Source organism: Neobacillus sp. YIM B06451, assembly GCF_032667185.1.
GTDB lineage: Bacteria > Bacillota > Bacilli > Bacillales > Cytobacillaceae > Bacillus_D.
This window is the reverse complement of record NZ_JAVFKJ010000008.1, coordinates 1-57046: the sequence shown is the minus strand read 5'-3', so window position 1 is coordinate 57046 and position 57046 is coordinate 1. Positions and strand designations below refer to the sequence as shown.

General features: G+C 46.1%; 63 protein-coding genes, 1 riboswitch and 1 other annotated feature (1 of these 65 cut by a window edge). Of the genes, 48 read left to right on the top strand and 15 right to left on the bottom strand.

Annotated elements, in window-relative coordinates; translation table 11 throughout:
* From RB160_RS14470 to RB160_RS14410, 13 genes are all read left to right on the top strand, one after another.
* Positions 1 to 248, top strand: partial view of a DNA topology modulation protein gene (locus RB160_RS14470; RefSeq protein WP_316571132.1) — the final stretch only. 292 nt of this gene lie to the left of the window's left edge; 248 of the gene's 540 nt are visible here — the last part of the coding sequence; the start codon falls outside the window, past its left edge; it ends in the stop codon at positions 246 to 248.
* Positions 249 to 333: 85 nt separating this feature from the next.
* Positions 334 to 420: riboswitch (cyclic di-GMP riboswitch) on the top strand.
* 99 nt (positions 421 to 519) lie between these two features.
* Positions 520 to 852: a DUF192 domain-containing protein gene (locus RB160_RS14465; RefSeq protein ID WP_316571236.1), complete on the top strand. Its 333-nt coding sequence runs from the start codon at positions 520 to 522 to the stop codon at positions 850 to 852.
* A 24-nt stretch (positions 853 to 876) separates the two neighbouring features.
* Positions 877 to 1053, top strand: a complete 177-nt coding sequence (locus tag RB160_RS14460; protein WP_316571131.1) for a Flp family type IVb pilin — start codon at positions 877 to 879, stop codon at positions 1051 to 1053.
* A gap of 204 nt (positions 1054 to 1257) precedes the next feature.
* A complete protein-coding gene (locus RB160_RS14455; RefSeq protein ID WP_316571130.1) occupies positions 1258 to 1773 on the top strand; it encodes an A24 family peptidase in 516 nt (171 codons plus the stop codon).
* Entirely contained in the window at positions 1770 to 2153 is a 384-nt protein-coding gene (locus RB160_RS14450; RefSeq protein WP_316571129.1) for a TadE/TadG family type IV pilus assembly protein, read from the top strand. The genes RB160_RS14455 and RB160_RS14450 overlap by 4 nt, the downstream gene beginning before the upstream one ends.
* 12 nt (positions 2154 to 2165) lie before the next feature.
* Complete coding sequence (locus tag RB160_RS14445; protein WP_316571128.1) at positions 2166 to 3071, top strand: pilus assembly protein TadG-related protein; 906 nt, start codon at positions 2166 to 2168, stop codon at positions 3069 to 3071.
* Between the two features lie 8 nt (positions 3072 to 3079).
* On the top strand, positions 3080 to 3787 hold the full coding sequence (gene cpaB / locus RB160_RS14440; protein WP_316571127.1) for a Flp pilus assembly protein CpaB: 708 nt from the start codon (positions 3080 to 3082) through the stop codon (positions 3785 to 3787).
* Between the two features lie 19 nt (positions 3788 to 3806).
* A complete protein-coding gene (locus tag RB160_RS14435; RefSeq protein ID WP_316571126.1) occupies positions 3807 to 4664 on the top strand; it encodes a CpaE/TadZ family protein in 858 nt (285 codons plus the stop codon).
* A complete protein-coding gene (locus tag RB160_RS14430) occupies positions 4661 to 6088 on the top strand; it encodes a TadA family conjugal transfer-associated ATPase (protein WP_316571125.1) in 1428 nt (475 codons plus the stop codon). The genes RB160_RS14435 and RB160_RS14430 overlap by 4 nt, the downstream gene beginning before the upstream one ends.
* Positions 6089 to 6090: 2 nt before the next feature.
* The gene (locus tag RB160_RS14425; protein ID WP_316571124.1) at positions 6091 to 7053 is read left to right on the top strand and encodes a type II secretion system F family protein; all 963 of its coding nucleotides are present in this window, start codon (positions 6091 to 6093) and stop codon (positions 7051 to 7053) included.
* A gap of 3 nt (positions 7054 to 7056) precedes the next feature.
* Positions 7057 to 7974 (top strand): type II secretion system F family protein, encoded by a 918-nt coding sequence (locus RB160_RS14420; protein WP_316571123.1) that lies wholly within the window; start codon positions 7057 to 7059, stop codon positions 7972 to 7974.
* Between the two features lie 178 nt (positions 7975 to 8152).
* Positions 8153 to 9064: a fumarylacetoacetate hydrolase family protein gene (locus tag RB160_RS14415; RefSeq protein ID WP_316571122.1), complete on the top strand. Its 912-nt coding sequence runs from the start codon at positions 8153 to 8155 to the stop codon at positions 9062 to 9064.
* Between the two features lie 90 nt (positions 9065 to 9154).
* Positions 9155 to 9508, top strand: coding sequence for a YisL family protein (locus tag RB160_RS14410; RefSeq protein WP_316571121.1), 354 nt, complete (start codon positions 9155 to 9157; stop codon positions 9506 to 9508).
* Between the two features lie 103 nt (positions 9509 to 9611).
* On the opposite strand, the gene RB160_RS14405 is transcribed toward RB160_RS14410, so the two are convergent.
* Complete coding sequence (locus RB160_RS14405; RefSeq protein WP_316571120.1) at positions 9612 to 10178, bottom strand: DUF2777 domain-containing protein; 567 nt, start codon at positions 10176 to 10178, stop codon at positions 9612 to 9614.
* Positions 10179 to 10469: 291 nt separating this feature from the next.
* Positions 10470 to 12239 carry a glycoside hydrolase family 13 protein gene (locus RB160_RS14400; RefSeq protein WP_316571119.1) on the bottom strand — a complete coding sequence of 590 codons (1770 nt, stop codon included), beginning with the start codon at positions 12237 to 12239 and terminating at the stop codon, positions 10470 to 10472.
* A 178-nt stretch (positions 12240 to 12417) separates the two neighbouring features.
* Between RB160_RS14400 and RB160_RS14395 the strand changes: the two genes are divergently transcribed.
* Positions 12418 to 13968, top strand: coding sequence for an alpha-amylase family glycosyl hydrolase (locus tag RB160_RS14395; RefSeq protein WP_316571118.1), 1551 nt, complete (start codon positions 12418 to 12420; stop codon positions 13966 to 13968).
* A gap of 71 nt (positions 13969 to 14039) precedes the next feature.
* Here RB160_RS14395 and RB160_RS14390 read toward each other — a convergent pair whose 3' ends face one another.
* Both RB160_RS14390 and RB160_RS14385 read right to left on the bottom strand, forming a co-directional pair.
* Positions 14040 to 14909, bottom strand: a complete 870-nt coding sequence (locus RB160_RS14390; RefSeq protein WP_316571117.1) for an SDR family oxidoreductase — start codon at positions 14907 to 14909, stop codon at positions 14040 to 14042.
* Between the two features lie 395 nt (positions 14910 to 15304).
* Positions 15305 to 15796 (bottom strand): YajQ family cyclic di-GMP-binding protein, encoded by a 492-nt coding sequence (locus RB160_RS14385; RefSeq protein ID WP_316571116.1) that lies wholly within the window; start codon positions 15794 to 15796, stop codon positions 15305 to 15307.
* A gap of 157 nt (positions 15797 to 15953) precedes the next feature.
* On the opposite strand from RB160_RS14385, the gene RB160_RS14380 reads away from it, so the two are divergent.
* Positions 15954 to 16817, top strand: coding sequence for a CvfB family protein (locus RB160_RS14380; RefSeq protein WP_316571115.1), 864 nt, complete (start codon positions 15954 to 15956; stop codon positions 16815 to 16817).
* A 123-nt stretch (positions 16818 to 16940) separates the two neighbouring features.
* On the opposite strand, the gene RB160_RS14375 is transcribed toward RB160_RS14380, so the two are convergent.
* Both RB160_RS14375 and RB160_RS14370 read right to left on the bottom strand, forming a co-directional pair.
* Positions 16941 to 17072, bottom strand: coding sequence for a DUF3941 domain-containing protein (locus RB160_RS14375; protein WP_082306811.1), 132 nt, complete (start codon positions 17070 to 17072; stop codon positions 16941 to 16943).
* A gap of 154 nt (positions 17073 to 17226) precedes the next feature.
* On the bottom strand, positions 17227 to 18087 hold the full coding sequence (locus RB160_RS14370; RefSeq protein WP_316571114.1) for a DegV family protein: 861 nt from the start codon (positions 18085 to 18087) through the stop codon (positions 17227 to 17229).
* Between the two features lie 226 nt (positions 18088 to 18313).
* Here RB160_RS14370 and RB160_RS14365 point away from each other — a divergent pair, with 226 nt between their 5' ends.
* The 4 genes from RB160_RS14365 (at position 18314) to RB160_RS14350 (ending at position 21305) form a co-directional block, all read left to right on the top strand.
* On the top strand, positions 18314 to 19156 hold the full coding sequence (locus RB160_RS14365; RefSeq protein WP_316571113.1) for a YitT family protein: 843 nt from the start codon (positions 18314 to 18316) through the stop codon (positions 19154 to 19156).
* Positions 19157 to 19241: 85 nt separating this feature from the next.
* On the top strand, positions 19242 to 20048 hold the full coding sequence (locus RB160_RS14360) for a BsuPI-related putative proteinase inhibitor (protein ID WP_316571112.1): 807 nt from the start codon (positions 19242 to 19244) through the stop codon (positions 20046 to 20048).
* Between the two features lie 90 nt (positions 20049 to 20138).
* Positions 20139 to 20648 (top strand): hypothetical protein, encoded by a 510-nt coding sequence (locus tag RB160_RS14355; RefSeq protein ID WP_316571111.1) that lies wholly within the window; start codon positions 20139 to 20141, stop codon positions 20646 to 20648.
* Between the two features lie 306 nt (positions 20649 to 20954).
* The gene (locus RB160_RS14350) at positions 20955 to 21305 is read left to right on the top strand and encodes a hypothetical protein (RefSeq protein ID WP_316571110.1); all 351 of its coding nucleotides are present in this window, start codon (positions 20955 to 20957) and stop codon (positions 21303 to 21305) included.
* A gap of 136 nt (positions 21306 to 21441) precedes the next feature.
* Here RB160_RS14350 and RB160_RS14345 read toward each other — a convergent pair whose 3' ends face one another.
* The 3 genes from RB160_RS14345 to RB160_RS14335 all read right to left on the bottom strand — a co-directional run bounded on the left by RB160_RS14345 (position 21442) and on the right by RB160_RS14335 (position 22759).
* A complete protein-coding gene (locus RB160_RS14345; protein ID WP_316571109.1) occupies positions 21442 to 21630 on the bottom strand; it encodes a DUF3813 domain-containing protein in 189 nt (62 codons plus the stop codon).
* 2 nt (positions 21631 to 21632) lie between these two features.
* Positions 21633 to 21785 (bottom strand): hypothetical protein, encoded by a 153-nt coding sequence (locus RB160_RS14340; protein ID WP_316571108.1) that lies wholly within the window; start codon positions 21783 to 21785, stop codon positions 21633 to 21635.
* A gap of 149 nt (positions 21786 to 21934) precedes the next feature.
* Positions 21935 to 22759, bottom strand: a complete 825-nt coding sequence (locus RB160_RS14335) for a Cof-type HAD-IIB family hydrolase (RefSeq protein WP_316571107.1) — start codon at positions 22757 to 22759, stop codon at positions 21935 to 21937.
* A gap of 205 nt (positions 22760 to 22964) precedes the next feature.
* Between RB160_RS14335 and RB160_RS14330 the strand changes: the two genes are divergently transcribed.
* The 5 genes from RB160_RS14330 (at position 22965) to RB160_RS14310 (ending at position 27210) form a co-directional block, all read left to right on the top strand.
* A complete protein-coding gene (locus tag RB160_RS14330) occupies positions 22965 to 23786 on the top strand; it encodes an alpha/beta fold hydrolase (RefSeq protein ID WP_316571106.1) in 822 nt (273 codons plus the stop codon).
* A gap of 56 nt (positions 23787 to 23842) precedes the next feature.
* On the top strand, positions 23843 to 24151 hold the full coding sequence (locus RB160_RS14325) for a metal-sulfur cluster assembly factor (RefSeq protein WP_316571105.1): 309 nt from the start codon (positions 23843 to 23845) through the stop codon (positions 24149 to 24151).
* Positions 24152 to 24212: 61 nt separating this feature from the next.
* Positions 24213 to 24551: a sulfurtransferase-like selenium metabolism protein YedF gene (gene yedF, locus RB160_RS14320; protein ID WP_316571104.1), complete on the top strand. Its 339-nt coding sequence runs from the start codon at positions 24213 to 24215 to the stop codon at positions 24549 to 24551.
* Between the two features lie 255 nt (positions 24552 to 24806).
* The gene (locus RB160_RS14315; RefSeq protein ID WP_316571103.1) at positions 24807 to 25709 is read left to right on the top strand and encodes a reverse transcriptase-like protein; all 903 of its coding nucleotides are present in this window, start codon (positions 24807 to 24809) and stop codon (positions 25707 to 25709) included.
* Positions 25710 to 26052: 343 nt separating this feature from the next.
* Positions 26053 to 27210 (top strand): TIGR04053 family radical SAM/SPASM domain-containing protein, encoded by a 1158-nt coding sequence (locus RB160_RS14310; RefSeq protein ID WP_316571102.1) that lies wholly within the window; start codon positions 26053 to 26055, stop codon positions 27208 to 27210.
* A 249-nt stretch (positions 27211 to 27459) separates the two neighbouring features.
* Here the strand turns inward: RB160_RS14310 and RB160_RS14305 are convergent, their stop codons facing one another.
* Positions 27460 to 28164 (bottom strand): Crp/Fnr family transcriptional regulator, encoded by a 705-nt coding sequence (locus RB160_RS14305; protein ID WP_396954723.1) that lies wholly within the window; start codon positions 28162 to 28164, stop codon positions 27460 to 27462.
* A gap of 389 nt (positions 28165 to 28553) precedes the next feature.
* Between RB160_RS14305 and moaA the strand changes: the two genes are divergently transcribed.
* Positions 28554 to 29570, top strand: coding sequence for a GTP 3',8-cyclase MoaA (gene moaA / locus RB160_RS14300; RefSeq protein ID WP_316571101.1), 1017 nt, complete (start codon positions 28554 to 28556; stop codon positions 29568 to 29570).
* Between the two features lie 389 nt (positions 29571 to 29959).
* Here moaA and ric read toward each other — a convergent pair whose 3' ends face one another.
* Complete coding sequence (gene ric / locus RB160_RS14295; RefSeq protein WP_316571100.1) at positions 29960 to 30655, bottom strand: iron-sulfur cluster repair di-iron protein; 696 nt, start codon at positions 30653 to 30655, stop codon at positions 29960 to 29962.
* 221 nt (positions 30656 to 30876) lie between these two features.
* On the opposite strand from ric, the gene RB160_RS14290 reads away from it, so the two are divergent.
* From RB160_RS14290 to RB160_RS14275, 4 genes are all read left to right on the top strand, one after another.
* A complete protein-coding gene (locus tag RB160_RS14290) occupies positions 30877 to 32142 on the top strand; it encodes a molybdopterin molybdotransferase MoeA (protein WP_316571099.1) in 1266 nt (421 codons plus the stop codon).
* Positions 32130 to 32666, top strand: a complete 537-nt coding sequence (mobB, locus tag RB160_RS14285) for a molybdopterin-guanine dinucleotide biosynthesis protein B (protein ID WP_316571098.1) — start codon at positions 32130 to 32132, stop codon at positions 32664 to 32666. The genes RB160_RS14290 and mobB overlap by 13 nt, the downstream gene beginning before the upstream one ends.
* Positions 32667 to 32948: 282 nt before the next feature.
* Positions 32949 to 33398, top strand: coding sequence for a respiratory nitrate reductase subunit gamma (locus RB160_RS14280; RefSeq protein ID WP_316571097.1), 450 nt, complete (start codon positions 32949 to 32951; stop codon positions 33396 to 33398).
* 112 nt (positions 33399 to 33510) lie between these two features.
* On the top strand, positions 33511 to 34233 hold the full coding sequence (locus RB160_RS14275; RefSeq protein WP_316571096.1) for a YwiC-like family protein: 723 nt from the start codon (positions 33511 to 33513) through the stop codon (positions 34231 to 34233).
* A gap of 97 nt (positions 34234 to 34330) precedes the next feature.
* Here RB160_RS14275 and RB160_RS14270 read toward each other — a convergent pair whose 3' ends face one another.
* Complete coding sequence (locus tag RB160_RS14270) at positions 34331 to 35023, bottom strand: Crp/Fnr family transcriptional regulator (RefSeq protein WP_316571095.1); 693 nt, start codon at positions 35021 to 35023, stop codon at positions 34331 to 34333.
* A gap of 248 nt (positions 35024 to 35271) precedes the next feature.
* Between RB160_RS14270 and RB160_RS14265 the strand changes: the two genes are divergently transcribed.
* Positions 35272 to 35451, top strand: coding sequence for a YjzC family protein (locus RB160_RS14265; RefSeq protein WP_316571094.1), 180 nt, complete (start codon positions 35272 to 35274; stop codon positions 35449 to 35451).
* Between the two features lie 233 nt (positions 35452 to 35684).
* Here the strand turns inward: RB160_RS14265 and RB160_RS14260 are convergent, their stop codons facing one another.
* Positions 35685 to 35867, bottom strand: coding sequence for a YjzD family protein (locus tag RB160_RS14260; RefSeq protein WP_316571093.1), 183 nt, complete (start codon positions 35865 to 35867; stop codon positions 35685 to 35687).
* Positions 35868 to 36039: 172 nt separating this feature from the next.
* On the opposite strand from RB160_RS14260, the gene RB160_RS14255 reads away from it, so the two are divergent.
* Positions 36040 to 36771: an alpha/beta fold hydrolase gene (locus RB160_RS14255; RefSeq protein WP_316571092.1), complete on the top strand. Its 732-nt coding sequence runs from the start codon at positions 36040 to 36042 to the stop codon at positions 36769 to 36771.
* A gap of 141 nt (positions 36772 to 36912) precedes the next feature.
* On the top strand, positions 36913 to 37566 hold the full coding sequence (locus RB160_RS14250; protein WP_316571091.1) for a hypothetical protein: 654 nt from the start codon (positions 36913 to 36915) through the stop codon (positions 37564 to 37566).
* Positions 37567 to 37718: 152 nt separating this feature from the next.
* Here the strand turns inward: RB160_RS14250 and RB160_RS14245 are convergent, their stop codons facing one another.
* Entirely contained in the window at positions 37719 to 37967 is a 249-nt protein-coding gene (locus RB160_RS14245) for a hypothetical protein (protein WP_316571090.1), read from the bottom strand.
* A gap of 193 nt (positions 37968 to 38160) precedes the next feature.
* Here RB160_RS14245 and RB160_RS14240 point away from each other — a divergent pair, with 193 nt between their 5' ends.
* From RB160_RS14240 to RB160_RS14195, 10 genes are all read left to right on the top strand, one after another.
* Complete coding sequence (locus RB160_RS14240) at positions 38161 to 39093, top strand: beta-ketoacyl-ACP synthase III (RefSeq protein ID WP_316571089.1); 933 nt, start codon at positions 38161 to 38163, stop codon at positions 39091 to 39093.
* Between the two features lie 45 nt (positions 39094 to 39138).
* Complete coding sequence (gene fabF / locus RB160_RS14235) at positions 39139 to 40377, top strand: beta-ketoacyl-ACP synthase II (RefSeq protein ID WP_316571088.1); 1239 nt, start codon at positions 39139 to 39141, stop codon at positions 40375 to 40377.
* Positions 40378 to 40534: 157 nt separating this feature from the next.
* Entirely contained in the window at positions 40535 to 41305 is a 771-nt protein-coding gene (locus RB160_RS14230; RefSeq protein WP_316571087.1) for a DUF2268 domain-containing putative Zn-dependent protease, read from the top strand.
* 170 nt (positions 41306 to 41475) lie between these two features.
* Entirely contained in the window at positions 41476 to 42504 is a 1029-nt protein-coding gene (locus tag RB160_RS14225) for an ABC transporter ATP-binding protein (RefSeq protein ID WP_316571086.1), read from the top strand.
* Positions 42505 to 42509: 5 nt separating this feature from the next.
* Positions 42510 to 43511, top strand: a complete 1002-nt coding sequence (locus RB160_RS14220) for an ABC transporter ATP-binding protein (protein WP_316571234.1) — start codon at positions 42510 to 42512, stop codon at positions 43509 to 43511.
* Between the two features lie 87 nt (positions 43512 to 43598).
* Positions 43599 to 45305 (top strand): oligopeptide ABC transporter substrate-binding protein, encoded by a 1707-nt coding sequence (gene opp4A / locus RB160_RS14215; protein WP_316571085.1) that lies wholly within the window; start codon positions 43599 to 43601, stop codon positions 45303 to 45305.
* 269 nt (positions 45306 to 45574) lie between these two features.
* Entirely contained in the window at positions 45575 to 46540 is a 966-nt protein-coding gene (opp4B, locus tag RB160_RS14210; RefSeq protein ID WP_316571084.1) for an oligopeptide ABC transporter permease, read from the top strand.
* Between the two features lie 13 nt (positions 46541 to 46553).
* The gene (gene opp4C, locus RB160_RS14205) at positions 46554 to 47465 is read left to right on the top strand and encodes an oligopeptide ABC transporter permease (RefSeq protein ID WP_316571083.1); all 912 of its coding nucleotides are present in this window, start codon (positions 46554 to 46556) and stop codon (positions 47463 to 47465) included.
* A gap of 149 nt (positions 47466 to 47614) precedes the next feature.
* Positions 47615 to 47830: a YuzI family membrane protein gene (locus RB160_RS14200; RefSeq protein WP_316571082.1), complete on the top strand. Its 216-nt coding sequence runs from the start codon at positions 47615 to 47617 to the stop codon at positions 47828 to 47830.
* Positions 47831 to 47918: 88 nt separating this feature from the next.
* Positions 47919 to 48665, top strand: a complete 747-nt coding sequence (locus tag RB160_RS14195) for a YjbA family protein (RefSeq protein WP_316571081.1) — start codon at positions 47919 to 47921, stop codon at positions 48663 to 48665.
* 221 nt (positions 48666 to 48886) lie between these two features.
* Here the strand turns inward: RB160_RS14195 and trpS are convergent, their stop codons facing one another.
* Complete coding sequence (gene trpS / locus RB160_RS14190; protein WP_316571080.1) at positions 48887 to 49879, bottom strand: tryptophan--tRNA ligase; 993 nt, start codon at positions 49877 to 49879, stop codon at positions 48887 to 48889.
* 60 nt (positions 49880 to 49939) lie between these two features.
* Positions 49940 to 50159 (bottom strand) — a binding site (T-box leader).
* 464 nt (positions 50160 to 50623) lie between these two features.
* Here trpS and RB160_RS14185 point away from each other — a divergent pair.
* The 6 genes from RB160_RS14185 (at position 50624) to RB160_RS14160 (ending at position 57033) form a co-directional block, all read left to right on the top strand.
* A complete protein-coding gene (locus RB160_RS14185; RefSeq protein ID WP_316571079.1) occupies positions 50624 to 52258 on the top strand; it encodes a peptide ABC transporter substrate-binding protein in 1635 nt (544 codons plus the stop codon).
* A 279-nt stretch (positions 52259 to 52537) separates the two neighbouring features.
* A complete protein-coding gene (locus RB160_RS14180) occupies positions 52538 to 53473 on the top strand; it encodes an ABC transporter permease (protein ID WP_316571078.1) in 936 nt (311 codons plus the stop codon).
* Between the two features lie 2 nt (positions 53474 to 53475).
* The gene (locus tag RB160_RS14175) at positions 53476 to 54390 is read left to right on the top strand and encodes an ABC transporter permease (protein WP_316571077.1); all 915 of its coding nucleotides are present in this window, start codon (positions 53476 to 53478) and stop codon (positions 54388 to 54390) included.
* Between the two features lie 13 nt (positions 54391 to 54403).
* The gene (locus RB160_RS14170; RefSeq protein ID WP_316571076.1) at positions 54404 to 55471 is read left to right on the top strand and encodes an ABC transporter ATP-binding protein; all 1068 of its coding nucleotides are present in this window, start codon (positions 54404 to 54406) and stop codon (positions 55469 to 55471) included.
* Positions 55472 to 56404 (top strand): ABC transporter ATP-binding protein, encoded by a 933-nt coding sequence (locus tag RB160_RS14165; protein WP_316571075.1) that lies wholly within the window; start codon positions 55472 to 55474, stop codon positions 56402 to 56404.
* A 191-nt stretch (positions 56405 to 56595) separates the two neighbouring features.
* Positions 56596 to 57033 (top strand): hypothetical protein, encoded by a 438-nt coding sequence (locus RB160_RS14160; RefSeq protein WP_316571074.1) that lies wholly within the window; start codon positions 56596 to 56598, stop codon positions 57031 to 57033.
* Positions 57034 to 57046: the final 13 nt, after the last annotated feature.

Here is a 57046-nt window from a genome sequence, read left to right as displayed (position 1 = left end):
AAAGAAGGATTCAGTACCAAGGAAAAACAAGGCCGGATATGAGGGAGGGCTGCCAAGAAAAGCTCGATTGGCAGTTCATCACCTGGGTCGCCGGATATAACCGGAAAAAGGCTCCGTCCATCCTTGGTAAGCTTCATAAAATGCGTGATAAACAAATTTATATATTTACCCGCCCTTCGGAGGCTGAAACCTTTTTAAGGGGGTTAAGTGAAAAAAATAATACAAAAGTACTAGGTATTTTTAGTTAAAATAGTTAATTAGTACTATATCCAACCAAATATAAACATTTTATGATGTGAGTAAGAGAACAGTCGACAAGATATGCGCGCTGTATCTCGATAAAGGCAAAGCTGATGAAAATCAGTGACGCAAAGCTACAGGGGCTAAGGCACGTTTGTGCTATGCCAGCCAGTTACCGAAAGATCAGGGTGCATCATAGGTGTGTTTATTTACCAATGACCCCCCTTTCGGTAAAGGCGGGGTCATTTTATTTTCAGGAGGTGACGAAGGTTGAAGGTCGTGAATCTGTCGAATGGGACGGAAATTGCAGAATCGGTAGACAGCGCCGACAGTTTTTTCAAAAGGCTAAAGGGCCTGATGTTTACAAAGGATCTGCCCGCGGGTCACGGCCTGCTCATACAACCCTGCCAATCCATCCACACATTCTTCATGAATTATCCAATCGATGTTGTGTATTTGGACGGAAACAACATCGTCGTGGGCATTGACGAAAATATGGCGCCCTCAAAGATTGGAAAGGTTCGCCGGAAAGCCCGCTCAGTACTAGAATTGCCGGCGGGTACCATTCAGAATACGGACTTGAAAGTGGGACATTGTTTATCTATCAAATAATAAAATTTAAGGAGCTAATCAAACATGATGAATAAAATGAAAGCATTGCTAACTGAAGAACAAGGACAAGGCATGACTGAGTACGGTTTGGTTTTGGGTGTTATTGCGATTGGGGTAGTTACAATTCTCATCACATTTAAAGAGAAAATTATAGCAATATTTACAGATGTAACAACTGAGATTGAAAAAGTAAATCCGTAATTTTTTCCAAAAACAATAATAGAAGATTTATTATTATTCAATTGGTTGAAAATCAACTGCAAGGTATCAGTGGGCACGAAAACCTTTTGTTCAATCTATATAATTCAAATGAGTATTTTGTAATGTAGTAGGAAAGCCTTGCGTTCAGGAGTCAACGTGGGGCTTTTTTCAATCAGAGATTTGCCCGGAAAAGAGGTTTTTGGAGTGATAAACGCCATTTTACTGTTTCTGCTCCTGGCCATCTGTATTGTCACAGATGTGAGGGAGCGGAAAATCTATAACAAGGTCCTGCTGCCTTTCCTGATTGTGTCACTGGCGGTAAATGGGCTGGCAGGCGGGATGGAAGGATTGACGAACTCTATTCTCGGTCTCCTTGCGGGTTTCGGGATCCTTCTCATTCCTTACCTGCTGGGTGGAATGGGGGCTGGGGACGTAAAACTCCTCGCCGTAATCGGAGCTCTAATGGGAGCCAAGTTTGTCGCGCTATCAGCGATTTATATGGCGCTTGCTGGCGGGGTTTTCGCTTTAGTTCTTATCGTGTTCCGCAAAAGCGCGAAACAATTATTAAAAGGGGTTTTTTATTCATTTACCGGATTGTTGAACGGATTGAAAATTCCCCTCATGTACGATAAAGATGCAATGAAACAGACATATCCATATGGAGTTGCAATCGCGGTTGGCGCCGCCATTCAATTTTTCCGGGCCGGGATGATTTTATGAGGAAGAATGAATCCGGCCAATCATTGGTGGAGACAGCCCTTGTCCTTCCCCTTTTATTGTTGTTGGTCGTCGGGATCATTGACTTTGGCAGAGTAACATACTCTTATGCCCACCTCCACATGGCCGCCCAGGAAACAGTCCGCAAAGGAGGGCTGGGGAGGTCGGATGCAGAAATAGCATCCTTCGCAAAAAATTATGTCCGCCTTGGGGATTCGAGCAACCTAATTGTTGAAATCACTCCACCTGGCTCAATTCGGAAATCCGGTGATTATGTGAAGGTGAAATTGAAATATCCAATAAAACTGTACACCCCGTTTTTGTCCAGCCTCTTTCCAACCCCGCTTTATGCGCAGACTGATTCTACAATCCGAGTTGAGTAGGAGGCACGGATCATGGGGAATTTTTTAAAAGAAGAAAAGGGAGTCGCCATCATCTACGTCGCACTTGCCATGGTGGCATTGCTTTGCATCACTGGGCTCGCCATTGACGGCGGATTGCTTTATATGACGAAAAGCAAGCTTCAAAAAACCGCGAATGCCGCAGTACTATCCGGTGCCCAGGAGCTAACCAATTCAGAGGAACAAGTCAATAAAGTGGTGAATCGAATCCTCGCCGACCACGGAGAATCTAGTTCCAGGGAAAGCCTGCTCATCGTGAAAGACAAAAAAGTGCGGGTGGTCCTTTTAAAAAAAGTAAAGCCTGCTTTCGTGGGATTGTTCGGGTTTGAAACAGTCGATGTCCGGGCCTCGGCGGCTGCATCGCTCGCTCCAATGGGAAGGGCAGCGGGAGTCGCGCCGCTTGGCGTACACGAAGATACTCCGTTGAATTATGGCACGGTTGTCAAATTAAAAACAGACTCATCAGGTTCGGTGAGTGGGGTTTTCGGCGTCCTTGCCCTCAATGGCCCCGGTGCGAAGACTTATGAAGAAAATCTTCGTTACGGGTATCAACAGGAAATTAAGGTGGGTGAAATTATCCCAACCGAGACAGGTAATATTGCGGGTAAGACGAGGACGGTTGTCCAGGAATTGATTAATGGATGCACCTCAGCTATCGGGGATTTATCCGACAGGGATTGCTCAAGGGTTATCCTGATACCCGTTTACAAGCCATACCAATTCGATTCAAACCAGCTAAAAAATATCCAAGTAAAAGGGTTTGCCTATTTTTATATAACAGAACCAATGAGTAACACTGATACATCCATTACTGGGATGTTCATTAAATGGCCGGGTACCGGTTTTTATGAAGAAGGCAGCATTGACCGTGGCGCTTATGCCATACGGTTGACAGAGTAGGTGGAAAAATGCGATCAAAAATGGTATTAGTGCTGGCCCTCGCCATGGGCATGATTACGACAGTGTTGTTTTACCAATACATGGCGAAGTTTGATAAAAAGGAAACGACTTCCGCGCCGTTGGCGGAAATCGTCGTCGCGAAAGAAAGAATCGATAAGAACGAAAAAATAACAGCAGAGAAACTTGAGGTCATCCTGGTTTCTGAAGACAGGGCCTTGCCGCAAGCGGTGCCTTCCATTTCTCAGGCGGAGGGAAAGCTTGCTGACGCCATGATAGAAAAGGGCGAACCGATTCTTGCCCACAGGCTCGTTTCCCAAAATGAAGAAACGGTATATGTTTCCCGTAAGGTGAGGGAAGGGTACCGGGCTGTATCCGTTTCCTTAAATCTGCCACAGTCAGTTACAAATCTGATCGAACCTGAAGATGACGTCGATGTGATTTTTGCTAAAGAAGATAAAAAAGCAGCCGACGCTCCTGATTTCAGGACGAATATTTTGCTGGAAAAAGCAAGGGTATTGGCTGTCGGCAGGAAAATTATCCTGCCGGAAAACACGAAGGAACCTTATGTTGAATATACGGCGGTTACGCTCGAAGTGAAGCCGGAAGATGCGGTAAAGCTTGTCAAGGCATCACAGGAAGGAATCGTCCATTTAATGCTGCATACGAGGCCTGTTTTGAAAGCTGATTCAAGTCCTTCGGAAGGAAATGAGAGTTAATTGATGGAAGGTGATGGAGATGGCGGGGTTTGATGAAAAGACAACAAGAGAGGGCGGCGCTCCGAAAACCCGCGGAAAAATGATTGCCGTCTGCAGCGCTAAAGGTGGGATTGGCCGGACGATCCTCTCCGTCAATCTTGCTGTCTCATTATCCAAACGAAATCACTCCGTCGCTGTTCTGGATGGCGATTTTCAATTCGGGGACGTTTCACTGGCAATGGATTTGCAGCACACGTTTACAATCAAGGAGGCGATGGACGGCTTCGGTTCGCTTGATGAACATCGCCTTGAGGAATATTTAAGTGTCCACGGTAGTGGGGTGCGCGTCCTGCCTGCGCCCGAACGCCCAGAATATGCCGACCTCCTTACTAAGGAGGCGGTTTCAAAAATGGCGGATTTTCTGCTGATGAAACATGATTTTGTTGTCTGCGATACTGGCGCGGGGTTGAATGAACATACGCTTAATCTGATCGAAAAGGCGGATGAAATCCTTGTTGTCGCGACCCTTGAAATGGCCGCGATGAAAAACACGAAACTTCTGCTGGAGACGCTCGATATCCTGGGGCTTCGTGACAAGGTCCGCGTTGTTTTGAATCGGGCCAATATGGAAAGCGTCATAAAAGCAGAGGATGGGGCAAGGATCCTCGGGGAGGAAGCGCCCATTTATATCCCGAATGACTTCCAGACATGCTCGAGGTCCCTCAATATGGGGAGCCCATTTGTACTAGCGAACTCAAAATCAGAAATTGCTAAAGCTGTTTTTAAAATGGCGGAACTAATTGCATCCAACCAGGCGGGGGAAGGGATTGGGAAGAAGAAGGCAAACGCTTTATCCCTGTTCCCCTGGAAACGTAAGAAAGGGGGAATGTCAAAATGAAGCTGCTTGACCGCATCAATGAGAAAAACAACACAGCATCGCCCATTCCCAATCCTGCCGCGGAGCAATCCAAGCTGGAAACAGAATTGCAAAAGACGGAAACACCTGATATTCCAAAGGTAAAAGAAACTCCACGGGAGCAGCCTATTGAGCCAATCCGCCAAAAACAGGCCGATAAGCAGCAGGAATTGAAAAGCATCCTTCATAAAAAGATTCTCCATGAACTTAAGGATGAAGAAGTTGAGGCAATTATTCCGAAGCTTGATTCGATGGCGATGGAAGTCATCAAGGAAGATGAATCGTTCCGAGGGATTGTCGACCGGAAAGTCGTTGTTGCTGAACTGACGAATGATTTGACGGGCTTTGGCCCGATCAATCCGCTGCTCTTAGATGAAGAAGTTTCCGAGGTCATGGTCAACGGGCCGAAGCAGGTTTATTGCGAACGGAAAGGGAAGCTTGTCCTGACGGATATCACATTCCGAGATAACGAGCATGTGATGAACGTAATCGAGAAAATTGTCGCGCCGATTGGAAGAAGGATTGATGAAAGCTCGCCAATGGTCGACGCCAGGCTGCCTGACGGGTCCAGGGTTAATGCAATCATCCCTCCGCTCGCGCTGAACGGTCCAACGATCACGATTCGGAAATTTTCGAAGGACCCATTTCAAATAGAGGATTTAATCAACTTCGGCACGGTTACGAAAGAAATGGCGGTCTTCCTTGATGCGTGCGTCAAGGCGAGGCTGAATATATTTGTCAGCGGCGGAACGGGTTCAGGGAAAACAACGACGCTGAATGTTCTGTCCAATTTTATCCCGAATGACGAACGGATTGTCACAATCGAAGATGCCGCCGAGCTTCAGCTTGGCCAGGACCATGTTGTCCCACTCGAGTCAAGGCCCCCGAATATTGAAGGGAAAGGCGCCATCACCATCCGCGACCTTGTCAGGAACTCGCTCCGGATGAGGCCGGACCGCGTTGTTATAGGAGAGGTGCGCGGCGCCGAGGCGCTCGATATGCTCCAGGCGATGAATACCGGGCATGACGGGTCACTGGCGACGGGCCACTCCAACTCACCAAGGGATATGATTTCAAGGCTAGAAACGATGGTTTTGCTTGGCGGGGTTGAGCTTCCGATTAAAGCGATCCGCGAACAGATTTCCGGGGCGCTAGATGTAATCATCCAGCAATCAAGGCTGAAGGATGGCTCGAGGAAAATAACGAATATCACCGAGGTCCAGGGCATGGAGGGTGATGTGATTGTCCTTCAGGATATTTTTGTGTACCAACAGACGGGCGTGGATTCATCGGGTAAATATATCGGCAAACTTGTTCCAACAGGCGTACGCCCAAAGTTTTACGAGCGTCTTGAGAATTCGGGCATTCATATTCCTCCAAGCGTATTCATTGAAAGGGAGGAATAGAGATGAAGGCGGTTCTCCTACTGCTTATACTTTTCTCTTCTTTTCTATTATTCTATGGATTGTTGCAGATCTTTTTTTTACGCAACCAACGGATTGAAAAAAGAATGGAGAGGTACTTGTCCTCCTCAGTAGAAGTTGAAATCAACGGTAATGATATTGACTTATTTGCAAGGTACACGGCGGCCAGGAAAAACCTGACCAAAAAGCTGCTCACCAAAAAGAAGAACAATAAGCTTGAAACAATGCTTGCAAGGTCCGGGGTGCCTATGAAGCCGGACGAATTCATTACGTTTCAATGGATTTCAGCGGGATTATCCGGAATGCTTCTTGTCCTTTTTTTCAGCCACTGGCTATTGTTTTTTCCGGGATTTTTAATCGGATATTTGATTCCTGGCATCATTTTAAAAAAGAAAGAAAAAGAGCGGGTTGAAAAATTTAACGAGGGCCTTGCCGACATGATTACGACCATCATTGGCTCACTGAGGGCTGGCTTCAGTTTTCCGCAGGCTTTAAAATCGGTTGCCGATGAATCCGACTCTCCAATTAAAGAGGAAGTTGAATCGGTAATTAAATCGATGCAGTACGGAAGCAGCATTGAAGACGCGCTGAATGAGCTGAAGGAGCGGATGCCGAGCGAAGACCTTGATCTGATGATTCAGGCCATCCTGATTCAGCGGCAGGTGGGAGGAAATCTGGCGACGGTCCTCGAGAAAATCGTCGAAACCATTCGGGACCGGACAAGGATTCAGCGGCAAATCAAAACACTCACCGCCCAGGGACGGATGTCCGGTGTCGTGATTGCCCTATTGCCGCTATTTCTGGGAGTCGCTCTCTATTTTATCCAGCCCGATTTTATGAAACCGATGTTCACCCATCCAATCGGAATCGGGATGATTGCTATGGGAGCAACCTCCTGTATGATTGGCTTCTTGTTCATTAAAAAAATCACGAATATTGAGGTGTAGGATTTGGTCTACCTCACTTTTTTCCTGGCGGTTACTCTTCTTGTCTATGGGTTATTAACATTTGGAACAAAGAAAAAGGAACATGTGGACAAAAGGGTTTCCGTCTACATTACCGGGGTGCATGTTAAACAAGATCAAGGGGACGAAAAAGGGGAACAGCTTTCCTTTTACGAGCGGTTCTTTAAACCTGCACTCAATGATTTTAAAAAAAGCTTTAAAAAGAGAATGCCCGGCGAAAAGGAAGCGAAAATTGAGAGGAAGCTTGAACGGGCGGGCTATCCTTTTGGGATGACGCCGGTTGATTTCAGGCTTTTGCAAACGGCGACAAGCATTGTATTTCCAATTATTTTTGCTGGTTACAGCCTGCTGCTTGGCCTTGGTTCATCCTCAGCTTTCTTTGGGGCGTTTGCAGGCTTCGCCGTTGGAAATATGCTTCCGCATTTATACTTGAAGAAAAAGACGAAATACCGTGAGAAGATGGCGCTAAAGGAACTCCCTGACACGCTCGACCTATTGACGGTAAGCCTTGAAGCGGGGCTCGGCTTCGATGCCGCGGTCAGCAAGCTTGTCTCAAAAAAGGAAGGCATCCTCGCGGAGGAATTCCAGCGTTCCCTTGAGGAAATGCGGCTTGGAAAGCTTCGCCGTGAAGCGCTTGGAGGCGTGAGGGATCGGCTTGAAGGAGTCGATCCTGTTAAAAACTTCATCAGCAGTATCCTTCAGGCTGAAAAACTAGGGATTGGGATGGTTCAGGTCCTGCGGGCCCAATCGGTAGAAGTACGCGAACAAAGAAGGCAACGAGCGGAGGAAGCCGCCATGAAGGCTCCCATCAAAATGCTGTTCCCGCTCGTCCTATTCATCTTCCCAAGCCTGTTCATCGTCCTCCTCGGCCCAGTCGTCATGCAGTTTATTAAAGGGTTTTAAAGGAGTGATCTCCTTGGGGAACGAGTGTGACGGCAGAGGAAATCGATGCGAGGTTCTACTTGGATTTTGGACTTTGCGAAAAATAGTTTTAAAAACTGAAAGATTCCGAAACCTTCCCTTAAAACGGAAGGTTTTTTTCGATATACTAAAGAAAATGACATTTAAGGAGCGCTATTGTATGAAACTAGCAACTGTCCTGCATAATGAAGAAACGATTCCCGTTTTGGTAAACAAGGACGGACAATCCTTCCTGCCGCTTAAGGCGGCGGCTGAAAAACGTTCTGGCGAAGGAGATAGAATCCCGGATACGATGGTTGGAATCATCCATGGCGGGGAGCCGCTTAAAGAATACATACAGAATTTATTGGATTGGGCCAGTGAGGACAGGGAAGGCCAGTCTATGTGGATCCCTTTGGAGGATGCGAAACGATTGGCCCCGATTCCGCGGCCGTTAAAGAATGTATTTTGTGTTGGGAAAAACTATGCCGACCATGCGATTGAAATGGGCGGCCCTGAGGATATCCCTGAGCACATCATGGTCTTTACGAAGCCTCCAACCGCGGTAGTCGGTGATAGGGAGGAAGTTCCAGCACATCGAGGCGTTACCGAGCAGCTGGATTATGAAGGCGAGTTGGCGATTATCATCGGAAAAGCGGGGAAGGCGATTTCAAAAAAGGAAGCTCTCGATTATGTATACGGCTATACAATAGTAAATGATATAACTGCACGGGACCTTCAGAAGCGCCATAAGCAGTTTTTCATAGGGAAAAGCCTTGATGGCACTTGCCCGATGGGGCCATGGATTGTAACAGCGGACGAGGTGGGGGATGCCGGAAACCTGAATATCCGGACAACTGTGAACGGGGAAGTAAGGCAGGATTCGAACACGAGCCACTTTATTTTCTCGATAGAACAAATTATCGCGGATCTTTCAAAAGGGATGACCCTTGAGCCTGGGGATATTATCGCGACGGGGACGCCTGCCGGGGTCGGCAAAGGCTTCAATCCTCCGAAATTTTTGAGCCCTGGGGACACAATTGAAATCGAAATTGAAAAAATCGGCGTGCTTAGAAATACTATCTCGGAATAGCCTGCACTTTCCACTTTTGCCATCATATATTTAGGATTTTCATAGTGCCTATGGTATGATAGTAGCGAAAATTATAAAGGAGGAAAGTGGATGACACACGCCCATATCACAACCTGGGTACTTGGCGCGATTTTATTTTTCGTCGCCCTATCCATGTATAAAGGCGGGAATGAAAAAGGAGCCAAAATCACCCATATGATTTTAAGGGTCTTTTACCTGCTTATTTTAGCAACCGGCTTTATGTTGCTATTTTCGATTAATATTGACTTGCTTTACATTTTAAAAGCGGCGGTCGGCCTTTGGATCATTGCCATTATGGAATTTATCCTTATGAAGACTGGCAAAAGGGAACAGACAAAAGTCCTTTGGATTCAATTTGCCATTGCCTTTATCCTTGTCCTGCTCCTTGGCTTTAGCCTCCCAATGGGATTTGACTGGTTTTAAAAAGCTGCCATTTGGCAGCTTTTTCAATTAGCAGCAGGCGAATCCAGTAATTCAGCAGGTACGGCCATTATGCCGTGACATTATTAATCAAATGGATTATGGCCTAGGAGGAAGCCAGTTTCTCAATGATCAGCCTTTTCCCGGTATTCAACGTAAATTCAAACCGGTCAGTTTCTTTTTCGTAATAGCAAAAGTGATGCTGGACACTGCAAATTTCCTCCTGATTGTCGAAAATCATAAAGTTAACTCCGCTTTTTGGGGAATGTTCACTCAGAAAATTAAGGTGGTTGTAGCAATAAAGGCAATCGTAGATAGAAAACCCCAGTGAATTCAGCGTCGTAACAAATTGGAAAAAGGCGTCTTGATGGATTCGCTCCAAAAGCCTTTCAAGGGAATAAACGAGATGCTTCCTCACCCGTACCTTGTCATGGTCTCGGAGATACAGACAATCGTCCCCGAAAGAAATTTTCCCCGCTTCCACAAGAATTCCTTTTCGCCAGCGATTTAACCTGAATAGTTCAATCTCCTGGAGAAAATGCTCCTCAAGCAATGAAGCCTCATCCGTTTCTTTTTCAAAAAATACCCATTGTTCGTTAATAAATTCGATTGATCCCTCTGTATAGGCCCTGGCCTGGGTTTCATACACTTTGTCGCGCTGCTGTCGATTCATCACTTTACCTCCGTGAACGGTGCTACTTCTTTTTTAGACATAAACCTCTGAATTTATAACCTTTCGTGAACAATCCGGAAATATACCATTTCCTGAGGCGCATAAACGATATTGCTTTCCTTCACGAAATGGCTTTTAAAAGAAGTGTCAGACTCCATCACGGAAATGCACTTCATACTATACTATTCTTCAACCGGACAATCCGATACCGGGCTAAAAACGCAATTTTAGAAGAGGGCTAGAGCATGTCAAAAGCCAGCCTCAGGTAGCGGCTGGCTTTTACCCTATGCATTATTCATTTTCCAATTCTAGTATCGCGATGCCCCTTCCGGGAAGCCTGACTGTACTCTCAGAGGATTGTTGTACCTTTACTTTCTCCCCGGCCAGCAAGTCCCTTGCACGGGAGCCCGTATATTGCCCCGGAAGCTGGTATTCAACGGAGTTGCTTGAGGTGTTTAAAACAATGGCTGCCACTTTTCCGCTGCCAGCTCTCACATACGCCAAACAAGGTTCGTCTTCGCTGTGAGGAAGGAAGAACAATTCCCCGTTATTCGCGAGAATCGGCATTTCTTTTCGAAGGGCGATGAGTTTTTTTATGTGCTCCCTCAATTCACGGTTTTGGCGGGCTGGATCCCATTCCATGCATTTTCTGCACCCGGGGTCAAGTTCACCTTCAAGGCCAATTTCATCGCCGTAATAAATACATGGGGTGCCATTGAAGGTTAGCATCAAGGTGAATATTTGTTTCACTTTATCGATGTCTCCGCCGCATTCCGTTAAAACCCTCGGCGTATCATGGCTTCCAACAAGATTGAACGCGACAGAATTCACATTTGCTGGGTACATATGCAGCACCCTGGTCATTTCTTCCGCAAATGATTTAGGAGTCATGGTTTCTTTTGCGAAAAGGTTCAGGACATTCGTTGTAAAAGGATAATTCATGACGGCGTCGAACTGGTCACCCCTAAGCCATGGCATGGAGTCGTGCCAAATCTCACCGAGTATATATAAGTCCGGTTTAATGCCCTTAAGTTCAGCTTGGAACCTTCGCCAAAAAGCAGGGCTTACCTCGTTGGCGACATCAAGCCTCCAGCCGTCAATATTGAATTCTTCCAGCCAATAGCGGCCTACATTCATGAGGTAATCGGCAACTTCGGGATTGTCAGTGTTGAGCTTCGGCATTGAAGGGAAAAAACCGAATGTGTCATAGTTTGGCTTCGGCTCCGTGACGACAGGAAAATCCCAAATGTGGAACCAGTCTTTATACCTTGATTCCGCGCCGTTTACCAATACATCCTGGAATTGTGGAAAGTAATAGCCGCTATGGTTAAATACGGCATCCAGCATGACCCTTATCCCGTTCCGGTGGCATGCTTCCACAAGTTCCTTCAATGTTTCTTTCGTCCCGAAGCAGGGGTCGATTTCAAAATAATCGATCGTATCGTATTTATGGTTGGAATACGCTTTGAAAATAGGGGTTAAGTAGATTCCGTTTATGCCGAGATCCTTTAAGTAATCGATCTTTTCTATAATCCCCTGAAGGTCGCCGCCGAAAAAATTATCAACTTCAGGTTCAGCACTTCCCCATTCCAGTGTTCCCTCTGGATCGTTTCCTTTATCGCCATTGGCGTAGCGCTCCGGGAAGATTTGAAGCCAAACCGTATCCTTCACCCATTCCGGGGGTTCAAACAGCGTAGATTCGTGAAGATACGGTATGGCAAAGTAGAACGCTACATCTTCAGGAGCCTTGTCCGTAAATCCTTGCTCCCCATAGATGAGCGTTTCCTGTCCATCGCTGATTTTGAATCCATAACGGAGCCTTCTATATGGAGGGGATACAGCCGCGGACCAATAGTCAAATAAGGAATCGGTCCCTGTTTTTTTCATTTTTGTTTCCGCATACTGCCAAACCCCATCGTCAATTTCATATGGGTCACCGTGCAGGAGAGTGACAGAGGAGGCGTCCCGCTTTTTCGTCCTCAGCCTTATATGGAGTTCACCCTTCCTGGACGGATAAGCGAAATCGTCTGTCGGCCTGTGATAAATGGCTTCTTTCATCATCCTGTTCAACCCCCATTAGAGTCTCGGTACGTAATGTGTAGTTACCCGCATACGGAAAAGTCAAACTATACCTAACGCCATACTGAAAGGGGAGACATATGGTACAATACTATGTGGAAATAGGAATGGAAAAATTTATGGCGGGAGTGTGTGCCTGCCAATAGGGGGATAGATGGGCATGAAAGCCAAATTGGCGGCATGCTTCCTGGTTTCGCTCCTTCTTTTCGGCGTATTGCCCGTACACGCGGTTGAAAAGGATGGACAGAATTGGCAGGACGAAACGATATACTTTTTGATGGTTGACCGCTTTAATAACGGCAGCCAAAAAAATGATAAAAAAGTGAATGCCAATGATCCATTGGCATACAATGGCGGCGACTTCCATGGAATCATCGACCGGCTCGGCCATATAAAGGACATGGGCTTTTCGGCCATTATGCTGTCGCCGATTTTCGATAACGTGGATGGCGGTTATCACGGTTATTGGGTGAACGATTTTTACAATACGGAAGAGCACTTCGGGACAATCAAGGAGTTCAAGGTGCTTGTGAAAAAAGCCCATGAACAAGGGCTCAAGGTGCTAATTGATTTCCCAGCCAATAGCGCAGGGCCTGACAGCAAGCTCGTGAAAGAAAAAGGGCTAGAGTGGTTCCATGAGAAAAATGGGGCTGAGGATGGTTCGGACAGGGACAAACAGCTGAATGGTTGGGTCGACGGCCTTCCCGATTTCAACCATGAAAATCCGGAAGTGCGCGCCTATCTCATTGATGCGGCAAAATGGTGGATCAGGGAAACAAATCTCGACGGCTACCGCCTTGACTCCGCGGAACATGTCCCGGTAGAATTTTGGAAGGAATTTTCCGAAGCTGTCAAAGGAGAAAAGGACGGCTTCTATCTCATTGGCGACTTGGGGCCAGAGAGTGGCAGCCTTTACGATGAATACAAGGATGCAGGGTTTGATAGTTTTTACGATTACCCGCTAATGGAAGAACTTCGCTCAGGGCTTGTAAAAACAGACAGGAGCATGTCAGGGATTTTGGACCGCTGGGCAACCAACAAGGACAATGTGCCAAATCCAGATGAAATGGCTGTTTTTTTTGACGACCACAAACTGGACAGGTTCACGAGGGATATGGTCAATGTGAAGCAGTTTCCGGGCAGCCAATGGAAACAGGCGCTAACGTATATGTACACAACCCCGGGAATACCCGTTGTGTATTATGGGACGGAGATTGCGGTCGATGGCGGCGCGCCGCCTGATAACAGCAGGCTGATGAATTTCAGGACTGATAAAGAGCTGATTGATCATATCACCAAGCTGAGCGAACTTAGGCAAAAGCTTCCTTCCCTCTCAAGGGGAACGATGGAGAAGCTGTACGAAAAGGATGGAATGGCCGTATTCAAGCGTGTTTATAATGGTGAGACAGCAATCATCGCCATCAACAATACGAGCAAGACCCAATCTGTTTCCTTGTCTCCCGAGCAGGTTGCCCCGAATGGGAACGAACTCAGGGGGCTGCTCATCCATGAGAAGTCGGTAGGGGAGAAGGAAGGATTTACGATTGTCCTGGACCGTGATGAAAGTGAAATTTTTGTCCTCGGCAAAAAAGTGGGGCTAAACTATCCATTCCTCGCGTTGATTGCGGGGATTTGGCTATTCTTCATCTGGTTCTTCATTTTCCTGGCGAGGCGCGGGAAAAAGCGGAGGCTGGGGGACATCAAGGAATAACATGCAAAAGCCGGACCCAATCCTGATTGTGGGTCCGGCTTTAATTGTACATAGTGTTTAGTGTGAAAAGGTTACCCGTTCACGACCTTGCCGCCATTGACATGGATCATTTGGCCGCTGACGTAGGAAGATTCATCGGAAGCAAGGAAGACATACGCCGGTGCAAGCTCGAATGGCTGGCCGGCGCGCCCCATTGGTGTATCCGCACCGAACTTTTCAACCTTATCGGCTTCAAACGTCGATGGGATGAGCGGCGTCCAAATCGGGCCGGGCGCAACCCCATTTACGCGGATGCCGTCCTTTGCAAGCGACATCGATAGCGACCGTGTGAAGGAAACAATTGCCCCCTTCGTAGCGGAATAGTCTATAAGTGTTTCATTTCCGGCATACGCTGTAATGGAAGCCGTGTTAATGATGGAAGCCCCTTTTTTCAAATGCGGAAGCGCGGCTTTTGTTAAATAGAACATGGAAAATATATTCGTCCGGAATGTCTTCTCGAGCTGTTCGGAACTGATATCAAGCAGGCTCTTCTGCGGATGCTGCTCCGCCGCATTGTTAACGAGCACATCAAGTTTTCCGAACTTCTCAATCGTTTTTTCAATAGCGGATTGGCAGAACGCCTCATCGCCAACATCGCCTGGTATAAGCAGGCATTTCCTGCCTTCATCCTCGATTTGCCTCCTTGTATCGTCAGCATCCGAATCCTCATCAAGGTAGACAATCGCCACATCGGCCCCTTCCTTGGCAAAATAAATAGCTGCAGCCTTCCCGATTCCGCTGTCCCCTCCAGTTATCAAGGCTACCTTATTGGAGAGCCTGCCGCTGCCTTTGTAATTTGGATCGACATGAATCGGTTCTGGGTCCATTTTGCGTGTCAGGCCAGGTTGTTCATCCTGGTGCTGCGGCGGGAATCCGCCTTTTGGCAACTCTTTTTCATTCATCGTATCTGCCTCCTCTATTACAGTCCTACTCTACATAATTCCTTCTTTTGGGTTGAAACTAACATGGGAAATTATAGAAGGGTGGCGGGTTTGGCAGGAGGATTTCTTCTATGAAAATCTGCCGGTAAAGGCTTCCCTTATTGGGGATTTGGGTTAATGAAGACAGTTTTGAAGGCTTTAGTGGGTAAAAATATCTTCATCGGGGTTATGAAGACAGTTTTGAAGGGGTTGGTGGGGTGAAAGTGTCTTCATAGGGGGTATGAAGACAGTTTTGAAGGGTTTGGCGGGGTGAAAGTGTCTTCATCAAAGAAATAAAGACAGTTTTGAACCTATTTCAGGCCGGAAACTGTCTTCATTTTGGGTGCCGCTGTTTTAAAAAAACTTGCCGTCCCCGCTTAGCGGTAATTCATGAATTGGACGTCGACGGTTAGGTCTGCTTCTTTCACCGCAGCGATAATGCGTTGCAGGTCATCACGGCTTTTTGCGGTAACGCGGATTTGGTCATCTTGAATCTGGCTTTTTACTTTCAAGCCGCTGTTTTTAATAATGGTGTTGATTTTCTTGGCATTTTCTTTGTCGATTCCCTGAACAAGCTTCGCACGTTGGCGGACGGTACCGCCGGATGCGCCTTCCAGTTTTCCATAGTCAAGGTTTTTAATCGGGACTCCGCGCTTGATCAATCTTCCAAGGAGGACATCCTTCAACTGCCCTAGCTTGTATTCGTCATCTGACACAAGAACGAGCTCTTCCTTGTCAAGAGTAACCTGGCTTTTGGACCCTTTGAAATCGTAGCGGGTCTGGATTTCCTTCATTGTGGCCGTAACGGCATTTGTGACTTCCGAAAAATCGACTTTGGATACAATATCGAATGAGCTATCTTTGGACATATGGGACCTCCCGAACAGTTTTTCATTATTGCTTCCATTATAGTAGAATATAGAAAGTGAAACAACAGATGGCAACAGTGAGCCGATTTGGAAAAATTCCAGCTTATAACGAAGGCGTTTTTTGCGCCAATTTTATCATATGGACGGAGGAAGAAATGTGGCATTACTTGAATTAGCAGGGCAGAAGATTACATTGGAAGTTGCCCGGAAGGCTGCGTATGGCTATTTTTTAACAGACGGGGAGGAAGATGTGCTTCTTCACAGCAATGAAGCTGAAGCTGAGTACGAGGAAGGGGAAAAAGTAGAGGTTTTCCTTTATCCAGATGCGCATGGCCGCGTCGCAGCGACTTCAAAGATGCCGGTGATTACCGCTGGCGAATATGCTTGGCTGAAAGTCGTTGATACAAAGGCCGGGGTCGGAGTTTTCCTCGATATCGGAATTCAGAAGGATATCCTCCTTGGTGAAGAGGATTTGCCGGTACATAAGGCGATTTGGCCGGCTGTTGGCGATATGGTGTATGCGACAATCAGGGTGAACCGTCAGTTCCGGCTTTATGCGAAGCTTGCGACGGATCCGGTTATCCAATCGATTTCGTCAAACGCAACCCGGAAGGATTTTAACAAAAATGTGCAGGGGCATATTTACCGAACGGCTAAAGTGGGAAGCTGGATTTACACACTTGAAGGGTTCCGTGGGTTCATCCATGAATCACAGCGGGCGGAAGAGCCTCGCCTTGGACAAAAGGTCGAGGGGCGGATCATCGATGTGAAAGAGGATGGAACGGTAAATGTTTCGCTTCTTGCGAGGAAACAGGATGCAGTCGAGGAGGATGCCGCTTCCATCTACGACTACCTGCTCTCAAGGAACGGCGCGATGCCTTACAGCGACAAAAGCATGCCAGAGGATATTCAGGAACGGTTCGGTCTGAGCAAAGGAGCATTCAAACGCGCCATCGGCAAGCTGATGAAGGATGGAAAAGTGTATCAGGAAGGCACTTGGACGTATAAGAAGGAAGAGTAATCAGGGTGTGAGTGTTTTACGTTTCGCTAAAAAGGGATCACTGGCGTCATTTCTAAAAGGTTAAGTGTGGTATGTGCGCATTTATATTCAGTGAGGATGGAAAAAGGACCCGGTTTCGGGCCCTTATAAATGGTCGGTCTTTTTCGAATAGGAATTCTTGCCGGCTTCCCTGTTCTTTTCTCGCATCATATTTTTTTCGTGGCGGAGGGCATTGTTGTCCTTCGCTTTTTTATCGTTATCCGACGTACGTGGCATATGGAAAACTCCTTTCCCAAAGATACAAGTGTAGTTTCTGTAGTCCGGGAAAGGAGTATACGATTAGGTGTGTTGAAATTTTTACAAGAGGGATTTTGGATTAAAATTAGTCCGTGAATCGTCAACGGCAAACTATGTCTGGAATCATGCGAACTTACTTCGGCAGTTCGTTCAAAAAGAAAATCGCGATTGTGCCAGGGCCTGTATGCGCGCCGATTACAGCGCCGATTTCGGTAATATACACGTCACGCGGTGAAAATTCGCTGACAATCAGCTGCTTCATTTCCTCAGCGGTTTCCCGGTCATCGGCATGGCTGATGCCAATTACCTGGGAGCCAAGATTATTCCCGCGCTCCTTCATAACCTCGACGACCCGGCGTAGAAGCTTTTTCTTGCCGCGGATTTTTTCAAGGGGAACAAGCTTTCCGTCTTCCACATTCAGGAGCGGCTTAATATTTAGTAGTCCGCCAAGAAAAGCGGATGCTTTCGAGACCCGGCCGCCTTTTGCCAGATAATCGAGGTCTTCAACAGTAAACAACGACTCCATATGCCTGCTTCTGAATTCGACAGCCTTAAGGATTTCTTCCTTCGATGCCCCCGATGCAGCCAGTTTGGCTGCTTCTTTTACAACAAGGCCATAGCCAAGCGAAGCGCATTTCGTATCAACAATTGTCAGGTTGAAATCGGGATACGATTCCTTTACCTGGCCAAGAATCATCACTGCTGTTTGATAGGTTCCTGAAAGCTCGGATGAAAACGCTATGTAGATTCCGTCTTCTTTCTTTTCAGCCATTTCGGTGAACGTTTTTTCGAAACCGAGCGGAGAAGCTTGGGAGGTTTTCGGTACTTTCCCGCTGCGGATGACGCTGTAAATCGTTTGCGGCGAAATGTCGCGCAAATCCTCATACTCCTGATCATCCACGTGAACCTTCAGTGGGAAAAGCCCGACATTGTTCTCCTCATAAAATGCAAGCGGCAAATCGCATGCGCTGTCGGCAAATAGTCTCAATGCCAATACACTCACCCTGCCTTCAAAATCATCTATTTTTCCTCAGTTTATCGGTTTAATCCCAAAAATACAATCATGTAAGGACATAATTGAAAAAAAAGGGGAATTATAGAAGGAGGCAGTAAAATGCGAACAGTGCCTGTCACCACCCGAAATTTGTCGAAAACCGAACAGTGCCAGGCACCACCCGAAGTTTGTCGAAATTATCGGGTGAGGGAAAGGGGAGGATTGGATGGTTTGGCTGCATGTGAAGAAGCTTGTGGTTGTTTTGATTGGGGCGCTGCTGAATGCGGTTGGGCTTAATCTGTTTCTCATTCCCGCCGATGTGTATTCCGGCGGGTTTACCGGGGTCGCCCAGCTCCTTTCCAGGGTTCTAACAGAGGCTACGCCGCTTACTGTGTCGACTGGTTTTTTGCTCTTCCTACTGAACATCCCGGTCACGATTCTTGGCTGGCTAAAGGTGGGAAAGTCTTTCACGATTTACAGTTTCATCAGTGTCGCGTTGATGTCCTTTTTCCTTGAGCTCATCCCGGTCATTCACATATCAAACGATATCCTTTTGAATGCAGTTTTTGGCGGGGTTATCTCGGCAATAGGGGTAGGCATAACATTGAAATGGGGCGCGTCAACCGGTGGCCTCGATATCATTGCGATGATATTGTCCAGGATGAAAGACAAGCCGGTCGGGACATACTTTTTTGCACTGAATTCAATCATCACACTTACAGCTGGATATTTATTTGGCTGGGAAAAAGCACTTTACACGTTGGTAAACCTGTACGCTTCAACGAGAGTAATTGACGCTATCCATACGCGCGCCCAAAAGCTGACCGCATTAATCGTGGCAAAAAATGCGCCTGAGCTGAAAAAGGCGATTCAAACGAAGCTTTTCCGCGGCATAACGTCGATTCAGGCAAAGGGGGCATTTACAAACGAGGATAAAGAAATTTTAATGATTGTGATTACCCGATACGAGCTGTTCGATTTGGAGCGCATTATCAGGCAGACCGATCCGCAAGCGTTTACGAATATCGTTCCAACAACGGGAGTGATCGGGTTCTTCAGGAAGGATTGACGAATTACGCAAGGAACTGCGTGAAATCATCGGGCTCATAAAGTTGGGCCAGAAATTCCAGAAAATAAATTAGGAGGTAATGGCAGTGTACCTAACAATTGCGTCTTGGCTTTTTTTATCGTTTTGGCTCCCTATCGCGCAAAACGATGAGGGAATCCAGGAAGGGCTGAGGCTGAATGTGCAGGCTGAACCGGGCGCTGAGGAAGCGGTGATTCGGATACAGCTCGAGAACAGCGGCACAGAAATGGCGCGGTTGCAGTTTCCAACATCGCAATTTTATGAAATTACCGTGCTGGATGAAAGTGGGGGCGAAGTCTTTTTGTTTTCAAAAGGAAGAGCTTTCCTGCAGGCAATACAGAACGTAACGATTCCTGCGGGCGGTACAAAGGAATGGAAAGAAAAGTGGAACTACTCGGAAGACGGAATCCATGTACCTGCGGGAACCTACAAAGTGATTGTAGAGGTATTGCCGACTAGTATTAATGGAAAGGCACCCGTACAGTCTGCTTTAAATGCCGAAACGACATTCTCCATTCCGCCTCCCAGGCAGGAAGGAAAGCCCGCTGAAGAGCCTGGTGACCAAACCATTTTCATGGATGTGAGGGCACAGGGGGCAAACGGAAGCTACAAAGTAACCGGTAAGGCGCGACCCTATACAGGAGAGTTTTTTTATACAGTGGAGGATGGACATAGTCAGTTGATTCCAGAAACGAGGCTTTCAAGTGGCACATCATTTCCTAAATGGGCGGAATTTGAAATACCGATTACAGTACCGGCCGGGAAACTCCCGAAAAATGGCGCACTGATCCTGAATCTCTATGAAAAGAAAGACGGCTCCATATCGGGCCAGCCGCTCGCGGTCATTCTTGAACAGTTCCGGGGGGCGGAGTAGGCAGTCGCTTTCCATTGAAAGCTGTCACGTGCAACTTTACAGAGTGTTTCAACCAGATTAATATGTGGAAAAGGTGTCGCACAAATCCAGATGAGTGACTTTGATTGGGCAAAATTCAAAAAGGAAGTCACTAAAATCCGGATGAGTGACTTTGATGGAGGTAAATCCGAAAAGGAAGTCACTAAAATCCGGATGAGTGACTTTGATTGGGGTAAATCCGAAAAGGAAGTCACTCAAATCCGGATGAGTGACATTGATTGGGGTAAATCCGAAAAGGAAGTCACTAAAATCCGTATGAGTGACATTGATTGGGGACAATCCGAAAAGGAAGTCACTCAAATCCGTATGAGTGACTTTGATTGGGGTAAATCCGAAAAGGAAGTCACTCAAATCCGGATGAGTGACATTGATTGGGGTAAATCCGAAAAGGAAGTCACTAAAATCCGTATGAGTGACATTGATTGGGGACAATCCGAAAAGGAAGTCACTCAAATCCGTATGAATGACTTTGTTTGGGTAAAATCTGAAAAGGAAGTCACTAAAATCCGTATGAGTGACTTTGAGTGGGGTAAATTCGAAAAGGAAGTCACTCAAATCTAGATGAGTGACTTTGAGTGGGGTAAATCCGAAAAGGAAGTCACTCAAATCTAGATGAGTGACTTTGATTGGGGTAAATCACGGAAGGAAGTCACTCAAATCCAGATGAGTGACATTGAGTGGGCAATATCCGAAAAGGAAGTCACTCAAATCTAGATGAGTGACTTTGATGGGGGTAAATCACGGAAGGAAGTCACTCAAATCCAGATGAGTGACATTGAGTGGGCAATATCCGAAAAGGAAGTCACTCAAATCTAGAAGAGTGACTTTGAGTGGGGTAAATCACGGAAGGAAGTCACTCAAATCCAGATGAGTGACATTGAGTGGGCAATATCCGAAAAGGAAGTCACTCAAATCCGGATGAGTGACATTGATTGGGGACAATCCGAACAGGAAGTCACTCAAATCCGGAGGAGTGACATTGATTGGGGACAATCCGAACAGGAAGTCACTCAAATCCGGAGGAGTGACATTGATTGGGGACAATCCGAACAGGAAGTCACTCAAATCCGGAGGAGTGACATTGATTGGGGACAATCCGAACAGGAAGTCACTCAAATCCGGATGAGTGACATTGATTGGGGACAAAAAAGGTGTGGTACAAATCGAGATTTACGACAGAATCCGATACGCGGTGATAGGATAGAAAGAAGCTCATAGTCGCCTAAAAAAGTGAAAAAGCCGGAACCCCAAAAGGTGCCGGCCTTTTCATTGCTCATTACGTCCGTTTTGGTTTAGCTGGTCGCGCGGTTTGGAACACAGGGTTCACGCTCCAAGGAAAATTGCGGTGCGGCAGCTAGCCGCCAAGGCTGTCGAGTTGCTCCTGCATTTCCGCCAGCTGCCTTTGCTCGGCAAAGGTTGTATTGGCGTAGGCTGAACTAAGCGCGTTTTTCGCTTTGGCGACAGCGTCCGGCCTTTCTTCAGGAGATGATTCCATTGCAAGAGCGGTGTACTTTCTGGCTTGTTGAAAAAGTTGGTTTGCCATTGCTAAATCCCTCCGTAAGAGGATTCCCTGTTATTTTCCATCTTCCGGGCTTCCGCTTCCGCATAGGTCGTATGGTACGGGATGCGCTGACTGTGTCTCGCAACAGCGTCTGCGCCCTGCTTGACAAAGCGTTTCGATTTGGTTCTTCTGCCCATTCGAAATCCCTCCATTTATGAGCTTTTATCCGAAACAGCGTTGCTGCTTCATTGGTTAGTATGCTCGTATCGTATGGAGGATAAAATGGAAAACCCTTCCTGGTGCGGTGGCCCCGAAGGGAATTTTTCCAAAAAAGCACTTGAAATATTTAGTAAATGCGCTTTTTCAAATTGAGCGTTTCTTCGAGGTAGATGGCGATTCCGTCTTCTTCGTTGGTTAGGGTGATGTCGTTGGCGATCGTTTTGAGCTGGCTGATGGCGTTGCCCATTGCGACGCCACGGCCCGCGTATTCGATCATTTCCAGGTCGTTGTCTTCGTCGCCGAAAGCGATGACGCGTTCGGCGGGAATCCCGTAGAAATCGGCGACTCGTTTGAGGCCGACTGCTTTGTTCATACCGCTTTTGACAATTTCGATGACGTGCCACGGGTCGGCCCAGCGCCTATGGTCGATGACTTCGGCGTGGACGTCACTCAGGTGCTTGCGAATTGTTTGGACATGCTCCTCATCGGTGTGGATGAGCATGGCTGTTGGCGAGTCCTCAAGGTATTCGGCAAGGTCCCCGGAGGTTATCCGCGGGTTGCCGAAGCTGAAGATGTCGAGGAGTTTCTCGTCATGGTAGTGGAAGTATACGTCGTCGATGACTTCCGCGATGATGTTATGGAATGTGAACGAACGGCACGCCTCGACAATATCCTTTGCGACCCTGATATCAAGTGGGGTGTGGTAGGTTCCCCAGGACTTGTCCGTTGGGTGATGGACGAACGCGCCGTTAAAATTGACAATGGGGGTGTCGAGTTGCAGTTCATGGTAGTATGGCTCGCTTGAGCGGTAAGGCCTTCCGGTCGAAATCATGACGATGTGGCCTTGTTCCTTGGCCGCCATGAGTGTTTGTTTTGTTTTTTCGGTAATGGTTTTATCGTCTGTGAGTAGTGTTCCGTCCAAATCGAGTGCAATCAAGTGTCTGTTTGCCATGGTATCTCCTTTTTGTCCGTGAATTCCTTGTCGCCAAGGTATACTTTTATGAATGCCGCCGCAAAAATGGTAAACTAAAGTTGTAATTCTTTTTGCGGTTTCCATAGTCACTATGTTACCAATTATACAGCTTGCCTGTAAAAAAAATCACATTGCCGTTTGTTTAGATTCGGTAAACTTACTATGAAGTATGGAGGTTTCATCTTTGGTCGTTATCCGTAAAGAGTCTGTAAACAGTATTCCCGTTCTAGAGGTTGTCCAGGAAAAGAAGCTGGTTGAAAAGCTGCCATTGGCGATTTTTGTCCATGGCTTTACGAGCGCCAAGGAAAATAACCTTCACATCGCGTATCTTTTGGCTGAACGGGGTTTCCGCGCTGTCCTTCCCGATGCTCCCTTTCATGGCGAGCGCGATGAGGGGCTTGGCGAGGAAGAGTTGTCAGGAAGGTTTTGGGATATTGTAATAAAAACCATCCATGAAGTAAATACCATTAAGGATTTTTATGTGGCGGGCGGCCTTGCATCGCCGGGAGAAATTGGCCTTGCCGGAACGTCGATGGGCGGGATTGTCACGCTCGGTGCATTGACGCAATACGATTGGATCGGGGCGGCCGTCAGTTTGATGGGCTCGCCAAGCTATCGTGATATGGCCTGCTGGCAAGTGGACGAGTTGCGGAAAAGAGGCTATCAGCTTCCGTTTACCGATGAGGAATTGGCTCAACGGATTGATGCGCTTGGACCGTATGATTTAAGCCTCCAGCCGGAGAAGGTGGACGGGCGGCCCCTGCTGTTCTGGCATGGGGAAGCCGATACGGTAGTGCCCCACCGTTATGCATGGGAATTTTACGAGAAGCTGTTGAAGGAATCCGGGGGTGCAGCTGAAATCGCGTTTGTTTCCGAAAAGCTTTCCGGGCATAAGGTTACCCGGAAAGGGACGTACGCCCTTGTGGACTGGTTTGCCGAACATTTGGGCCGCGCCAAGGAATCGGCGGCCAAAGAAGAAGCCGCGGTTGAACTGTTCAATAGTTGAAAACGCAACAAATGAATTTTTTCATTTTAAAAAATACTTTTAAGGAGAGATGGAAGATGAATCAGGAATTAAAAGATAATATTATGGGAGCCTTGGAACTGGTTATTGACCCGGAGCTTGGAGTTGACATTGTCAATCTTGGGCTAGTTTATGATGTTGAAATGGATGACGAAGGAAAGGCGACCGTTACAATGACGCTTACATCGATGGGCTGCCCGCTTGCGGGTACGATTGTCGACCAGGTAAAACGCGCCCTTGCCGATATTCCTGAAGTAAAGGACGTTGAAGTCAACATCGTGTTTAACCCTCCATGGTCAAGGGATATGATGTCCCGCTACGCAAAAATTGCATTGGGCATTAGGTAGGAAGCATTCGCTGAAAGATCCCTGCAATTAGGGTCAGGGGCAGTTCAAGGAGGGAAAACTTTTGAAGAATAAAGTGATTTTGGCAACCTCTACCCAGCTGGGAAGGGGGGACGAGCAGCTTGGCGAGAGCGTGCTTGAAACGTTCTTTACACTTCTTAAGCAGAGGGAAGACTTGCCACGGGCCGTATTTTGCATGAACTCGGGCGTTTACCTGATGACGGATGATTCTTTTGTATCCGTCCACTTGAAGGAGCTAGAGCAGAAAGGCGTGGAAATCCTCGCGTGCAAAACATGCGTCGACCACTATGGCGTTGAAGATAAGCTCACTGTTGGAAAAATTAGCACGATGGGTGATTTTATCAGCCTTGCCTCAGAACACGAGGTTCTAACGATATCCTAAACCAAAAAACAGCAGCCGTCGCGCTGCTGTTTTTAATTTGCCAGCTTGGTTATCATCCGTCTTTAGAAATAGTGTTTAAAAAAGTTGGATTGTTTTGGTGAAATTGAGGTGTTAAGGGTGGGTTTTGGAAAATTGCTTGATAAGCCACTTCCCGAATTTCACTATCATTCTTCTGGAACTATTTCAAAGAAAAAACTTGGTGCAAAGAGATGAGTTTCATTATTCTATGTAAAATTAATTGGGCGCAGGTGGAAAATGGCCGATAAAACAAAGATGGAAAATCCGGAAGTATTGCTTTTAAAAGCGGAACTCCAGCAAAAACTGAAAGTATCTAAATCCCAATTGAATGCTTTTCTTGAAGATGGAATGCCCCATTATCTATTTGGCAATCAGTATCGTTTTTTGGAAAGCGAAGCCGTGGATTGGCTGAAGGTGTACAAGCCTTCACAGGAGCGGCTGGAAAGCCAATTTCGTGACGAAAAGGGCCGGACACTGAAGGAGTATGTGACCGAAGACATTGCGATTGCAACTTTAAGGCTACGCAAGGCTTACTTAATCAATCTTTGCAATAAGGGCATGCCTTACGCGGATGTGGGAGAAAAACGTTTTTACCATATAGGCGACATTCTTGGCTTTTACAAAAAAGGAGTAGAGATTGGGGCAGAAACGCCGGTAGAAAAATGCCTTAAGCCCTTTTGCGTAGAAAATCCTAAAGATGTGCCCGTTTTTATTGTTGATGGCTCCTACAATTTTGAAAAGGGTAAAGCAGGGGCAGGTATAGTCATGGTCGATAATTGGGAAACGGCCACTGGCTGGTCTAAAGTGAAAAATGTAAAAACCGATAAAGCTGTTGTATGTGAATTTTTGGCGGTCCTTGAGGCACTGACATTAATTAAAAGTAAGCGGATGAATAAAGCTCTAATCGTGACGGATCAGGAGAACCTTGTTAAAAGAATGGAAGTTGATGAGAGAAAATATAAGGAATCAATAAGGCCGCAGCTTCAGGAATTTAACCGGTTATGGAATGAGTTAAAAGGGAAAGTAGAAATCAGGTTTTCAGGGGATTTGAATGGTGGGAGAAAAAATGCCCTTTATAAAACTGCTCATAAATTAAGCCAGGAGTACAAAGTTGCCAAAATGGATCCGCTTCCGCTTTAATGCGAAACGATTATTCTCGGAAGCTTTCCTTGTGTAGCGGAAATCAATCCTAAGTTCCTGTAGAATTTACTATTATTACTTATACGTTTATTAGGATAAGCATGGAGACAGCCGCAGTGAGTGGCTGTTTTTATTTTATGCATCTTGTAAAACAGATAGTTTTGATGTTATCGCATAAAAGAAGCAATGGATGCGTCTCCTTCATCGTCTGCTTCAGTGGCTTTCACAAAGATGCCATATTAACAGGTTTTTGTGTGATGAATGTCACTTTTCCGTTGGGTAGTTGATTTTATAATACTAGTAATAAGGCTAGTGAGAGCCAGCCATTTAGGAGGCGTTATTCATGGCTTTTAACCCGGAAATGATGATGAAAAAGAACCCATATGCGAGGGATTTTAACGAAAATCCGTTTATAGTGATTTGGGAGTTGACGCGAGCGTGCCAGCTGAAGTGCCTGCATTGCCGGGCCGAGGCGCAGTATATGCGCGATCCGCGTGAGCTGACATTTGAAGAAGGAAAGCACCTGATTGACCAAATATATGAAATGCAAAATCCAATGCTTGTGTTTACCGGCGGTGATCCGTTGATGCGCAAAGACGTATTTGATATAGCGAAGTACGCCGTCGAGAAGGGCGTGCGTGTTTCGATGACCCCAAGCGCCACGCCGAATGTTACGAAGGAAGCAATCGAGAAGGCGAAAGAGGTTGGCCTGTCCCGCTGGGCGTTCAGCCTTGATGGGCCGAATGCTGAAATACATGACCATTTCAGAGGAACCGCTGGGTCATTTGACCTGACGCTCGAAAGAATCAAGTATTTGCATGAGCTTGAAATACCGATTCAAATTAATACAGTTATTTCCCGATATAATATTGATTACCTTGAAGAAATGGCGAACCTGATGGAAGAGCTTGAATGTGTCCTGTGGAGCGTGTTTTTCCTTGTGCCGACAGGCCGCGGGCAGGAGAGCGACATGATTTCCCCGGTCCAGCATGAGCATGTGTTCAGGTGGCTTTATGAGTTGAGCAAACGGGTCAAATTCGATATTAAAACAACGGCAGGACAGCATTACCGCCGTGTGGTTATCCAGCAAAAAATGCACGAGGCCAAGGAGCAGCAGGGAGAAATCGAATATTTGAACGCCTTGACCGCCCACGGGCTCACCGGTTCAATCGATGGGCTCGGCCGGGCGCCGATGGGCGTGAATGACGGCAACGGCTTTGTGTTCATTTCCCATATCGGCGATGTGTACCCGAGCGGGCTGCTGCCAATCAAGGCGGGGAATGTCAGGGAAACACCTCTCGCCGAAATTTATCGTGAATCACCGATCTTCAAATCACTCCGCAATCCGGATGAGTACAAAGGAAAGTGCGGCGTTTGCGAATTCCGCCATGTGTGCGGCGGATCCCGTTCCCGGGCATACGCAATGACAGGCGATTACCTGGAGAGCGAACCATTCTGTGTGTACATCCCGAAAGCACTAAGGGAGAAGCAGGTGCAATAACAATTCCTTGAGGCACATACCTTAAAGAGGAGGTAACCTCCGTTAAAGGCTAACACTCTTTTAAAAGCTTTTTAAAAAAACAGGTTGCCCAGCGCAACGGGCAACCTGTTCACATAAGGGGTGGCCGGAACGACATTCGCTCCGGCTGTCTTTTTGGGCCGGGTGGGGGCAGGATGTTGGCGGATTTCGTTCAGCCTGGGCCAATTTTTACAAAAGGCAAAAGAAAAAAGGATGGGGGCTCCATCCTTGTTATTCAATGCTGCAGTATACGGCGGGGCAGTTTTCGCAGCCGATTTCGAGTTTGAGGTATTCTAGGTCGTGGATAGTGATTTTACCTTTTTTGATTGAGATGAGGCCGTCACGCTTTAGTTCACTTAAAATCCGGTTGGTGCTTTCGCGAGATGTGCCGCAGAAGTTGGCGAGGTCCTGGTTGGTCAGCGGCAGGTCGATTAGGATGCCGTCCGGCTTGTGGATGCCGTAGCTGTTGGTCATCCGGATGAGTGTCGAGAACAGGGCGCCACGTTTTCCATTCAATACGAGGTCGCGGAATTTTGTTTGGGTTTTGCGGAAATGGTCGCTCATCCATTTCATAAATTCGAATGCAAGTGTGCTGTTTTGGAAAATTTCCGTTTCAATGACGTCTTTGCGTATGGCAGCGATCTCGCCTTCCTCAAGGACTTTGGCGCTTAGAAGGTATTTCGGGTTGGACGTGAACAGGGTCAGTTCGCCGCAAATATCGTTTTCTCCACATATTCGGAGCGATAGCTCCCGTCCGTCGGAAGTAATCTTGCTGATTTGGATTTTGCCGGAGAGGACGATGTACAGTTCTTCCGCTTCCATCCCTTCCTGGAATAAGTAGGAGCCCCGTTCCGAACGGAATTTTCTGTCTGCGAATCGCAAAAGTTCTTTTATTTCGATGGAGTGGGTTGGTTTCATGGCCTTTACAGCTCCCATAGGTGCCACCTCTTTACATTTTTTAATTTGCCAGTTAGTTGTCTGTGATTTTTGTTACTCTCATTGTATATCAGTTTCTTCCTTAGGGACGTCGATAACAATGACAATATAGTGAAAACTGGAAAGCTCTTGGGGCTTTTGAAAGAAAAGTGAACTTTATTTGAATTCTTCATCCAAAGCGGTCCTCTTTTACCAAAAGAGGGTAAAGATGTGCTAGAATGTATAGATAATAAAGTTAACATTATGTTTATGTGGTTATTGGTATGTGTTTTTGGAAAAGCGTCCGCTCGGTCCATGGGCTATTCTTTCGGGGCGGCTGGAAATGCTGATGGTTTCCTTAAAGCCAAGGAAGCGGTTTTGGCTATATCCTGAATATTGGAGCTGATAAAATGGAAAAATCCATTATAAAAGATAAGTTGAATAGGCCGCTGAGAGATTTAAGGATTTCGGTTATCGACCGCTGCAATTTCCGCTGCCAGTACTGTATGCCCGCGGATAAATTCGGCCCGGATTTCGTATTTTTGCCAAAAAGCGCGCTGTTGACATATGAAGAGCTTGAGAGGCTGGCGAAAATTTTCGTTGGGCTCGGAGTGGAAAAGATCCGTCTGACCGGCGGAGAGCCGCTTCTCCGAAAAGACTTACCAATCCTCGTTGAAAAGCTCTCGAAAATTGATGGGTTAAGCGACATTGGCCTGACAACGAACGGAGTGCTGCTTCCGAAGTTTGCGGAACAGTTGAAGACGGCTGGGCTAATCAGGGTTAACGTTTCCCTTGATAGCTTGAATGACGAGCTGTTCGGGGAGATTAACGGCCGGAATGTTGGTACGAAGCCGGTCCTTGACGGTATTGCAGCTGCAAGGAAGGCCGGCCTGGGTGTTAAGGTGAATATGGTTGTGAAAAAAGGCTTGAACGACCAGGAAATTCTTCCGATGGCTGAATACTGCAAAGAGAATGGGCTGCAGCTCCGCTACATTGAATATATGGATGTCGGCAGCACAAACGGCTGGAAGATGGATGATGTTGTTACGAAAAAACAGATTTATGATGTTCTGAAAGAGAAGTTTGAGCTTGAGGCGCTGGAACCTGCTTATTTTGGCGAGGTGGCCAAGCTATACCGCTATAAAGGGACCGATATTGACGTAGGGTTCATTACTTCGGTATCGGAATCGTTTTGCAGCAGCTGTACCCGATCGCGTCTGTCGGCGAATGGCCAGCTTTTCACCTGCCTGTTCAACGGCAACGGGCATGATATCCGCAATTTCCTTAGGAACGGTGCGACGGATGAGGAGCTTGCAGAGCGGATCGCTTCGATTTGGCAGGGGCGCGGTGACCGTTATTCCGATGAGCGGACCGAGGAAACGGCTGCAAATCGGAAGAAAATCGAGATGTCCTATATTGGTGGATAAGTTGAAGAGGCTGAGCCCGGACGCGTGTCGGGAGCGGCCTCTTTTTTGAATTTTTTAACGGGGTGCCGATTGAACCCGATAATAAAGCCGGATAACCGATAATAATGCCGGATAACCGATAATAATGCCGGATGACCGATAATAATGCCGGATAACCGATAATAAAGCCGATTAACCTGATAATAAAGCTGATTAACCCGATAATAAAGCCGATTAACCCGATAATAAAGCCGGGTAACCGGATAATAAAGCCGGGTAACCCGATAATAATGCCAAACACCGAACTATTAATGTAAACACCAATTCCAGAAAGTATCCCTATTGGATTTAATGAAACACAAAAAGCCTGCCGGCTATATATCCGGCAGGCTATTACTTTTCCAATAGTTTTAAAAATACCTTGGGAACAGGATGTTGTTTTCGAGATGAACATGCATGAACGTTTGCTCTTCCAGCATTTCAAGCCTCTTGTAGACAAGGCGGTAAGTGCCGCAAGCATCGGCTGGCGGGGTGAAATCGGAAGTGATTTCGCGTAGCTCCTTCAAAAGCGCGCCAGCATGATCATGTTCTTTTTCGAGCTCCTTAATGTAGTTCAAAGCATGCTCGCGGTCTTCAATCGTATTTGCATCCAACTGCCTGATTAATGGAAAGACGGTTTCTTCTTCTTTGGCGACGTGCTCGAGCATTTCTTTTTTCAGCTCGTAATAAAGCTCATACACTTTCAATAGTTCCGGGCGGTGGCCGCCATGGACACGGGAAACCTTAGTGACATATGGGCTTAGGTTCAAAAATTCTTCGCGAAGCGGGTTGTGGTAGTCCGCGATGACATGGTCGATGATTGTATCGGAGTCGGAATCGGTCCAAACCTTCAAGTCGGTCTCAGTACTGCTGCTTTTTTCAATCACATCGGCCAGGTTTGCCATCAGAGTACCGAGGTCGACGCCTCCAGCAGCGGCAGCATCCACAATCGGCGTTGCCCCGCCACAGCAGAAATCAATCCTTACACTTTTGAATACATCGGCTGTTTTAGGAAATTCATTCACAAGATCACGGACAAGAGTTTGTTCTGAGTATGTTTGTAACATATTTTTATATCCTCCTTGAAAAAGGTAATAATTATTTTCTTACCTTAAGAATACGACACTCTTTTTGGAAATATGGTGACGCGCATCACACCTGAGAACTTTTTTCAATGGGAGCTTGATTTTGCCAATAAACGTTCACATTCCTTATTTGCCAACGAATGGGGTTTCGGCTACCCTTATAAGGGAGATGTATATATTGTTAAGGTGCGGGAGATGATGGCATGGTTGAAATGAGGAGGCCGATAGCTATCGGCGAGGCTGTGAAGCGAATTATGGATTGCAGGCAATCGGGTAATACCGAATTCATATCAATTAATGAGAGTTATGGCCGTTTTCTCTCGGAAGATTTGGTCGCCACGAGCGATGTCCCCCATTTCACAAGGGCCCCGTATGACGGGTTTGCGGTCCGATCAATCGATACACAGGAAGCAGGGCTTGACAATTCGGTGGAATTCGAAGTAATCGACCATATCGGAGCTGGCCAAACGACGTCAAAAGTACTCGGCGAAAAACAGGCTGTCAGGATTATGACCGGGGCGATGATGCCGGAAGGGTCCGATGCGGTCATAATGCTCGAACTCGTCAAAACGGCGGAGCGCGATGGCAAAAACTATATGACCATCAAGCGGAAAATCAAAAAGGGCGAAAATGTCTCCTTTCAGGGAGAGGATGCAAAAGAAGGGGAAGTGCTTGTAAAAAAGGGTATGTTTATTAATCCTGGCATCCAGGCAATGCTTGCGACATTCGGATATGCGAACGTGCCGGCTGCAAAAAAGCCAGTAGTCGGCCTTTATGCGACAGGCACAGAGCTATTAGATGTGGATGAACCGCTCGTACCAGGAAAAATACGGAACAGCAATTCATATATGATTGCTGCCCAAATTGAACGGGCCGGAGGGAAAGTGGAGTATTTCGGCAGCCTTCCCGATGATTTCGATACGTGTTTTGAGGCTGTTAAAAACGCGCTTGATAAAGTCGACATCCTTGTGACAACCGGTGGTGTTTCGGTCGGGGATTACGATTACCTTCCGGGGATTTATGAAAAACTTGGAGCGGAAGTTTTGTTCAATAAAGTGGCGATGCGGCCGGGGAGCGTTACAACAGTTGCTGTGCATAACGGCAAGCTTCTGTTCGGGCTTTCTGGAAACCCGTCCGCCTGCTATGTAGGATTCGAGCTGTTTACAAGGCCGGTCATCAGGACAATGCTCTGTTCTGAAAAGCCACATTTGCGTAAAGAATTGGCAGTCCTTGATACCGATTTCCCAAAAGCTAACCCGTTTACCCGATTTGTCCGCAGCACCATTTCTTTTAAGGAAGGGCGGCTGGTCGCCACGCCAAGCGGGCTTGATAAATCCAATATTGTCATGAGCCTGGCCGGTGCGAATTCGCTGATGATTTTGCCTGGGGGGACGAGAGGGTTTGAAGCGGGCATGGAAGTTGAAGTGCTTATGCTTGAAGACCAGGAAGGGAGCGAATGGCCATGGTAAGGCCATTCGTTATTCAGCTCGCGGGTTACCAGAACAGCGGGAAAACAACCCTCGCGGAATCCTTGATCCGGCTGCTTAAAGAGGCAGGGTTGGATGTTGCATCCATCAAGCACCATGGGCATGGAGGCAAGCCCGACATTCCGGCGGGGAAGGATTCAAGCAGGCATATATCCGCAGGTGCTGCCGCGGCCCTCGTTGAAGGCGGCGGCCGGCTTGTCCTTCAGGCAGAAAAGGAATTATGGCAGCTTGAGGACCAAATAAACCTTCTTTCTGCATTCAATCCCCATGTGATATTAATCGAGGGGCATAAATCCGCCTCCTATCCGAAAATCATCCTGCTCCGAAACGCGGAGGAGGACAAAGGTTTACTTGAACTAGAAAACATCATCGCAGCCGTGTACTGGGATGTTGAGCCAAAGGTGAAAGCTGAATACCCGTTTTACCCACTACTGGACAAAGAAACCCCTGACTACCTCGCAAAATTAATACTTGGGAAAATCGAGTGCCAGGAACCACAGAAATAACTGATGGGGCCTGGCACTTTTTTTCATTACTTTGAAAACAACTCGAAACAAGTTATCGTAATCCAGCTTCAGCGCCTAGCCCCTCGAGGTCTTAAGCCGGTTCCCTCCGGAGGGCAGGCCCGTCCTGCGGGCTCCGTCTTAAGCTTGTCGGGGCTGCCCAAGGCGCTTACGCATTTTGTTTGTCAAGAGAACTTTTTTCGACATAAGTTACTTTTGTCACTGAATTGTCACGTTTCCTTCGTTAGAATGGGAGATGGTTGTGGATTTTAGGGGGTTGATGGGATGGAGTTGTTACAATGGTTTGTCTGGCTTGTCTATCCTTATACCGTAGCTGCGGTTTTGGGAATGGGCATTGTATGGCAATATGATACTCGGGACCAATTTGATAATATGCAGCGTAAGTCGGGGATGATTTTGAACAGGATTGTAAAGATGCTCTGGCTTCTGACGACACTGACAGGGATCGGCTTGATTGTGTTTAATGGCGCAACAGGTGAATTGGCGGCCATGGCCGGGTGGATGATTGGCTTTTTGCACTTTAGCCCTGATATGGAGATTTTGAAGCACGCTTCGTTATTGCTGCAGATCCATGTGATCTTGTTATTTACTTTTTTGCTGTTTTTCTCCTTCACTAAATATGTTTCAATCGTATTTAAACCAATCCGTTTATTGAAAACGTTTTCCTTCTGGAAGGAAAAACAGAGCAGCCATGCCAGTTGGCGAAGGGTTTAATCGATGTTGCCATTTTTGACACTTTTAAGCTTCAATATGTGATGCATTTCACTTTGCAGCATTTTCCGTTGCTCTATAGTGAAGGTAAGATGCTAAGCAAGAGGTGTTGAAAATGAAACTATTTATGCCAAAACAACATGGCGCATGGGCTATGGCCATCCTCCCATTCTGGCTAGGGGCTATCTCAGGCGGTTTTCTGTGGGAGCACATTCCATTTTTCTTCGGCTGGCTTTTGCTTTACTTATCAACGTATCCAATGCTTCTCCTTTTCAAAAGAAAGAAACTTCGCTTTCATACAAAATGGACGATAATCTATCTCGTGCCAGCTATTTTGCTACTGATGTTTCCTCTTTTGGAGCGGCCGTCCGTAGCATGGTTCGGCGTAATGATGCTTCCGTTTTTCACAATAAATGCCTTTTTTTCGTCGAAAAATAACGACAGGGCCCTACTGAATGACTTTAGCGCGGTATTTGCCTTTTCCCTAGCCGGAATTGCAAGCGCGTACCTGAATACCGGAAAAGTGACCGTAGAAGCGCTTCTCGTTTTTGCCGTTTCGTCTCTTTTCTTTATCGGCAGCACATTTTTTGTTAAAACGATGATTAGGGAAAAACGGAGCATCCACTACAAGTGGATATCCTGGTCGTACCATACGCTTGTTGTGGCTGTGTGGGTCGTTTTTGGGCAATGGCTTGTTGCTCTCGCTTTCCTTCCGAGTTTAATGCGCGCAATCGGTTTTTATGGAAAGAGCCTTACGCCGAAACAAATTGGCATTTATGAAATTATTAACTCGGCGATTTTTTTCTCCCTCATCACCATCTGGCTGATAGTAACGTAAAAAGGGAGAAACAAATGCGCAAATATAAAGCCTGCCGGGCTATTGCACCCGGCAGGCTTTTCTATTCGGTAAGCGCCTGAACGGCACTAACCCATTTTTAATCTATATTGCAGATTTCCTTCGGACAGTTTTCACAGTCGATTTCCTTTTTTAAATAAGCGAGCTGATGAATAGTGATGATGCCTTTATTAATTGAAATGACGCCTTTTTTTCGTAACTCGCTTAGAAGCCGGTTCACGACCTCACGGGACGTTCCGCAAAAATTGGCGACTTCCTGATTTGTAAGGAGAAGGTCGATCAAAATGCCGTTGCTTGTCTTGACGCCATAGCTGTTCGCCATCCGAATCAATGTTGAATAAAGGGCGCCCTTTTTCCCATGGAGGACAAGATCGCGGAATTTCGTATGTGTTTTTCTGTAATGCTGGCTCATCCATTGCATGAATTCGAATGCGAGCGCCTGTTCACTGGCAAGCTTTGCCTCAAGGGTATCTTTCATGATGACGGCGACTTCACCGCTTTCGGTCACTTTGGCGCTCAATAAATTTCTTGGAGTCGAGCAAAATATATTCAATTCACCCATCAAATCCCCCTCGGAACAAATCCTTAGAGTCAACTCTCTTCCGTCGGGAATGATTTTGCTGATTTGAACCAAACCGCTTAAGAGGACGTAAATCTCTTTTGACGGTGAGCCTTCTTGAAAAAGGAAATGCCCTTTTTCAATTTTTTGAATATGATGGGTATACTTGAGCAATTCGGTCAGTTTTGCGGGCGCACCTGCATAGGATTGCATGTTGGCCACCTACTTTCTACACAAATTCTGCTGCTATCAAGGGGCAAATGTCATTTATTACTATAATTATATTGCTAACGAAGAAAAAAAACTATAGAACTGGAAGAAGGTTCATACAAACGTCATATTCGACATTATTTCTCGGGAAATAATGACAAAATATCCCCTTAATCAGCAATCGAATGAGTGGAATAATAAAGATAGGGGCCATTTTCAAATGCTCCCGGATGTCGGAAGGAGGAAGGTAAATGGGACAAAACCATCAATTTAACCCAGGCCAGAAAGCGCCCAACAATGGTACTTATATTGAAATTGGCGATACTGGGAGTGGGGTAATCAATCCGAGGAAAATTTATTTAAAAAAAGGGCAGCCATTCCCGGAAGCGTCCAATCACGAAAGGAAATGGATGTATACGAGGAAACCGTAGCCCCATAGGAAATAGAAAAAGCCATCCATTCCGGGTGGCTTTTACAATGTGGTATTTATCTTACATTAATTTTCTGAGCGGTGGGTTGAACGGGAACCAACCCGGGTATGGAGAGGTAATAGACAAATTTCTCTAAACAGAAATCATATAGCCTTTTCAACAGTTTTAGCCTGGAGCGGCCCCGAATAAACAATGAAAAAGGTCATCCTGTTCGGGATGGCCTTCAACGTTTTTTAATGATTGTCTACGGGTTCATTTGGAATGATCGATGGTACAACGAGGATTAAAATGGTCGTCAGTACACCCAATACCGCGGCAAGTTTAAAGTCAAACGCAACACCAATCATCGAAGTTACCACATAAGAAAGCATTTCCACTAAAAGCAAAACCCAAAACAGAGTCCAGAAGTATTTCATACCGTCACCTCATAGCGTATTATCTTTCTCATCTTATCATATAAGGAAAAAAGAAGAAACGCAAAAGGAAATAACGTAAGAAGTATGAAGAGTGGAATTGAGGAAAAGCCCCAATTCATTCTTTGTTGGTTTACATACACTAATACTGGAAAATGGCAGAAGGAGTTTTCGTATGGATAACAGAAATTTTCAACTTGGGAATCAATGGAGCACTGTCTACTACCCTGTAAAACCATCCGGCTTTGGTGTATTGATTTTAGGCGATGAAAGGCATTTTGTCGACGAGGAGGCCAGCTTCTGGAACCAAAATGCCGGTAAACGGGAAATCCTCTCCAATCTTCGGGAAGCGGGCTACACGCTATTTACATCAAATCTTTACGGAAAGCACTGGGGTTCACCAAAAGCTGTCCTGCTTGCTGCCATGCTTTATGAAATTGTCATGAAAAATGAAATCCTCAATCCAAAAATCCACATACTCGCAGAAGGGATGGGAGCTCTGGCGGCACTGAAGCTAGCCGAAGAATTAAAGGGGAAAATCAGATCAATTGTGCTCATTAATCCAATCTTGTCTCTCAAGTACCACATGGAACAAGAAAGGGAACACATATTTTTTTACAAAAAGGTCCTTGGGGAAATAGCTGAGGCTCATGAAGTGGACAGAGGAACGGTGGAACGTGAAATAAAGGAGGAAAGCCTTCCTGAATTTGATTTCGGCGCCCCAATCAGGATTTTTCATATCCTGACAGGGGGGAGGGCTTACAAGAATGCGCGGGCCTGCAAAAATCTCCTGTCCACTCTTCAACAGAAACCCCCAATCACTGAAACGTATATGCTCCCTGAAAAAGCGGGCCAGCTTGGGATGGAAATAGCAAGGTTCATGTCAAGGCATGAAAAGGTCCTTTAGCCTTTCATTATTTTTTAGCGTAAGTTGAACCGCTACTATTACATGGTACGGACGAAAAGAAGAGAAGAATGAACCAATGGTCAAATTTTTATCCCAGCCTGCATAGGATACTATGAGACCGGGCTGGAAGGAGGGAGATGGATGGGAGAAGCTTTGATAATAGGGGTATTTGAGCGGCTCGGCTTTCATCTGTGCAAACGATTGCTTGAGATGGGTTATGAAGTCGGAGGAATATCCTTGAGTCCCTCACCCGATGAAACCGAGGAAAATATGGAACTTGAAATCGGGAGGAACAGCAATTTTGTAAAAATGCCCATAGATGCTGTAGAAACACATTTCATTGGAGAAAAAGTGGTTATTTTTTCCCTATACGACCTATATACGGAGGGGAAAATTCCGCCTTCCCACACTGAAAGCCTTGGCACGAAATTGGAAGAGCTTATTCGTTTGAATCATCAGTGGCCATTGGTCGTACTTCTGCTGCCCAATGGGCCAGGCCAACGCAGCCGGGAAGTGCGAAACATTGAGGCAATAAGGAAAGCTGCCGATCTTGCCGAGGCTTCGGCTGAAAAGGTATTGCGGGTAATCGTGCCGATCCCAAGCACTACCGGAACGGATATGGAGCAAACCGGAAAGAAGAACGCGGCTGAAAAATCAAGCACGCTGCCTACTGCTGGGGAAGAAGGGCCGGATTGGGATAAAGCCGCGGAACGCATTGCGCTCCTGATTGACAAAGGCGATACGGGAACTCGGATACTCGAAGGAATTTACCCCACTCTTAATGGGCGGGGATGAAAAACCAACTGATTTTTCAACTGGCGGGGATTCCCTCCTATCAATGAGAAGTTCTCCTATTCAACAGCTGGGTATTCCCCAAATCGATCTGAAGTTCACGTTATGACTAATCAATCCTGCTTAATAATAGAAGCAGCTGCCATCAACGGCAGCTACTTCTTTTTCCAGAACTGCTGGATGTAAGGATAAATATCGGCAAAAACCGGCCTAAGTTGGTCGGCCAGACCTACCATCCCATCAATGATCTCCATCAACTGCATATAATTGATTGGGGTTCCCACGGGCGGAGGCTCTGTCCCTTCCATGCCATTTGTCAATCCGCCATTATCCCAGCCCGACCCGAACATCATCCTGGTGAACGGATCACCTTTGGGGACTCCCCGATTTTGATTCCCGTCCATTTTCACCCTCCTTCCAAAACCATTCTCACTTCTACTATATGAAAGGAAATTGTAAAGGGAAGGTATACTCAATGGGCCATCCGGCAAATAACTATTGCAAAGTGCCTTTTTTATTTGATAAAATTAGTACCAAGTCATAATATTTGATAATAAAGCTACCATGATTATTTTATACAATAAGGAGATGGCCACGATGCGAGCTGGCATAGTTGGTTTAGGAAAATATGTACCCGAAACCGTTGTAACGAACTTTGACCTCGAAAAGAGGATGGATACGTCCGATGAATGGATCCGGACGAGGACTGGCATTGAAGAGAGAAGGATTGCCGGGGAAAATGAAGATACATCTCATATGGCTTATAAGGCTGCAAGCATGGCGATTGAGGAAGCCGGAATATCTCCAGCCGACATCGATATGATCCTCGTTGCTACAGTAACTCCCGACAGGCCGTTCCCTTCCGTTTCCTGTATGCTCCAGGAAAGGCTTGGGGCAGTAAATGCGGCGGCGATGGATGTAAGCGCAGCATGCGCAGGATTCATGTACGGCATCGTAACAGGAAAACAATTCATTGAAACAAGCGTTTATAAACACGTCCTTGTTGTCGGAGTTGAGAAATTATCAAAAATCGTCAATTGGGAGGACCGGAACACGGCTGTACTTTTCGGTGATGGAGCGGGCGCGGTTGTGCTTGGGCCTGTATCCGGTGACCGTGGCGTGCTCTCTTTTGAACTTGGGGCAGATGGAACAGGTGGAAAACATCTATATCAGGATGAGTCCATCATTATGAATGGGCGTGAAGTCTTTAAATTCGCAGTCCGGCAAATGGGGGAAAGCAGTGTCAATGTCCTTCATAAAGCAGGCCTTGAAAAGGATGACGTTGACTTCCTTGTACCCCATCAGGCAAATATCCGGATTATTGAGGCCGCCCGGCAGAGGCTGGAATTGCCTGAAGAAAAAGTATCTTATACAATTAGTAAGTACGGAAACACTTCGGCAGCATCGATTCCAATTTCACTGGTCGATGAAGTCAAGGCAGGAAAAATCAAGGACGATGATGTGGTCGTCATGGTCGGATTTGGCGGCGGGCTCACTTGGGGGGCCATCGCGATCCGCTGGGGAAAATAATTGTTGCACTGAACATAAATAGTACGGAAAAGGAGATGGCTTTTCGTGACGAAACGCAGGGTAGTAATTACAGGGATAGGGGCTGTAACCCCGCTCGGACTTGATGCCGATACAACCTGGAAGAATATCGTTGCAGGCAAATCGGGGATTGGGCCGCTGACACGGATCAACGCGGATGATTTCCCGGCTAAAGTGGCGGCGCAGATCAATGATTTTAACCCGGAAGAGTTTATTGAGAAAAAAGAAGCAAGGAAAATGGACCGGTTCACACAATACGCGGTGGCTGCTTCCTTAATGGCCGTCAAGGATTCAGGACTGGCAATTGTGGATGAGAATGCCCATCGGGTAGGAGTTTGGATTGGTTCAGGAATCGGCGGAATGGAGACGTTTGAACAGCAGTTTGAAGTTTTTCAAAACAGGGGTTATAGAAGGGTAAGCCCATTCTTCGTCCCAATGATGATTCCCGACATGGCTGCTGGCCAGGTTTCCATTATGCTCGGGGCGAAAGGATTCAATTCCTGCACCGTGACCGCATGCGCCACAGGGACGAATTCGATAGGCGATGCGTTCAAGGTTATCCAGCGCGGTGATGCGGATGCGATGGTTACCGGTGGAACTGAGGCGCCGATTACGAAGATGGCTGTCGCTGGATTCTGCGCGAACACGGCGCTTTCGACCAACCCTGATCCGGCAACGGCGAGCAGGCCATTTGATAAAAACAGGGACGGTTTTGTCATGGGCGAAGGCGCTGGCATTGTTGTCCTTGAAGAATTGGAACATGCGAAAGCCCGCGGCGCGAAGATTTACGCGGAAATAGTAGGATATGCAGCGACCGGTGATGCCTACCATATCACCGCACCGGCACCAGGGGGAGAAGGCGGCGTCCGCGCCATGAGGATGGCTCTTGAGGATGGCGGACTTAATCCGGAAGACGTTGATTATATTAATGCGCACGGTACGAGCACCGACTATAACGACAGATTTGAAACGAATGCCATTAAAGAGGTGTTTGGCGAACACGCATACAAGCTTGCTGTCAGTTCAACCAAGTCGATGACCGGCCACTTGTTAGGCGCTGCCGGCGGAGTCGAGGCAATCTTCACTGCCTTGGCAATCAGGGATTCGATCATGCCTCCGACGATCAATTATGAAACACCGGATCCCGAATGTGATCTGGATTATGTAGTAAATCAATCAAGGCCAGGCGAAATTAAGGCTGCCATCAGCAACTCGCTCGGATTCGGCGGGCACAATGCTACGCTCGCTTTTAAAAAATATGAATAAGCTTTATCCAATACGATAGGGCTCACATGAAAAATAACCAATCAAACCAGTCTGTGTATTCACATACAGACTGGTTTTTTTATATCCTGGATCGTGAATTTTCAACTATTGGACCCATAGGATAGAAAGAGGCACTTTCATCGGAGGGGATACGAAGATGGCAATTATCCGAACTGACGAATGGCTTGAAGAAGACTGGAAACGGCCGGAAGCAATATGCGAGCGGCTTAGACCATATTTTCCAGGAGGGAAGCCAAGGGAGATTTACCGGGAATTATTGTCTTTCGGAATGTATAAACCATCGGCAGCGATCGAGAAGGATGTACAGCTTCTTATAGACAGTAATACATGGGTAAATATGGAAGGAATCTTCAAAAAGTATCGTGGCAAATGGAACGGACCGGATATTCCAATCTTTATTTTTCCGTCTGCTAAAAGAACCGCTTTCCTACGAAAAGCACCACCACAAAAATCCGGAGTCTCCTATCCAGATAAACTCTTTCTCTTTCTTCCCCACATCGAGGACAAAAAGGAACTTGAGGCACTGTTAGTCCATGAATACCATCATACGTGCAGAATAAATGTTATCGCAAAAGATGTCCGGGAAAACTCCTTGCTTGAATCAATGATTATGGAAGGGCTAGCGGAATATGCAGTATACCATGAATGTGGCGAAAATTACCAGGCGGAATGGTGCTCCTTATATAATGAAAAAGAACTTAATCACTTCTACAAATTATTATTGCAGGATAATCTTAACAAAAAAAAGACAGAAAAAGAGCATGATCGGCTTCTCTTTGGCGGGAATGGAATTCCGAGACTTTTGGGCTATTGTTATGGTTACTTTTTAGTCAAAAAATATTACCAAAGTCACAGATTTACGATAGAAAGTTCTTTCAAAATTATTGGTAATTCTTTCATTTTTTAAAAGTTTTTCTTTTTTTTGAATAGGAAAAGCTTGTAAGGACGGGCTTTTCCTCCATTTCCAGCATCTAGATAAAAATTAACAAATATTCCTTGCAATTGTAACAAATCTGTAATAGTATTTTATTTAAATATAGCGAATAGGCAGAAAATTTTTGAGTAAGAAGGTGTCGTATGAGCACAAAAAAAATCCAGCAAAGCGGAACACCATTACTGGAGGTCAGAAACCTGGAAACAGCATTCGATATCGATGGAACGTTCTATAATGCCGTCGACAATGTGTCGTTTTCGGTTAAGCCCCGCCAGATAGTCGGGATCGTTGGGGAATCCGGCTGCGGGAAATCGGTCATGAGCCTTTCGATCATGCAGCTTCTTCCAAAAGGAATTGGCAAGATCAAGTCAGGGGAAATCGTCTTCGATAACATTCATATAGAAAAACTGGACGAGAATCAGGTGAATAAAATACGCGGTAAGGATATCTCGATGATATTCCAAGAACCAATGACGTCATTGAATCCTGTATTTACAATAGGATCCCAAATACAAGAGGTCATTTTGAACCATCAGAAAATCACCAAACAAGAAGCGCGCCAAAAAGCGATAGCGCTGTTGAAGAGCGTTGGGATTTCCAGGCCGGAGAAAATTGTTGATGAGTATCCCCACCAGCTGTCCGGCGGGATGAGGCAGCGCGTCATGATTGCAATTGCGATTGCCTGCCAGCCGAAACTGTTGATTGCAGATGAACCGACAACAGCATTGGATGTAACCGTACAAGCCCAGATACTTGAGCTTCTAAAAGAAATTCAGGAAGTCAATGACATGTCCATTATTCTTATTACGCACGACCTCGGTGTCGTGGCGGAAATGTGTGATGAGGTCATTGTCATGTATGCTGGAAGAATCGTCGAACAAACCGACGTAGAAACGCTTTTCTATAATCCGAAGCATCCATATACAACACTGCTTCTTGGCGCAATTCCAAAAATGGAGGATGAGGCGGACAGGCTTAGTTCCATCCAAGGAATTGTCCCTTCGATTACAAACATGCCAAAAACTGGCTGCAGGTTCGCCAACCGCTGCCCAATGGCTATGCCGGAGTGCCAGACAGTAACACCACTTCTCGCGGAAAACGGAGATGGGCACAAGGTAGCCTGCCTGCTCTTTGAAACAAGCAGGCCAAAGGAAGGAGCGATTAGCCAGTGAGCGGTATAGCAACAGAAGCAAGCAAACAGAACACCGGTGCCGGCAAAGGGAATTTGCTCGAAATCCGGAATCTTAAAACCTATTATCCTGTCAAAGGTGGTTTTTTCAAAAGGACAATCGGAAACGTAAAAGCCGTCGACGATATTTCATTTGAAATCAAAAAAGGCGAAACGCTGGGCCTTGTTGGGGAGTCCGGCTGCGGAAAGTCGACAGCGGGACGGACAATCCTGAGGCTTCTCAAGCCTACAGACGGGCAAATCATATTTGACGGGCAGGATATCACCAATATCAGCGGCAAGACACTCCGTGATATCCGCAAGGACATGCAGATGGTTTTTCAGGATCCATATGCGTCGCTTAATCCGATGCAGATGGTTGGCGATATTATTGCAGAGCCAATCTATAACTATACGAAAAAACCAAAGGAAGAGCTGAAAAGGGAAGTAATGGACCTTCTTGAAAAGGTCGGCCTCCCGGAGGATGCCTATTATAAATACGCACATGAATTTTCCGGAGGGCAAAGGCAGAGGGTCGGTATAGCCAGGGCGCTTGCCTTAAGGCCAAAGCTAATTATTGCCGATGAGCCGGTATCCGCTCTCGACGTGTCTGTCCAATCCCAGGTATTGAACCTGTTGAAGGATTTGCAGGAAGAATTCGATTTAACATTTTTGTTTATCGCACATGATTTGAGCGTCGTAAAGCATATGAGTGACCGGATCGGCGTTATGTACCTTGGCAATATGGTGGAAATTGCAGAAAAGGACAGCCTTTATGCCGAACCGCTCCATCCTTATACCCAGGCATTGATATCCGCCATTCCTTCACCTGATCCAAAGAAAAAGAAGGAGCGGATCATTTTGACAGGGGATGTGCCAAGCCCATTGAATCCGCCATCCGGCTGCCCGTTCCATCCGCGGTGCCCTATGGCAATGGAGCAATGTTCGGTTACAAAGCCGGAATTAAAGGAGGTGAAGCCCTCTCACAGAGTCGCTTGCCACCTTTATTAAAAACACGTCGAATGCCGTGTTTTGAAAAAGTGCCCAAATAAACTTTCCGGGCGCTCGAATTACCAATACTTTTATGGGGGGACCACAATGAAGAAAAGTTGGTTATGGCTGTCTGCGCTTGTACTGGTTTTATCCATGTTCCTTGCAGCATGCAGCGGAGGAGAAAAAACTGATGGCAAAAAACAAGGAGACAACGGAGATAAAGCTTCCGAAGAGCCGAAAGATGGCGGAACGCTTGTTTACTCGCTTGACTCCGCACCAGAAGGAAAATTCAACCCGAACTTCTATGGAAATGCAACTGATGCTGAAGTTATTGATTTCTTTGATGAAAACCTCATCGATTATGATGAGAATTTGAAAGCCCAACCTTATATCGCTTCATGGGAAACAGATGATAACAAGGTTTACAAATTCAAGCTTAAAGAGGGCGTTAAATGGCATAACGGTGAAGAACTTACCGTTCATGACTGGGAGTTCGCAATCAAAGTCCTCGCTGACAAAGACTATGATGGCCCTCGTTACACTAACGTCCAAACCGTAGTTGGCGTTCCTGAATACAAGGAAGGCAAAGCAGATTCCATCTCCGGAATCAAGATTCTCAACGATTACGAAATGGAAGTTACATTTGACAAAGCGCGTGTGAACAACCTTGAGAACTTCTGGTCATACGCAATGTCACGCAAAGAGTTCGAAGGTATTGCGGTTAAGGACATGATGGCATCCGAAAAGGTTCGTACAAAGCCAGTCGGCCTTGGGCCATTCAAAGTTTCAAAAATCGTCCCTGGCGAATCCGTCGAACTTGAGCGCTTTGATGAGTACTTTGGCGGCAAACCGCATATTGAAAAAATTGTCTTGAAAGTTATCGACCCGTCCCTGACTGTTGGTGAACTTCAAAACAATACTCTTGACATGACATCTTTCCATCCAAGCATCATCGAGCAAGTTGAAGCCCTTGACAACATCAATGTTGTGAAATACCCTGGCCTTTCCTATTATTATGTAGGCTTCAAGCTTGGCAACTGGGATGGCAAGAAAAACGTTATGAATGAGCCTAAGTATCAAGATGTTGAACTTCGTAAGGCTATGTACCATGCTATTAACCGTGAGGAGTGGGTAAAAGCATTCTTCTTCGGAGTAGGTAAGCCGGTTAACCGACCTGTTCCTACAAACCACTGGATCGCGGCTGACAATAGCGAACTTGAGCAATTCGAATTTGATCCTGAAAAAGCGAAGCAAATCCTTGACGATGCAGGCTGGAAGGATGTAGACGGAGACAATTTCCGTGAAGATCCAAATGGCAAGCCATTCGTTGTTAACTTCTCGCACTATGCAACACAAAACCCAACGTTTGAAGCCCGTGCGAAACAATTGACTCAGTACTGGGAAGATATTGGTTTAAAATCCAAGCTGACAATGACAGACGCTGGCCTTTACTACGATATGCTTGAAAAGTCCGACAAGAAGATGGAAGTATTCTTCGGCGGCTGGTCAACTGGTACAGATCCAGATCCATCCGGCCTGTGGAAGTCCGATGCGCTTTGGAACTACCCTCGCTGGGTAAGCGAGAAGAGCGACCAGTTGCTTGAAGACGCTCTTGATATGGAAGTAGTTGGAACAGACTCCGACAAGCGTAAGGAACTATATGTTGAGTGGCAAAAGCACTTCATGGAAGAACTTCCTGCGCTTCCAATCGCGGAGCTTGAAGAAATCGTTGCCCTTAACAAGCGCGTTAAAGGCGTCAAGTACGATGTTTCCGGTTCAAACCGCCCGAACGAATGGTGGCTTGAGCAGTAAGATGGTATTTTCCGCCAGCGGGCATGGACTGCTGACGGGATATACCGTATTACTACCGTTCATCCCGCCAGTTAAAGTTGGCTAAAATGGTTGGTTGAAGCTAACCGCGGATTACCGCCGCGGTTAGTTTTAATTGAGATGCCAACCCAAAAACTGGGGCAGCCAGCCCTTCCCAAAACTCTAGACTGCTGTACCACTGTTTTGAGGTGGGGCATTGCTGTTGGAAAGTGAACGGCGGCCAAGACGCAGCAAAGGTAAGGAGAATGCATATGTTGAAGTATTCGCTCCGTAGATTATTGGGAATGATCCCAATGTTACTCCTTATCTCCATTGTGGTTTTCACTTTGGCGAAATTAATGCCAGGGGACTCCTTCAGTGGAGAAATAGATCCGAATAACACAGACCCCCAATACATTGAGGAAATGCGGCAAAAAATGGGGTATTACGACCCTCTTCCAGTTCAGTACTTTAACTGGATTTCCAACTTTGTTCAGGGCGATTTCGGAAAATCAACCCGTTTTAAGATTGATGTTGCAGATGTTATAGGTGAAAAGATACCTAACACCCTTATGCTTGGAGGTACGGCAATCCTGATTACGTACATCCTTGCATTCTTGATGGGAACATTTGCAGGCCGAAAACCTTATACAACGGCAGACAACTTGATTGCCGGCTTTAACTATCTCGGGCTTTCAATTCCATCATTTGTTGCCGGGGTATTCGCTATATATATCTTCTCCTTCTCGCTGAACTGGTTTCCGTCGAATGGATCGGTCGATATTACAATACCTAACGGGACGTTTGAATGGTATTTGAGTAAGCTCCATCACGTTTTGCTTCCTGCGCTTGTGCTTGGAATGCTTAGTACTGCCAGTTATACACAGTTTCTGCGGAACGATATCATTGAAAATAGCCGCAAGGATTTTGTAAGGACTGCAAGGGCGAAAGGAACACCGGAAAAGCGCATTTACAATGTCCATATTTTGCGGAATTCCATTATCCCGCTTATTACCTTCCTTGGCTTCGATATTGTCGCTATTATTAGCGGCGCCATTATCACAGAATCAATCTTTACCTATCCCGGAATCGGCCAGCTGTTCCTTCAGTCAGTAAATACCAGGGATTATCCGGTCATGATGGCTCTGACCATGTTGTTTTCCGTTTTAACATTGGTCGGCAACCTTGTTGCGGATATCCTATACGGCGTAGTCGATCCGCGTATCAGGCTGGATTAAGGAGGGACAGATAATGGAAATTGCAACTGGAAAAAAAACAGAATTGAATGTAGGGCCGCCGAAAAGAAGTTTATCTCCACTGGCCCTTGCCCGTAAAAAATTCCTGAAGAACAAACTGGCAATGGTAAGCCTTGTTTTCTTATCGATAGTAAGTATCCTTTCATTCCTGGCACCATTTATTACGACCGCTGATGTTTCCAGGATCAATATCGGTGAAATGTCGCTAAAACCGTCAGCAGACCATTGGCTCGGTACGGATAAGAGCGGAAGGGATGTCTTCACTAGGCTGCTGTATGGCGGACGTATTTCATTGATGGTCGGCCTTTCTTGTACATTTTTTGTCATATTCCTCGGTACGCTTGTAGGGTCTATTGCCGGCTATTTTGGAGGGACTGTTGACAGCCTGCTAATGAGGTTTACCGATTTCATCCTGAACTTCCCGTTCCTCGTTTTTGTTATCGTGCTAAACGCAATCCTGTTTGGAATGGTTTCGGGTGTATGGGTTCTGGTTGGAACCATTAGTATCCTTAACTGGGGCGGGGTTGCGCGTATTGTACGAAGCAAGATTCTCGCAGAAAAGGAGAACGAGTACATCACAGCAGCAGTTTCGATCGGTTGCTCGCCTTATAAAGTTATTACCAAGCATCTGTTGCCAAACGTCATGTCAACGATTATCGTTCAGGCGACCATTTTGTTTGCCGGCATGATTGTAGCCGAATCCGCTTTGAGCTACCTTGGCTTTGGGGTTCCACAGGAAGTTCCAAGCTGGGGGAATATGCTATCTTCAGCAAATGAGCCGGATGTGCTTAAAGGCAAACCATGGATTTGGGTGCCGCCTGCATTGATTATTACAACAACAATCCTGTCAATTAACTTTATTGGAGAGGGCTTGAAAGACGCTTTCAACCCTAAATCACGCAGATAAAATCTACCATCTAAAAATGGTAGATTTTTTTTCTGTTAACTAAGCCTTCCAGGCAAAGGTTGTACATAACCCCGGTTAATCCATCATACATATGTGTTAAAGAATGCGGACATGCAGGAGAGTCGGCATGGACAGGAGAAACAGGGATTATGGCTGTTAGGTTGTTTTTCTTGCTGACAGGTTTTGGCATTTCGGTTTCCGGGGGTATCAGTTTAGTTGCATATCTTAACGTTTTCGCCGCAGGTATGGGGTATTGGGACTATCTTAAATTTATATCGGAGAAGCCTGAATGCTATCTACTTCCGATAGGCGTGACAATCGTCGCTTTAAGCATATTTCTACCCGGCCGAAATGGTGATGAATGAGATGATTCATCGTCCGAATAAGGAATAATTTAACTTGAGGCTGCCTATACTGATTGACAAATGGATTCTTGAAGTGAGGGGTCGATCAATGTTATATCTTCATGATGTCTGGGTGAACTGGTTTGAAGGAGAGGAAAATGGCTACAATGTATGCCATTTTCATGAGTGGAGAAAAGATGATGGCGTTGAATTGCTTGACCAGGTACCGCTCTTAAAAATTGAGCCGATCCTGTTCCGTTACATTGAAAACGACCTTGCGCCATTGCCTCAGCAGCTTCTCGATGATATTTATCAAAAGGCTTATTTACGGAAAAACCATGAGCGAATTCAATTGGAATATTGTTTTGTCATAAGTGACGGAATGGATATACTGGCAGTTGACACAATTGGATACAATATTCCCGTCAGAAAAAGCAGGCTTATTCCAAGGCAGGAACAGCTTGTTTATGAAATGCTGGAAAATCATGATCCCTCGGTTTACAAATTTAAGCCTGAACATGATTCTAAAGAGTTCCATATACTTTCCCCTGAACCGGAACTAATGACCGGGTTAACTAGAAAGGAAAGGCAATTAAAACAGCTCTTGTTCATGGCGCTCGACCAGCTGCAGTCGTCAGGAAATGAAGCAGAAATCCGCTACTGGTATACTGAATGGTCGCCTGAAAATTATGAAGCAATCCAAAAAATGAATTTTGACGAAGCATGGAAGCAGCTTTTTACAAATGTAAAGCCTGGCTGGAGCAGGAAGCATGAACATTTCTGCGAAAATCTTATTAAAGGGCAACCGTTTTTCGAAAAACTGTGGGAAATGGAGCACGGTCCCAAGGTGAATTAATCAACAATTTAGAACCAGATATTGGAGGAGAGTTTTTTCGGTGAATAGCCGTTTTTTTTAAAAAAGAAATTAAATGCCGAGTTTCTTCTATATAATATGTGAATGGTGTTTAATGGATAAGCTGTTAGTAAGTAGGGCAGAAATTGTTTCTTAAAAGCATATTGAAATAACAAAGAGAGGCTTCCAATCGGGAATGCCTCTCTTTGTTTAATGAATGGAACTTATTTTTTACGCTTTCTGCCCAGCCCCATCGCACTTTCCATTTTCTTTAGCATTTTCGATGCAGCCCGGTTTGCTTTTTCCGCGCCTTGGTCAAGGATGTCGTCCAGTTCAGAGGACTCCATTAATTCATGGTACCTGTCCTGGATTGGTTTAAGCGCACTGATGACGACTTCGGCCAAATCGGCCTTAAACTCCCCATAGCCTTTTCCTTCATAGTTTTTTTCAATTTCAGGAATGGATTTTCCGCCTAGAATGGAATAAATGGTCAAGAGATTCGATACCCCTGGCTTGTTTTCCTTATCGTATTTTACGATGCCATCGGAATCGGTCACAGCGCTTTTAATTTTCTTCTCAATTAGCTTTGGCTCGTCAAGGATAGAAATGAACGATTTGGTGTTAGGGTCGGACTTGCTCATTTTCTTTGTTGGTTCCTGTAGTGACATGATTCTCGCGCCGACCTCGGGAATTCGCACTTCCGGTATGGTGAAAATCTCCCGGTACTTTTTATTGAACCTTTCGGCCAGGTCCCTTGTCAGTTCCAGATGCTGCTTTTGGTCCTCGCCTACTGGTACAAGATCTGTATTGTAAAGCAGGATATCGGCAACCATTAATGGCGGATATGTTAGAAGCCCAGCAGAAACCGCTTCTTTCCCCGCGGATTTGTCCTTAAACTGAGTCATTCTTTCAAGTTCGCCAATATAGGAGACGCATTGCATCATCCATCCGGCCTGCGCGTGTGCGGGCACCTCGGATTGGATGAAAAGCGTAGCCCGTTCTGGATCCAGGCCTACCGCCAAATAGAGAGCGGCAAGGCTGCGGATATTTTTCCTTAATTGAATGGGGTCCTGTGGTACGGTAATCGCATGCTGGTCTACTATACAGAAATAGCAGTTATATTCCTCCTGAAGCTCCACGAACTGCTTTAAGGCGCCGATGTAATTTCCAAGAGTAATCGTGCCGCTTGGCTGAATACCCGAAAAAATTGTTTTCATGGAAGTTTCCTCCTGTTATTTTTTGGGAAATAATAAAAAAAGACCATTCATCCCCATCATGATAGGGACGAATGGTCCGCGGTGCCACCCTAATTGCTTAAAAGCCACTTTTACCCCTTGTAGGGGAAGCCATGTTAACGCCTGGCACGCGCCGGAATATACTTAATTTCCATTCCGGAGCTCAAAAGCCCATTCCTGGCAGCCGGTTGTTTGTTCGCACCATCCACAAACTCTCTGAAAACCAATTGCTGCCAGTACTATTCTTTCTCAAAGCCGTTGTATTAATTGTAATATTAAAATACATTAAATTGCCTTGAAAATCAAGTGGAGTAGGTGGTTAGGGAGCAAAAAGGGATTAATTTTAGGAAAATACATACACCTCTTCCAGTGTAATACTAGAAAGTTATTCCGGAATAGAAGGTTGTGTCCCAATTTCCTGCTTGCATTCAAGAATTAAACTATTTATAATAAACGTAACAAACGGGCGACTTTACGATTGTGTTTCAATTATTACATTCGTATGTTCTATAGCCGGAACTTGGAAAAAGCCGGTTTATAACTTCTGGAGATAGATGTATCTGCAAAGCTATAAATTCGCTTTTTTTTATTGGTTAATTGGCTGATTTTTTCTTTTTCAAAAATTATCAGACTATTAAATCATTCTTTTCCGTACATACAAATGTAGTTTACTGGAAAGACAATCGGACTTCCGTTTGCGGAAATTAATAATAGGGGGGTAAGACTGTGAAGAAAAGATTTTCTATCTTTTTCAGCATGTTGATTGTAATGAGCATGTTCCTTGCTGCCTGCAACGGCGGCGGCGATAGCGCCAGCGGCGATAAGGACAAGAAGAAAGAAGACGTTCCACAGGAAATGAAAGTTAACATCAACTCCGAGCCATTCTCCCTGCATCCGGGATTGGCTAACGACGCTACCTCAGGCGGCGTATTGCTTCAGACATTTGAAGGCTTGACCCGTATTGACAAGGACGGAAAGCCACAGCCTGCGATGGCAGAAGACATCGAGGTTTCAGACGACCTGACTCAATACACGTTCAAGCTTCGTGATGCGAAGTGGACAAATGGCGATTCTGTAACAGCCAATGATTTCGTTTATGCCTGGAGATGGGCACTTGACCCAGCAAACCAGTCACAGTATGCATACCAGCTATACTATGTTAAAGGCGGCCAGGCAATCAACGAAGGCAAGGCAAAGCCTGAAACTCTTGGCGTAGAAGCAAAGGATGACAAGACTCTTGTTGTTACACTTGAGAACCCGACTCCATATTTCTTGGAGCTGACTGCGTTCTACACTTATTTCCCTGTTAATGAAAAAGTGGCCACAGAGAATCCGAATTGGTACACTGACGCAGGCGATGCATATGTATCAAATGGTCCTTTCAAGATGACTGAATGGGCTCACCAGGACAAAATCGTTATTGAAAAGAACGAAGACTATTGGGATGCTGATGCTGTCAGCCTGACTAAAGTCGAGATGTACATGATTAATGATCCTAACACCGAACTATCCATGTTCGACAACGGCGAGCTTGACTGGGCTGGTTCTCCGTTCGGTACACTTCCAACAGACGCTCTTAAGCAGCTGAAGGATGCCGGGAACCTGAACATTAAGCCAATCGCTGGTACTTATTGGTATAAGTTCCAGACTGAAAAGCCGCCATTGAACAATAAAAATATTCGTAAAGCTCTTGCCTACGCGATCAACCGCCAGGCAGTAGTTGAAAACATCACACAGGGTGGACAGGTGCCTGCGATGGCAATCGTACCTCCTTCCATGATTCCGGAAAATGAAAAGGGCTATTTCAAGGATAACGATGTTGAAAAAGCGAAGGAATTCCTTGCAGAAGGTCTAAAGGAACTTGGTTATAGCGATGTTTCCGAGCTTCCTCCAATCACGCTTTCCTATAACACTTCAGAAGCACACCAAAAGATTGCCCAGGCAATCCAGGATATGTGGAAGAAGAACCTTGGCGTTGAAGTAACCCTGGACAATGCCGAGTGGGCTGTCTACATCGACAAGATGCATAAGGGAGATTACATGGTCGGACGTATGGGCTGGCTTGGCGACTTTAACGACCCAATCAACTTCCTTGAAATTTACCGCGACAAAAACGGCGGAAACAACGATACTTTCTGGGAAAATGCAGAATACAAACAGCTTCTGATTGATTCCCAAAAAGAAGGCGACGCTAACAAGCGCCTCGAAATGCTAAAACAAGCCGAAGCAATCTTCATGGATGAAATGCCGGCTGCCCCAATCTACTTCTATACAAACGTTTGGGTTAAGAAAGACAACCTGAAGGGTGTAGTTGTATCCGGCCTTGGCGATGTCCAGCTGAAGTGGGCTAAGTTCGAATAAGCAAAACCGAATATGGTATACAACTTAGGTAGGTATATGGGGTTACGGTTCCCATATACCTTCCTTTCTGATATAGGATATATTAGAGAAATATTCTGAAGTATAGAAAAAATTAGGCATGCTCCTTTAGGACTTGGCGTATAGATGCCAAGTTTTTCTAGGCTTTCAGAGTGTTTTGAAAATAAATCCAATTCCGGCAGACTCTTTACCTATTCTTAAAAATTGTCAATATTTGATTTTTAGGAGAAGATAAAGGGCAAACAATGGAGGTGGGCACTTTTGGTTAGATACATCTTTAGAAGATTGGTTTTTATGTTACTTTCCCTTTACTTGATCATTACGGCCACGTTTTTTTTAATGAGGCTGGCACCAGGCAATCCGTTTACATCAGAAAAACAGTTGCCTCCTGAAATTGAAAAAGCTTTAAATGAGCATTACGGTTTGGACCAGCCATGGTATGTTCAATACGGAGAATATTTGGGCAGGATTGCCCAATGGGATTTCGGCCCATCATTTAAGTACAAGGCACGGACCGTTAACGACCTGATTGAGACAGGGTTCCCTGTTTCACTTGCCCTTGGGCTTGAAGCCATTTTAATTGCTGTGTCGCTTGGGGTCCTCCTCGGGATTATTGCCGCGTTAAGGCATAATAAATGGCAGGACTATAGCGCAATGATATTTGCGGTAATGGGCATTTCCGTTCCATCCTTTATTATGGCATCCGTCCTTCAATACATTTTTTCCATCAAACTGCAGATTCTGCCGGTGGCACGCTGGGATTCTTTTGCCCATACGATTTTGCCAGCCCTGGCACTTGCATCCACGCCAATGGCGTTTATTGCACGCTTGACCCGCTCGAGCATGTTGGAAGTAATGTCAAATGACTATATCCGTACGGCAAAGGCGAAAGGGCTTAGTGAAAGGGCGATCACTGTGAAGCATGCGATCAGGAATGCCCTGCTTCCTGTTGTTACGTATTTGGGCCCGCTTTCCGCAGGTGTCATTACAGGTAGCTTTGTCATCGAGAGGATTTTTGGTATACCAGGACTCGGGTCCCACTTTGTAACATCAATCACCAACCGCGATTATACAGTTATCATGGGTGTTACCGTATTCTACAGTATCATTTTGCTCTCGGCCATTCTCCTCGTCGACATCGCGTATGGCTTGATTGATCCGCGGATTAAACTGGCCGGCGGAAGGAAAGGAGAATAACAATGCAGATTTCAAAAGATAAATTCCAGATTGTCGGATCTAAGGCACACGAAGCGGAAAAGATTTCGAAACCGAGCCTTTCTTTCTGGAAAGATGTTTCTATCCGTTTCCGTAAAAACAAGCTTGCCATGTTTGGTATTGTTCTCCTGATCCTTTTGATTTTCATGGCAATCTTTGGACCACATATGACAGAGCATGATTATTCAACTAACGATTTGATGAATACGAATAAGGCGCCAAGCAGTGAGCATTGGTTTGGCACCGACGATCTTGGCCGCGATGTGTTCGCGCGTACATGGTTCGGTGCAAGGATTTCATTGTTCATCGGCGTTGCGGCGGCCTTGGTCGACTTTTTCATCGGCGTATTCTATGGCGGCCTTGCTGGCTATAAGGGCGGCCGAACCGACGATATGATGATGCGTTTTGCGGATATCCTTTGGGGTGTTCCGTATTTGCTGCTAGTTATCCTATTGATGGTTGTTCTTGGACAAGGAGTCGGAACAATGATCCTGGCAATGACAATAACAGGCTGGATCAATATGGCCCGGATTGTCCGTGGGCAGGTACTCTCCCTGAAAAACCAGGAGTTCGTGCTTGCATCAAGGACACTAGGAGCCGATTTGCCGAGGATTATGAGCAAGCACCTCATTCCGAATACAATGGGGCCTATTCTCGTAACAATGACGTTATCAGTTCCATCCGCTATTTTTACGGAATCATTCCTGAGTTATTTGGGACTTGGATTGACGCCTCCGCTTGCGAGCTGGGGAACAATGGCGTCCGATGGACTACCGGCCCTTAAATATTATCCATGGCGCTTGTTCTTCCCGGCTACGTTCATCTGTTTAACCATCTTTGCCTTCAACGTAATCGGTGACGGATTGCGAGACGCATTGGATCCAAGACTACGGAAATAAGGGGGAATGAGAAATGACGAAATTGCTTGAAGTAAAAAACCTGGAAGTCTCATTCCAGACTTATGGCGGAGACGTCAAAGCTGTCCGCGGAGTAAGCTTTGACTTGAAAAAAGGTGAAACCCTTGCGATTGTAGGGGAATCTGGCTCAGGAAAAAGTGTTACGGCACAAACGATTATGAAGCTGATTCCAATGCCTCCGGGTAAAATCACAGGCGGACAAATCCTCTTCAATGGGGAAGACATCGTTCCAAAAAAGGAAAAGCAAATGGAAAAAATCCGAGGAAAAGAAATAAGCATGATTTTCCAGGATCCAATGACTTCCCTGAATCCTACGATGAAAATCGGACGCCAAATCATGGAGGGGCTAATTAAGCACCAAAATATGAGCACAGCCGCCGCAAAGGAACGGGCGGTGGAAATGCTGCGCCTCGTAGGGATTCCTATGCCTGAACGGCGCGTCAACCAGTATCCGCATGAGTTTTCCGGCGGTATGAGACAGCGGGCGATGATTGCGATTGCCCTTGCGGCGAATCCGCAGCTCCTAATTGCCGACGAGCCGACTACAGCACTTGACGTTACCATCCAGGCGCAAATCCTGGACCTTATGAAAGACTTACAAAACAAGATGGATACTTCCATTATCTTCATAACGCACGACCTTGGTGTCGTGGCTAACGTTGCCGATAGGGTTGTCGTTATGTATGCAGGCCAAATCGTTGAAATGGGAACGGTGGATGAAATCTTCTATGATCCGCGCCACCCGTATACATGGGGACTGCTTGCGTCCATGCCAAGCTTGGACAGTGACGATAAATCCGAACTTGCGGCTATCCCGGGAACGCCACCGGACCTGACAAACCCGCCAAAAGGCGATGCGTTTGCGGCAAGGAACCCGTATGCTATGGCTATTGATTTTGAGCAAGAGCCGCCGTTGTTCCAAATTTCGGAAACGCATTTCGCTAAAACTTGGCTCCTTCATCCCGATGCACCAAAGGTCGAGCCGCCTGATGCAGTGAAGAAACGGATGAGGAAGCTGGCCTCTACGTTCGATGAGCCAAGGCTTGTCAAGGAGGGGAAATAGATGGCTGAGAAATTGGTTGAAATAAAAAACCTGAAACAGTACTTCAATGTTGGACGGCCAAATATGGTTAAGGCTGTTGATGGCATATCATTCGATATTTACAAAGGTGAAACACTTGGTTTGGTAGGGGAGTCCGGATGTGGAAAATCAACAACCGGCAGGACCATTATCCGCCTCTATGACGCAACTGATGGCCAGGTACTGTTTAATGGCGAGGATGTCCACGGCCATAAATCGACTAAGAAGTTAAAAGAATTCAACCGGAAAATGCAAATGATTTTCCAGGATCCATATGCTTCCCTAAACCCAAGGATGACAGTGGCCGATATCATTGCCGAAGGAATCGATATCCACGGCCTTGCCAAGGGCAGGAAAGCAAGGATGGAGAGGGTATATGAATTGCTTGAGACGGTCGGCTTGAACAAGGAACACGCAAACCGTTATCCGCATGAATTTTCCGGTGGCCAAAGGCAGCGTATCGGGATTGCACGTGCACTTGCTGTGGAGCCGGACTTTATCATCGCGGATGAACCAATTTCAGCACTTGACGTGTCCATCCAGGCACAGGTTGTCAACCTTTTGAAAAAATTGCAGAAGGAAAAGGGCTTGACGTATCTGTTCATCGCCCACGACCTGTCCATGGTCAAGTACATCAGCGACAGGATTGGCGTTATGTACTTCGGGAAGCTGGTTGAATTGGCACCAGCGGAAGAATTGTATAAAAACCCGCTGCATCCGTATACTAGATCGCTCCTATCTGCGATTCCACTACCGGATCCGGACAGTGAACGCACAAGGAAAAGGATTCCTTATGACCCAAGTGTCCATAAGTATGAAGAGAATGAAGAACTTGAGATGAGGGAAGTTGCTCCAGGCCACTTTGTTTATTGCTCCAAGAAGGAATTCGAGCAGTACAAGGCTCAGTACAAATAGCAGGCTTTACTGACTGACTTTCCAAGTTCGGGAGAGATCCTTTTGAAAAACTAAAAGTATTAACAAAGAAAACGGCCCACTAAGGGTCGTTTTTCTATTGGTCAGCGCGTACTTGATTTATGAAAGGGTGACATTCGAGAGACAAAATCAAAGTTCAAGCGTGTTCCGGAATTGAAGTCACTCAAATCCGCATGAGTGACATTGTTTGGGTAAAATCCGGAAAGGAAGTCACTCAAATCAGGATAAGTGACTTTGTTTGGGCAAAACTCGGAAAGGAAGTCACTCAAATCAGAATGAGTGACTTTGTTTGGGTAAAACCCGGAATGGAAGTCACTCAAATCAGGATAAGTGACTTTGTTTGGGCAAAATCGAGAAAGGAAGTCACTCAAATCCGGATAAGTGACTTTGTTTGGGCAAAACTCGGAAAGGAAGTCACTCAAATCAGGATAAGTGACTTTGTTTGGCTAAAATCCGGAAAGGAAGTCACTCAAATCAAGATGAGTGACTTTGTTTGGCTAAAATCCGGAAAGGAAGTCACTCAAATCCGGATAAGTGACTTTGTTTGGGTAAAACCCGGAAAGGAAGTCACTCAAATCAGGATAAGTGATAAAGTCCATATAATTGTGTAAAAAAAAAGGTCAT

Coding starts and splice junctions, on each gene's coding strand:
- RB160_RS14460 (WP_316571131.1), top strand. CDS start 877: ATGATGAATAAAATGAAAGCATTGCTAACTGAAGAACAAGGACAAGGC.
- RB160_RS14450 (WP_316571129.1), top strand. CDS start 1,770: ATGAGGAAGAATGAATCCGGCCAATCATTGGTGGAGACAGCCCTTGTC.
- RB160_RS14445 (WP_316571128.1), top strand. CDS start 2,166: ATGGGGAATTTTTTAAAAGAAGAAAAGGGAGTCGCCATCATCTACGTC.
- cpaB (WP_316571127.1), top strand. CDS start 3,080: ATGCGATCAAAAATGGTATTAGTGCTGGCCCTCGCCATGGGCATGATT.
- RB160_RS14435 (WP_316571126.1), top strand. CDS start 3,807: ATGGCGGGGTTTGATGAAAAGACAACAAGAGAGGGCGGCGCTCCGAAA.
- RB160_RS14430 (WP_316571125.1), top strand. CDS start 4,661: ATGAAGCTGCTTGACCGCATCAATGAGAAAAACAACACAGCATCGCCC.
- RB160_RS14425 (WP_316571124.1), top strand. CDS start 6,091: ATGAAGGCGGTTCTCCTACTGCTTATACTTTTCTCTTCTTTTCTATTA.
- RB160_RS14415 (WP_316571122.1), top strand. CDS start 8,153: ATGAAACTAGCAACTGTCCTGCATAATGAAGAAACGATTCCCGTTTTG.
- RB160_RS14410 (WP_316571121.1), top strand. CDS start 9,155: ATGACACACGCCCATATCACAACCTGGGTACTTGGCGCGATTTTATTT.
- RB160_RS14405 (WP_316571120.1), bottom strand. CDS start 10,178: ATGAATCGACAGCAGCGCGACAAAGTGTATGAAACCCAGGCCAGGGCC.
- RB160_RS14400 (WP_316571119.1), bottom strand. CDS start 12,239: ATGATGAAAGAAGCCATTTATCACAGGCCGACAGACGATTTCGCTTAT.
- RB160_RS14395 (WP_316571118.1), top strand. CDS start 12,418: ATGAAAGCCAAATTGGCGGCATGCTTCCTGGTTTCGCTCCTTCTTTTC.
- RB160_RS14390 (WP_316571117.1), bottom strand. CDS start 14,909: ATGAATGAAAAAGAGTTGCCAAAAGGCGGATTCCCGCCGCAGCACCAG.
- RB160_RS14385 (WP_316571116.1), bottom strand. CDS start 15,796: ATGTCCAAAGATAGCTCATTCGATATTGTATCCAAAGTCGATTTTTCG.
- RB160_RS14375 (WP_082306811.1), bottom strand. CDS start 17,072: ATGCCACGTACGTCGGATAACGATAAAAAAGCGAAGGACAACAATGCC.
- RB160_RS14365 (WP_316571113.1), top strand. CDS start 18,314: ATGGTTTGGCTGCATGTGAAGAAGCTTGTGGTTGTTTTGATTGGGGCG.
- RB160_RS14355 (WP_316571111.1), top strand. CDS start 20,139: ATGAGTGACTTTGATTGGGCAAAATTCAAAAAGGAAGTCACTAAAATC.
- RB160_RS14350 (WP_316571110.1), top strand. CDS start 20,955: ATGAGTGACATTGAGTGGGCAATATCCGAAAAGGAAGTCACTCAAATC.
- RB160_RS14345 (WP_316571109.1), bottom strand. CDS start 21,630: ATGGCAAACCAACTTTTTCAACAAGCCAGAAAGTACACCGCTCTTGCA.
- RB160_RS14340 (WP_316571108.1), bottom strand. CDS start 21,785: ATGGGCAGAAGAACCAAATCGAAACGCTTTGTCAAGCAGGGCGCAGAC.
- RB160_RS14335 (WP_316571107.1), bottom strand. CDS start 22,759: ATGGCAAACAGACACTTGATTGCACTCGATTTGGACGGAACACTACTC.
- RB160_RS14325 (WP_316571105.1), top strand. CDS start 23,843: ATGAATCAGGAATTAAAAGATAATATTATGGGAGCCTTGGAACTGGTT.
- RB160_RS14315 (WP_316571103.1), top strand. CDS start 24,807: ATGGCCGATAAAACAAAGATGGAAAATCCGGAAGTATTGCTTTTAAAA.
- RB160_RS14310 (WP_316571102.1), top strand. CDS start 26,053: ATGGCTTTTAACCCGGAAATGATGATGAAAAAGAACCCATATGCGAGG.
- RB160_RS14305 (WP_396954723.1), bottom strand. CDS start 28,164: ATGGGAGCTGTAAAGGCCATGAAACCAACCCACTCCATCGAAATAAAA.
- moaA (WP_316571101.1), top strand. CDS start 28,554: ATGGAAAAATCCATTATAAAAGATAAGTTGAATAGGCCGCTGAGAGAT.
- ric (WP_316571100.1), bottom strand. CDS start 30,655: ATGTTACAAACATACTCAGAACAAACTCTTGTCCGTGATCTTGTGAAT.
- RB160_RS14290 (WP_316571099.1), top strand. CDS start 30,877: ATGGTTGAAATGAGGAGGCCGATAGCTATCGGCGAGGCTGTGAAGCGA.
- mobB (WP_316571098.1), top strand. CDS start 32,130: ATGGCCATGGTAAGGCCATTCGTTATTCAGCTCGCGGGTTACCAGAAC.
- RB160_RS14280 (WP_316571097.1), top strand. CDS start 32,949: ATGGAGTTGTTACAATGGTTTGTCTGGCTTGTCTATCCTTATACCGTA.
- RB160_RS14275 (WP_316571096.1), top strand. CDS start 33,511: ATGAAACTATTTATGCCAAAACAACATGGCGCATGGGCTATGGCCATC.
- RB160_RS14270 (WP_316571095.1), bottom strand. CDS start 35,023: ATGCAATCCTATGCAGGTGCGCCCGCAAAACTGACCGAATTGCTCAAG.
- RB160_RS14265 (WP_316571094.1), top strand. CDS start 35,272: ATGGGACAAAACCATCAATTTAACCCAGGCCAGAAAGCGCCCAACAAT.
- RB160_RS14260 (WP_316571093.1), bottom strand. CDS start 35,867: ATGAAATACTTCTGGACTCTGTTTTGGGTTTTGCTTTTAGTGGAAATG.
- RB160_RS14255 (WP_316571092.1), top strand. CDS start 36,040: ATGGATAACAGAAATTTTCAACTTGGGAATCAATGGAGCACTGTCTAC.
- RB160_RS14250 (WP_316571091.1), top strand. CDS start 36,913: ATGGGAGAAGCTTTGATAATAGGGGTATTTGAGCGGCTCGGCTTTCAT.
- RB160_RS14245 (WP_316571090.1), bottom strand. CDS start 37,967: ATGGACGGGAATCAAAATCGGGGAGTCCCCAAAGGTGATCCGTTCACC.
- RB160_RS14240 (WP_316571089.1), top strand. CDS start 38,161: ATGCGAGCTGGCATAGTTGGTTTAGGAAAATATGTACCCGAAACCGTT.
- RB160_RS14230 (WP_316571087.1), top strand. CDS start 40,535: ATGGCAATTATCCGAACTGACGAATGGCTTGAAGAAGACTGGAAACGG.
- RB160_RS14225 (WP_316571086.1), top strand. CDS start 41,476: ATGAGCACAAAAAAAATCCAGCAAAGCGGAACACCATTACTGGAGGTC.
- opp4A (WP_316571085.1), top strand. CDS start 43,599: ATGAAGAAAAGTTGGTTATGGCTGTCTGCGCTTGTACTGGTTTTATCC.
- opp4B (WP_316571084.1), top strand. CDS start 45,575: ATGTTGAAGTATTCGCTCCGTAGATTATTGGGAATGATCCCAATGTTA.
- opp4C (WP_316571083.1), top strand. CDS start 46,554: ATGGAAATTGCAACTGGAAAAAAAACAGAATTGAATGTAGGGCCGCCG.
- RB160_RS14200 (WP_316571082.1), top strand. CDS start 47,615: ATGGCTGTTAGGTTGTTTTTCTTGCTGACAGGTTTTGGCATTTCGGTT.
- RB160_RS14195 (WP_316571081.1), top strand. CDS start 47,919: ATGTTATATCTTCATGATGTCTGGGTGAACTGGTTTGAAGGAGAGGAA.
- trpS (WP_316571080.1), bottom strand. CDS start 49,879: ATGAAAACAATTTTTTCGGGTATTCAGCCAAGCGGCACGATTACTCTT.
- RB160_RS14175 (WP_316571077.1), top strand. CDS start 53,476: ATGCAGATTTCAAAAGATAAATTCCAGATTGTCGGATCTAAGGCACAC.
- RB160_RS14170 (WP_316571076.1), top strand. CDS start 54,404: ATGACGAAATTGCTTGAAGTAAAAAACCTGGAAGTCTCATTCCAGACT.
- RB160_RS14165 (WP_316571075.1), top strand. CDS start 55,472: ATGGCTGAGAAATTGGTTGAAATAAAAAACCTGAAACAGTACTTCAAT.
- RB160_RS14160 (WP_316571074.1), top strand. CDS start 56,596: ATGAGTGACATTGTTTGGGTAAAATCCGGAAAGGAAGTCACTCAAATC.